Here is a 55,031-nt window from a genome sequence, read left to right as displayed (position 1 = left end):
GCTAAAATTAAATAATTTTAGTTTTTTGAAAAAAAGCGACCTTTTAGGGTCGTTTTTTTTTGCATTTTTTTTATTCAGCTTGATAAACTTTCTTTTTGTTTTGGCACTTTTTGTGCTTATTTCCCATAAAAAACTGAAATTTTAAAATTCATCTTAAAGGAGTGCTTAGTGCCACATGACGTAGATCTCATCATATTACTGGCTGTAGGCTTTGGACTGGCGCTGGCATTCGGCTATATCGCTGCGCGCTTGCGTCTACCTCCCTTGATCGGATATCTGATTGCCGGGATCCTGATTAGCCCCAATACCCCTGGGGTAGTCGGTGACATCCAGCTCGCCAATCAGCTTGCCGAATTAGGCGTCATGTTCCTGATGTTTGGTGTCGGGATGCACTTTTCCTTAAATGATCTGATGCAGGTAAGGCGTATTGCCCTGCCTGGTGCCATCCTGCAAATTGCAGTGGCTACCCTGCTTGGCGTTGGTGTCTCCATGCTCTGGGGCTGGAGTTTCGGTTCTGCGCTTGTTTTTGGTTTAAGTCTCTCCTGTGCCAGTACTGTCGTGCTCCTTAAAGCACTGGGAGACCGTGGTCTGCTTGAATCCATTAACGGTAAGATCGCCGTGGGCTGGCTGCTGGTTGAAGATCTGGTCATGGTATTGGCACTGGTGTTACTTCCTGCAACCGCAGTTTTACTCGGTGGTCAGGCACTGGAAGGCAGCAGTGATGGGAATATCTGGCTCACTCTGGGCATTACCTTACTCAAGGTCGCAGGCTTTATTGCCTTTATGCTGATTGTTGGTAAACGTCTAATACCAATGATCATGCAGGTTGTCGCGCGTCTAGGCTCACGTGAACTGTTTACGCTAACTGTTGTGGCCGCTGCCGTATCGATTGCCTTTGGTGCCTACAAAGTCTTTGGTGTCTCCATGGCACTAGGTGCATTCTTTGCGGGTATGGTCGTGAAAGAATCTGACTTCAGCCATCGCGCAGAAGAAGAAACCCTTCCGCTACGTGAAATTTTCTCGATTCTGTTCTTTGTTTCTGTCGGCATGCTGTTTGATCCACGGATTATGATTGAACAACCCCTGCATGTGCTGGCAGTTGTTGCCATTATTATGATTGGTAAGACTATTGCTGCGATGGCACTGGTACTATTCTTCCGTTATCCAATCAACACAGCGCTGACAGTGGGTGCGTCACTGGCGCAAATCGGTGAATTCTCGTTCATTCTTGCTGCACTTGGAGTATCGCTAAATCTGCTGTCACTGGAAGGGCAAAACCTGATTCTGGCGGGTGCCTTGATTTCAATTACTCTGAACTCTTTTATTTTCGCTGCCATCGAACCAGTACAGAAATGGATTCGCGAACGTTCCAACCTGGCGCGTTTACTGGAGCGCAGTGGCGATCCACTGGCCATTCTGCCTGATGAAGTATCCCAGGACTACCTGCGCGATCAGGTAGTGATTGTTGGCCATGGTGAAGTGGGACGTCGCATCACGACTTCTTTGATGGAACAAAACATTAAAGTTGTGATTGCTGAAGAAAACCGGGAGATTGTTGAAAAATTGCGTGCCAAAGGCATTGCGGCGGTATCGGGTGTGGCGACTGAACCAGGCGTCTTGATTCAGGCCCATATTCAGCATGCACGTCTATTGGTCATTTCCCCTATGGATATTCTGGACATTCATAAAATCGTGGATATTGCCAAAACTTTAAATCCTGAAATTCAGGTACTGGTCTGTGCCGAAAGTAAGGAAGAAGCTGAAGTCATCCGCCGTGATAATGTGGGTGCGGTGTACTATGCTAAAGAAGAAATGGCGAAGAACATGAGCCGTCATATCCTGCATCAGATTCAGATGGCTCATCAACACGGTTCGGCACATTAAATTTTAATTTTTTAAATTGGGCAGATCATGAGTATCTGCCTTTTTTATGACAAAAAAATTGATCGACTTTATAATAAACTCCTAATTTAAATAACTTATAGACTTTTATATTTGATTTTAAAGTCTTTTAAACAGGATTCTTGTGGGGGAATAGTATGCGTTATAAAGGTAAATTAACCACATGGAAAGATGACCAAGGCTTTGGATTCGCGACTACCCATGAAACTTCAGAACGTGTTTTTGTTCATATTAAAAATTTTAGTTATAAGACCAGACGCCCTGTAGATGGTGATGAACTGATTTATAATGTTGAACAAGGGACTAAGAAAAACTTACAAGCAACCAATATTCAGTTTTTACATGATTATGAACGTCAACGATTAAGAGACCAACGCCATCAACAACAAGAAGGTGGCAAAAACTTATTGTCTAAAATTGCAGCTTACCCATTTATTCTTACCTTATTAGTTCTATTTTTGACAGGGCAAATCTCGGTTTGGGTCTTAGTTTATTATGCAATGATTAACCTCATCACGTTCTTCGCTTATTGGCAAGATAAACAATCAGCCCAAAACAATAAACGTCGTACACCAGAGCAAACTCTACATAATCTGAGTTTATTTGGTGGTTGGATAGGTGCTTTAGTTGCTCAGCTCAGTTTAAGACATAAATCACAAAAACAAGAATTCCGAAAAAAGTTTTGGTTAACCACAGTGATCCATATTATTTTTTTTGGCATATATTTAATAATGAAATAAATCCAATAAAAAAGCGCACTTTAAAGTGCGCTTTTTTATTTGGAATGGGAGAGCAATCAACTTAAATATTTTGGTTTTTCATCCACAATTTCAGCCTGCATTTCATTTGCCTGCTTTTCGAGCAGGCCAAATAAAGCCGCCTGAATCATATGCTGAGCAACCACCGGGGTCTGATCACCGAGAAGTGCTTTTACTTCATCATTAAACTGAATAATGACCAATGGCTGTTTTTCTGAGCCTGCATTGCGTAATGCTAACTCACCACTTTCCAGTTGAACGAGTTCTAAAATCGCTTCTTGACTACCAAATAGTTCTTTCAATTGTTCTATAGACATATGTCCTCCATGTTCAACATGGTGGCAAAGCGCAGAATCACTTTGCATCGCTGTTTATTGGATATATGGTTAATAATTTCAATTTCAAGGGTCATTGGTCGGATTAAAATTCCACCATCTCATTGCGAAAACCATCAATCAATTGTGTCAGGTCTCGATGCCATTCACGCAGGATTGCTGTATCTGGTAACCAGGCTTGAGGTGTTTGAGTGACTTTAATAATCAGTTTGGAAGATGTTTCATCTTCAGGCTCCGGCACACTCGGCTCAGGTGTATACTGACACAAACGATAAGCACGCTTCAGCTCAGCGATAAAGCCGTCTTTAGACAGTTGCTGCATTACGGTGACTTCTGGAGAGATCTGCCCTTTCGCAGCCATCTGCTCTTCAATCGATTTCAAGGTCGGACTCAGATCATTTAAACGGTAGTAACGCACCAGTTCCTGCAAAAAAGCCAAGACTGCACCATGCAAATGAAAAACTGCTGATTCACGATGTGCCTGAGCCTGCTGGACATGATCGGTTTGCTCTGCCTGCTGACAGGCAAGGCGGGCGAAATAAAGTTTCTGATTGGTACGGTCCGCATGATAGCGAGCAACACGAGTCATGGATTTTTCCTAAGTGTTAAAACAAATTTTGGCTTTTATAACTTAAGACCAGATTATTATTTTTACAATGGAATTTATTTTATTTATTGATCTTTTCAGGAAATATGAACAACCGGGCTGAATTACTAATGCAATTTATTTTAATTTTTGAAGAGTCATTAAATCTCTTTCATAAATCGAAAAATGATCATGCTATTCATACTTAAATAGATATTTAAAGTCCCTTATCCTTCTGGAATGAGATGCACTGCTTCGCAAGAGGATGAGGGAATGTTCTTTATAGTGATTAAAAATGATTTATGACAAAACTCTATTCTATTGAATGGATAATAAAGTTTGGATTGAGTTATTCAACCAGAAGCCCTAACTATTTGGTCATTCAAAAAAGTTATTTCCATAAAAAAGGAGCATTATCTGCTCCTTTTTCTATTTACGCCTGTGGCTTTTCTTCAGCCTGTTTCACGCGAATGCCTGTACCATGTAAGCGCAAGGTATTCAGACCTTTGATCGCTTTAACTGCTTCACGGCCATGCGGCATTTCTACAAAGGCAAAGCCTTTAGACTTACCAGTTTCAGCATCCAGCACCAGCGTACAAGTATCTACTGTGCCATATTGCTTGAACAATTCCAGTAACTCAGCCTCTGTCACAGTACGTTCCAAGTTACGAACTAAAATTTTCATTTGATAACCTTAAGAAGATAGGCAAAAAACATCAAAAAGCACTCGCCTACTCTACTTTTTGCATACAACAACATCTGTCTAGTTTAATCGAGATCAATGCCAAAATCTAAATTAATCGACTGGCGCTCGATTAAGGCACTTTTCACGGTTTGCTGACGGGTCTTGTAATGGGTTTCCGTAGTACACAGCTGGCGAGTTAGATCATTCATAAAATAACTTTCGACTTTACGGCCCTGCTCATCCACGGTTTCGCGTGCCCATTGATTCAGATTCTGTTTGGTCAGAATCAACTCATTCTGCGCACGGGTCAACGCCACATACAGCACCCGGCGTTCTTCTTCAACATCATCAAAATCACCTTGCGCGCGCGCATGAGGGTACTGTCCCGGTGTCACATTCGCCACATAACAGACCTTCTGCTCTGTACCCTTGGCAGAATGGATGGTGATTAAAGTCACCACATCAGGGTCTGACTGGCGTTCAATTTCAGAAATCGATACCGGATCGAGCACATATTCTTCCAGAAACTCGCTCAGCTGGGCATGTTTGGAAGCCAGCTGCTTGACCAGTTCAAAATCACCCTGACGGCGATTCCAGTCTTTTTTGTAGTTTTCAGCAAGCTGGTTTTCGATGGCTTGAATGGCCAGACTGACACAGGCTTCAACTTCTGTTTTTAACACAGCCATTTGCTTCATGATCAGAATGGATTCCAATGGAATCTTGCCAAATTTTTCCAGCTTGTCTGCAATGATGTCCATCTCAGGCTCTGCCAAGAGTTGCTGTGACAGTTTGCTGGCACCGACATCACCTACGCCATTCCACAGCGTCAGGAAACGCATCCAGGCAATATCATCCAGCGGATTGGCAACCACACGCAATAAACTCAACAAGTCTTTAACATGTGCGGTTTCTAACAGCTTCATCCCACCGATAAAGCGATACGGTACATTGGCAGCAATACAGGCCGCTTCAATATGGCGTGCCGCAAAACTGGAACGCACCAGCACCATATGATCAGACCATTTACTGCCTTGTAAGTAATGACGCTCTTTGATATCGATGGCGATCCATTTGGCTTCATCAAACTCGTTCGGGAAGATATGCATTTTTGGCTTGATGCCTTCACCCCGATATGCATCCAGCCGCTTATCATATTTAATTTCGGATTGATCCAGCAACCAGTTGGACAGGTCTAGAATCTCTTGAGTCGAGCGGTAATTTTTTTCCAGTTTAAAAATCTGGGCATCGGGTACGCGCTCTTTGAAATGGTGAATATTTTCAAAATCTGCACCACGGAAACCATAAATCGACTGGGCATCATCTCCAACACAGAACAGACTGATATGATCTTTGAGTGGTTCTAGCAAGGCCCATTGCAATGGATTGGTGTCCTGCATCTCATCGACCAGCATATGACGGCAGATTGAAGCGACATAATCCACTAGTCCTTCTGATTGAGCTAGCGCACTCGCAACGACTGCCAGAATATCGTCATAGTCCAGAAAGCTGCGTGCCTGCTTACGTGCTTCATATTCTTTCATGATGTCAGCAATCTGATCTTTCAGCGCCAGATATTCCGGCATCTGTTTTTCCAGCGCCAGACTCAGCTTCTGACGGGTATTGCGTGCAAAGGAATACAGGTCACACAACTCTTGTGGCTTGGGTAGGTAATTCGGGTTTTTCTTGTCATCGCGTCCGCGAATCAGACGGAACATCATCAACTGATCATCACGATCAATAATCGAAAACTGCTCCAGTCCAAATGCTTTGGGAATACGGCGCAGCAGATACATACAGAAGGTATGAAAAGTCGATGCCCGCAGACCTTTGGCCACCTCCCCCAAAGCCAATTCCACACGTGCGACAATTTCACTGGCTGCACGACGAGTAAAAGTCAAAATCTGAATTTGATTCGCAGGTACGCCCTGATCGATCAGATAAGCTGCACGTGCGACGATGGTTTTAGTTTTGCCACAGCCCGCCCCAGCCAAGACCAAACTGTGCTTTGCTTCAGTCGTCGCAGCTTGTTTTTGTTGGGGGTTCAGTTCATCTATTAGGCTGGCTAAACTCATGGTCACTCATCATTCTGTGGATGCGTGTAGTTTAACAGATCGCTCTTATAATTATGGCTTTTCATCCGCGCTGAAACAGCACCCAATTTTATCTCTTGATTTCTATAGGGTCGATGGCATGGATGCCGTCTGCTGGATTAGGGTATAGGAATATCCCCTCAATCCAGCAAAGGATTTTTGTTACCTTGCAAAGCAGTGCTTTTTCTCACCCATGAAAAGTAAGATCTGCTTACGCGTTATTATCTACCATTATGTAAAGTTTGTGCAGCAATGACTATCTTGTAAGAGAAAACTAAGTCCTCGGTTCCCAAATATTTTTAATAGTTTTGGACACTGCTTTTTCCAGATTCACTTCCCCATTTTTTAATGCTTCTTCCAAGCTACAATCTGGTGGATTAATTCCCACAATCTGACTAAAGCCGGCATCAAATAAAGACTCAATTCCTTCACCCACCAGACCAGCAAAAGCTAACACCGGTTTATTGAACTGCTGTGCGACCTGAGCAACGCCAAACGGTGTTTTGCCTAAGGCCGTTTGGCTGTCAATCTTGCCTTCACCAGTCAGTACATAATCCGCTTGAGCAATTTTTTCGGCTAATCGGCTTTGCTCAATAATCAATTCCACACCGGATTGCAACTTGGCATCCGCAAATGCCATAAGGCCAAAACCCAAACCACCCGCTGCACCCGAGCCTGCTACATTCTTTATAAAAATACCTAAACTTGCTTCGACCAGATTAGCATAATGGTTGAGATTAAGATCCAGTTGCTGCACCATTTCCGGAGTTGCTCCCTTCTGCGGTCCAAAGATTGCCGAGGCGCCATTCGGTCCACACAGTGGATTATTGACATCAGAAGCGATTAGAATTTCGGTGTTTTTCAAACGAGCATCTAACTGGGAAATATCTATTTGATTAATCTGATCTAGATTACCGCCGCAGACCTGAATCGCTTCACCTGTACTATTGAAAAACTGGACACCCAATGCCTGTGCCATCCCGGCACCGCCGTCATTGGTGACACTACCACCAAGTCCAACAATGATTTTTTCAATACCGCGATCTAATGCCTGTTTGATCATCTCTCCTGTGCCATAGGTTGAGGTCAGCATGGGGTTACGTTGGGAGCTTTCCAGCAGATGAATGCCATTGGCTTTGGCCATTTCAAGGACGGCAGTTCGACCATAATCGACTATGGCAAAATAAGTTGAAACTTGCTGAGTCACTAAAGGCCCAGTCACCGTACAAGTAATACATTGACCATCCAAGGAGCGCAGCAAGGCATCTACTGTTCCCTCACCACCATCTGCCATAGGCACAGCGATACAGCATGCATCAGGAAAGACCTGCAAAACACCGCGTTGCATAGCTTGGCACGCTTGCTCGGCTGACATACTTTCCTTAAAGGAATCGGGAGCCAAGACAAAAGTATGCATATTCTTCTCAATTATTAATATTTTATGGTTAGAAGTTTCAGTCTATCTATAAGCTCATAAGCCAGTATCAAATTTATTTACAAGCACGACTAAAGTTGTGGGTAAATTCAGCATTATCCATATCAGTGTTTCCAACCCAATTCAATCGCAGTGATCTCATTAATTAGAGTCTGACTTAAAGATTCTGGCATTTTACTTGACGTTTGAGAGGTTGGAATATGACCTGCCATTAGCTCTGCTTTGGCTTGCGGAAACAAAGGTTGCTGATTAGGAAATGCATATCCCACAGGATACATCGGCTGACCGGTCGCCAGATCATATTTATCGCTGGCTCCAAAGGCATGTAATAGCTCATGTACAAGGACAATCTTGTTTTGTTCAGTCTGTTTCCTGGAAGCGAACAGGTTCACTGATCCAATCCGGCCTTTTTGTAAAGCTGTTGAATGCTTTAACACTTTATGCTGTGCCGGATCATAGTAGTTTAAATATAAGATCACATTGGCCGAAGGATCTGAACTTTGCTGCTGTTGCCAGGCATAGAAACGGAATTTCAGGCTCCAGAAAATGGTATCTATAACTGAGGCCTGCTCAGGAACTTTAGGTGGTAATTCTTTCAGTTCACGTCCAAGATTAAAATAGAAGTAGGTTGGTTGACCGCGATACTGCTGCGCAGCCTTTTCCAGATATTCTTGTGCTCCATTTAAATCCTGAGCCGAGAGCTGCTGAATATATTGTTGGGTAGCTGCTGAACCATCAGCATTAATTGGATGCAACAAGACAAAAATAGGCTTGGACCAGTCCTGGTTTTGGTCACGATAGGCATTGACTGCGACCACAAATAAAATCAGTAGCAGAATCAGGATTCGGATTTTTTTCCACATGCTTTAAGCACTCTGTTTTTTTATTTTTCTAAGAAACATCTGGCTCATTTCAATCTTAGTTTCAAAAAGATTTAAAGTCTTGATTAATCCAGAAAGTTTGGCACGACCATAATTACGAGAGTCAAAATCAGGTTTTACCGCACTTATGTATTGCCCAACCATACTTAAATTGGCCCAACCATTTTCATCTGCATTATCTTTTACAGCTTTATAAATTAAATTAAGCGTGGCTCGGTCCATCCCTTCAGGTAACTGAATTTCCTTTTGGGCAGATATGGTTTTTTGTCCACTTGTCTTGCTAATATCCGAAACTTTTTTATCAATTAAATCTGTTTCTTCACTATCCTCATTATTTTTAATTTCACTATCTACAAGTAAGTTTTCAATATAAATAAACTTGTCACAAGCTTTTTTGAATGCTTCAGGAGTAGCTTTTTTGCCAAAACCATAGACGGTGAGACCATTTTCACGAATACGTGAAGCTAAGGGCGTGAAATCGCTATCACTGGATACGATACAGAACCCATCTAATGCACCTGCATAAAGTAAATCCATAGCATCAATAATCAGGATCATGTCTGTTGCATCTTTACCTTTAGTATAGGCAAATTGCTGTACAGGTGTAATTGCATGTGGAAGCAAAACATCGCGCCAATTTTTTAAGGTTTCACTGCTCCAATCTCCATAAACACGTTTAACACTGGCAATACCGTATTTAGCAACTTCTTCTAATACTGATGCGATTGCATTAATCGATGAATTATCCGCATCAATGAGCACTGCGAATTTTTTTGTTTGAATATCCACACCTTCCCCAAATTTTATTATTAATCAAATTTCTAAAATTTATTCTGCCATAAAAAATGCCGACTGATGTCGGCATTTTTCATTTTTAGCTTTTAGGCTTCAACCCATTTTCCATCTTGGTAAACCAGAGACCATTTGGTTTGCTTACCTTCAGGTGTTTCTGAACCAATATATTGCGACTGGTTCTTACGGCTGAATTTCACCAGAGTTGGATTACCTTCAGGATCTACATCTGGCGCCTGCAAGATAAACTGATACTTTGGATCCAGCTGCTCGGCAACGGTACGTAGTTCCGCCACCTTCGGTGCGCGAGTTTCACGGACTTTCGGGAACTTGCTCGCGGCCAGGAACAGACCGGCTGCGCCATCACGCAGAACAAAGAAATCATCATGCTTGGTTGAACGCAGGTGTTCCATCTTGATCGGATCAACGCGCGGAGGTGCAGGCTGACCATTCTTCAAGACTTTACGGGTATTCTCACAGCTGGTACAGGCAAAATAAGGACCAAAACGGCCAGTCTTCAGCTGCATTTCGCCATCACATTTGTCACATGGAATGGTTGGGCCATCATAGCCCTTGATCTTGAACTCACCTTCTTCCAGTTCAAAACCGGCACAGTCCGGGTTGTTACCGCAGATATGCAGTTTACGACCGCCATCAATGACGTAGCTGTCCATGGCAGTCGAGCAGATCGGACAACGTTTTTTCGACATCAGGTCAGCAGTTTCAGCGGCATCATCGTCAGACAGTGCAGCCAAAGACTCAACCGGGGTCAGGTTCAGTGTGCCTTTACAACGTTCTTTCGGTGGCAGGTTATAACCTGAACAACCCAGGAATACACCCGTTGTTCCGGTACGGATCTGCATCGGACGGTCACATTCTTTACAGTGTACAGCTTCAACTTCTACAGGCTGATTGCGGCGCATGCCGTTTTCACCCTGAGCATTGGTTAGACGTTTCTTGAAGTCGCCATAGAAGCTGTCTAACAGATCCTTCCAGTTACGCTCACCATCTGCCACTTTATCCAGCTGACCTTCAAGGTCTGCAGTAAAGTCGTAGTTCATCAGGTTATTGAAGCTTTCATCCAGACGATCGGTGACGATCTCACCCATCTTCTCGGCAAAGAGACGACGGTTTTCCAGTTTTACATAACCACGATCCTGAATGGTCGAGATAATCGCGGCATAGGTCGAAGGACGGCCGATACCACGTTTTTCAAGCTCTTTTACCAAGGATGCTTCAGTGAAGCGTGCAGGTGGTTTAGTGAAATGTTGAGAAGGATCAAGTTTCTCTAGCTTCAGGACTTCACCCACTTTGACAGCTGGCAATAAAATATCGTCATCTGCCTTGTTGGCACCACGAACTTTGGTGAAACCATCAAATACCAGCGTACGGCCTTTAGCTTTCAGCTCCACACCATTGGCATCGACTAAAATCGTAGAAGATAAATATTCAGCAGGTGTCATCTGACAAGCTACAAATTGACGCCAGATCAGGTCATACAGACGCTGTGCATCACGTTCCACTCCAGCCAGACTGTCGCCTTTCAGCGCGACATTGGATGGACGAATAGCTTCGTGGGCTTCCTGCGCACCGGCTTTATTACCATAACGGTTCGGCTTGGCTGGCAGATATTTCTCGCCATATTCTGACTCGATATGACCACGCACCATATTGACTGCATCATCACTCAGGAAGGTGGAGTCAGTACGCATATAGGTAATGAAACCAGCTTCATACAGGCGCTGCGCCAGCATCATGGTTTTCTTCACCGAGAAACCTAGACGGGTACTTGCGGCCTGTTGCAAGGTGGACGTGATATAAGGTGCGCTTGGATTGACCTTGGTCGGTTTATCTTCACGGCTAATAACTTTATATTCGGCGTCTTTAATCAGATTCAATAAAGCGTCAGTTTCAGCTTTATTATGCAGCTTTAAAGTCTTGCCATTTTGCTTGACCGCTTCCAGACGAATATCATCTTTCTTGGATTTGGTATCTGCAAAAACCTGCCAGTATTCTTCCGGAATGAACTTACGAATTTCACGTTCGCGTTCCACCACCAGCTTTACAGCGACAGACTGTACACGTCCCGCAGACAGGCCACGGGCAATTTTTTCCCATAGCAGTGGCGAAATCATGAAGCCGACGACACGGTCCAGGAAACGGCGCGCCTGCTGGGCATTAACCTTATTGGTATCTAGACGTGAGGGCTGTTTAAACGCTTCCTGAATGGCATTTTTGGTAATTTCGTTAAAGACCACACGCTGGTAACGTGAATCATCACCGCCGATCACTTCTTTTAAATGCCAGGCAATCGCTTCCCCTTCACGGTCCAAATCCGTTGCGAGATACACTTCATCGACTTGCGATGCCAGTTTTTTCAGTTCAGCGACTACGCCTTCCTTGCCCGGAAGGACTTCATATTTGGCTTTCCAGTCATGTTCTGGATCGACACCCATCCGGTTAATCAACGCCTGCTGTGATTTTTCCGCTTTTTCTGCTTCAGTCAGCTTGGTTCGCGTTGCTGGTTTTTTCTCTGCAGTTTTCGCAGAGCCGCCCGTTGGCAAGTCACGCACATGACCCACCGAGGATTTCACGATGTAGTTTGAACCGAGATACTTGTTGATTGTTTTCGCTTTTGCAGGCGACTCCACAATCACCAAGGCACGTTTACTTCCAGCGTCGGAAGACTTCGCCGTGCTGCTTTTTGATGTGGACCGAGGAGCGTTCGCCATATTAACCGTTTAATCCTGTTTATTTCTAAAATTAAAGTTCAGCCAAAGAATGTAATAGTGCCTTGATGTCATCAAGTTGCGTGGCTCTAAGGTCAGATTCTTCATCCCAATAGAGTCCAACACAGTTTGCCTGCATATCAATAGCATAAATGCCTTTTAATGCAATGGGAAAATCTTTAAATTTGTCATCGCCTTGTACCAGCTCAAGCTTTTGATCGACCACACGGGCACGCATCAGTGGCAAACGTGCGTCTGGTATCAGCACACTATAATAAGCCACCATACTGGCACGCTTTTCAGTGGCCATCGGCACTTTGGTCCAGTCAGGAGCCACAACCAGACGTGGGTGTAATCCCATCTTGCGGGCTTTCTCACGCATCATGCCCAAAGCTCTTTCTCGTGGGCTGACACGCAGACCAAAAATAGATCCCAGTACAAATACAATGATGACGACAGCAACCCAGATTCCTGTATTTTCCATAGCTCAACCTTTATGTTCTATTATTAGAGTTGCATAAGCTCAATATAAAACGCAAGTTTGCGCGACAAAATTAATTCAGGAACATCTCATGGCTATAGAGAACTTCATGACCATTCCAGTAAATATAGCCTTTCTCCAGCAGTTCCTTCAGCAATAAACGCACATCGGATTTTGGAAATAACTGTTCCAGTAAATCTCGCAATTCATAAATATCTTTAGGCTTGTCACCTTGTAGTTCACGCAGCTTGCGTGCCACTTCCATTTGTACCGGATCAATGCGGTCAAAGTTTTTGAACAATCCCTGTTGTACAGACTGAATGGCAGATTGTTCTTCAATGACTTTTTCTGGCTCTTCCGGGGTCAATTCAGCAATGGCCTGACTCAGATCAAGCGATGTAGTTGGTGCAGCAGACAGATCCAGTTGTAACCATTGCTTTAATACCTTTTTACGGAAGGCAATCTGATCTTCATAGCGTTTTACAATCTTGAGGTTAATCAGCATTCCGACTACATGCTGCGCTTTACCTGGCAGTACTTGCAAAATATTTGCCACAGAATTTTTCAGGCTTTCCAGTGTGGTTGGCTTGCCTGGCATTTTCGCCAGTGCATCACAATATTTTTTCACCAGTTGTAAAGTGGGTTTCTGCTGAATGGTGTCGAGACTTGGGATCTTGAATTTAGGAGAGATTTTTTTATCCTGTTCCGGTTCTGCCTGTACCTGAATCAGGCTACAGCTAATGTCAGATGCAATCAGCATTTGCATCAGCATTTCACTGCTGTCCATGGCTGAAATCAGTTCCACATGCGTGTCCGGTTCCAGCAGTGCCATCAGCTGTCCGACAATGACCGCATATTCATATTCACGGTGTTCAGCTTCAGGAATGTCCAGAATGACCACTTGCCCACTGGCGATCCAGCCTGCCAGTTCGGTCAGGTCTTCCAATTCAAATTCAAACTTTCCGGCACAGCTAAACAGGTACAAGATTGGATAATGCTTGGTGATTTCACGTAATAGAGTGGCGGTCGGGAAATTATTTTCAAGATCGAGTAAAACAACTTTCTGTGACATGGAACACCAATCTGAACAAAACCTGGAAGCGCTATTAGAGGGGCAAGCGTGAAAAAGGTCAAATTATTTTCAGCATGGCTAGTTTTACTGACTAGGATTACCCTGCTGAAACAAAGCATAAACCCATTAAAGCGAAAACCCTCACAATCGAGGGTTTTCTACATGACCAATTACATAATTAATAATGCGGTGGTCGATCAATAATCGGGTCGAATTCTGCAATGCCCTCAGACAAATCTGCCGACTCAACACGTTGATATAACAGCGTCATTTGCTTTTGAAGATTGATGATTTCCAGATTCTGCCTGGTCACCTGCTGATTCAACTGTTCAACTAAATCGTCCAAAAATGCAATTCGGACTTGCAAATCTTCAATGGGTGCGGAAAATGACGCCTGATCATTTAGATTTTGTTGTTTAGTCATTTTAAGTCCTCATCATAGGATTTCAGGAAACCATTATGGCATATATTACCCTAAGGGACGTCCAACTCGCGTTTGGCGGACCTGCACTGCTCGACGGCGCTAACTTTAATTTAGAACGCGGTGAACGAGTGTGTTTGATTGGCCGTAATGGTGAAGGTAAGTCTACCTTACTTAAACTGATTGAAGGAAGCCTGTTACCTGACAGTGGTGAAGTTTCCTTACAAAATGGCATCACAATTTCCATGTTGGCCCAAGACATGCCGATGGATTCAGGCAAAGTCGCGGATATCGTGGCGGATGGCGCAGGTGAAGCATCAGAAGTTCTACGTGCTTATCATGAAGCCAGCGAAGCCTGCGTACTGGGTGATATGGAAGCTTGTGACCGCATGGGTTCATTGCAGCACAAGATGGATCAGCTGGATGGCTGGGCTTTAGAAACCAAGGTGAACTCTATCCTGAGTAAAATGGGCCTGGATCCGGATGCAGACCTTGCCGATTTATCCGGTGGCCGTAAGCGTCGTGTGCTGCTGGCTCGTGCCCTGCTGACCCAACCAGACGTTCTGTTACTTGATGAACCGACCAACCATCTGGACGTTGAGAGTATTGAATGGTTAGAGAAATTCCTGCTCGATCAAAATAATTTAACCCTCCTGTTTATTTCGCATGACCGTTCATTTGTAGACAGCATTGCAACCCGTATTGTTGAACTGGACCGTGGTACATTGCGTAGCTACGAAGGTAACTATTCACGTTACCTCGAGCTTAAAGCCCAGCAGATGGAAGCCGAAGAAAAGCAGAATGCGCTGTTTGACAAGCGTCTTGCTGAAGAGGAAGTATGGATTCGCCAAGGGATTAAAGCGCGTCGTACCCGTAACGAAGGTCGTGTCCGTGCGCTTAAAGCATTACGCGAAGAATCAAAAGCACGCCGCTCACAACAAGGTAAAGTGAGCATGGCAACTCAGGATGCGAGCCGTTCTGGTAAAGTCGTATTTGAGATTGAACATCTCAGCGTGAAATTTGGTGACAATGCACCAATCATTAATGACTTCTCGGCACTGGTAATGCGTGGCGATCGTATTGGTTTAGTCGGTGATAACGGTGTTGGTAAAACCACACTGATTAAAGCGATTTTAGGCCAGCTTGAGCATGGCGGTACGGTGAAAACTGGTACACAGCTTGAAGTGGCTTATTTTGACCAGTTACGTAACGTACTGGATCTGGAAAAATCGGTAAAAGATAACGTCGCTGAAGGTTCGGACCATGTCGATATCAATGGCAGTCGTCGTCATATCTATAGCTATTTACAAGATTTCCTGTTCTCGCCTGAACGTGCCCGTACACCGGTAAAAGCGCTGTCTGGTGGTGAACGTAACCGTATTTTGCTGGCAAAACTGTTGCTTAAACCATCAAACCTGATTGTGATGGACGAACCAACCAATGATCTGGATATGGTGACCCTTGAACTATTAGAAGAAATGTTAAGTGGCTATAAAGGCACATTACTGCTGATCTCGCATGACCGTGCCTTTATGGACAATGTCGTGACCTCAACCTGGGTATTTGATGGTAAAGGCAATATCGATGAATATATCGGTGGTTATCAGGATTATTTAGAGCAACGTCCGAACCAGACAGCGGTCGATCAAAAATCTGCCGTTAAAAAAGCTGCAGCCAAAGCTGAAGCCGCAGCGGCTGCTCCTGCACCGAAAAAGGTGAAACTCAGCTACAAAGATCAACGTGAACTTGAACAATTGCCTGCAGAAATCGAAGCACTGGAAAGTGAACAGGCTGAACTTTCTGACAAACTGGCAGATGGCTCATGGTTTGTGAAAGATGCAGCAGCAGCCACCAAGGCATCTGAACGTTTAGGTGAAATTGACGAGATTTTGCTGGAAAAAATGGAACGTTGGGATGAACTGGAAAATATGACCAAAGCTTAAGTTTTCTATTTCTCCCATGCCAAGCATCTGTATTCATACAGATGCTTTTTTTATTTTCACTTTTTTGTTTCAAAAAGCTCTTCTGCTACACTGCAGATATCTTGAGGTTTAAATAGCAGATTATGAGTAAAAAGCCAGATTACCAACCCGGTGAATTTCAGTGGGCCTTCCTGTCTCCCCAGTATTGGGGCATATGGATTGGCATTGTATTCCTGATGATTCTGGCGATTTTACCTTGGGCGATTCAGTACCGTCTGGCTTCTTTACTGGGTAGCTTAAGTTATAAATATCTCAAATCTCGCCGTGAAACTACAGTGCGCAATCTGGAAGTGTGTTTTCCAGAATGGTCTGCGCAAGAAGTGCAGGAAAATTCCCGTCAGGTCTTTATTGACCAGATGCTCGGTGTGTTTGAAACCTTAAATGCCTGGTACACACCAAAGTGGTTTAAAGGCCGTGTAACTATTGAAGGTCTGGAATATATCCAGCAAGCACAAGCTGAAGGAAAAGGTGCATTATTACTCGGTACGCACTCTACCCTGCTGGATGCTGGCGGCTACCTGTGTGCCCAATATTTTGAACCGGATGTCGTCTATCGTCCGCAGAATAACCCCTTGCTGGATATGCTGATTTATCGCTGCCGTTCCACAATTTATGCCAACCAGATTGACCATGATGATATGCGTGGTCTGGTGCGTAATCTGAAAAATGGACATGCGATCTGGTACAGCCCGGATCAGGATTTCGGTTTAAAACAAGGCGTAATGGCACCATTTTTTGGCGTTCCTGCTGCAACCGTGACCGCACACCGTCGTTTATTAAAAATGACCAAAGCCGCTGCGATCCCACTGTATTTCTACCGTCACGGCGATATCAAAAATCCAAAATATCATGTCCTGATTGAGCTACCCGTTGAAAACCTGCCAAGCGCAGATGAACTGGATGATGCCACTCGCGTGAACCAGATTATTGAACGCCAGTTACGGATCGCCCCAACGCAATATATGTGGTTCCATCGCCGTTTTAAGACCCGCCCACAGGGTTATGATTCGATTTATTGAGTTCTCGAGCTCTTTCGTCATGGATTAATGATTTATTTCCTGATAAATCCACATGGCTTCAGTATGACCAACATAGCTAAAGCCTGATAAAAGCCGGTAGCATGCTGGTCAGCAACTAAAATTTTTTGATGAAATCCTGAATAACGCTCTAGCATGGCCTGCATAATTCGGCGACCAATACCCTACCCTTGTAATTCTGGATGAACCAGTAAATGGGAAAATACATCACCAGATAGCCATCAGAAATGGCATTGCCGAGTCCAACCAGTCAACCATTCATACCGGCAGTCACAAGACTATGAGAATGGTTCAAGGCTTCTAAAAGCAGTTGCGGTTTTTTTAGCTGCTGACCATTGATTGGTATTATAGAGTTCAAATATTTCAAATTCCTGGGCTAAATCACTGTCAGAAGTAATAAACTGCATACACGTTTTCCAGAAATTATTTAAACTCGAAAAATTGTTTTAATAATCAATTAAATAAAAAAGAAAATTAAAGCTCTAAAATAGTTTAACCCGGGCTCTACATCCTGTAAAAACCCGGGTTAATGAGGTTGTGCTTTCAACATTTTAATTCTTGGTTTTTTGTGATTTCCATTTCATCATCGTATCCATGATGTCTTCATTCAGCTTCGTCTTCCTTATGAGAAATTCCCTTCTCGACTCCCTGTGCTGATATAAGCAGAATATTGGAATCATCGAGGAATAAATATCGTTTAAGACCCCAATCTATGTAAGCCATTTCGTACACTTTTCCGATAAATCCATCACACTTTTGAACCTTTTTTGTAGGTTTGAGCAATTTCATCCGTGACTATTTTTTCTTCTTTCTCAGCTTTTTCAATACCTTCTTGTATAGCTTCCTGAGCCTGTTGCTCATCTTCTTCAGTCTGTTCCAGTTCTTCTTGTACATGATCAAAGACTCGCCCGGTTTGTAGTACCACAAACACCGGAAAATGATCCGAGCCCACATGTGGCAAACGCTCCATATGGACTAAAGCAAAGTCGGTACTGTGGAAGACATGGTCAAGTGACCAGCGGAACATCGGATAATCGGCATGAAAGGTATTGACATAACGGCGCCCGACACGCGGGTCGAGCAAGCCACTAATACGCTGAAACAAACGTGTAGTACGTGACCAGGCGACATCATTCAGATCCCCCATCACAATACAGCTTTCATCGAGATCCTTGATTTGATCGCCAACAATCAGCAATTCAGCATCACGCAGTTTCGAGTCCTTGGCTTCAGTCGGACTTGGCGGTTTTGGATGTAGGCAATATAACTGAACCGGATGGCCAGAACGTAAAGTGACTGTGGTATGAATTGAAGGAATTTCATTACTCAAAATAAATTTCACTTCGGTATCGCTGAGTTTTAATTTACTGTAGAGATGCATCCCATACAGGTTATCTAAAGGCACAGGTACACGGTAGGGATAGTCCGCTTCAATCACTGAGAGTTGTTTCTGCCATTCTGAATTGGTCTCCAGCGTCAGTACCAGATCTGGAGTTAAACGTTGAATCTGTTCGAGTAATAGATGATATTTTTCATTGGTCATTAACACGTTAGAAACCAGTAAAGAAATTTGTTTGCTTGGATCCAGTTGCTGCCGTTTGACCTTCTTCACCTGTTTCTTCCAGATAAAGGTATAAGGCAAGACCATCTTCAACTGGTAGGCTTGTGCCGCGAGCAGCCCTACAAAAATAATTTGGTCTATCAAGGTCCAGGAATGCTCCCAGAATATATAAAGTCCTAGTGCAATGAAGCCAATAATCAGAATTTGTAGTCGCGGGAAATCGGCGCCACGGATCCACCATTCATCACGAGGAATCAGGGACCAGAAACTGAGCCAGATGACCAGCACTGACAATATCTGAATAAACAAAATCATAAAGTGACTCTTTTTACTATGTTGTTATTTTTTCTAGAAGAAAATCTGCGTTATCAATTTTGTATGTAACATAAACAAGATATTTCGCTCAATATTATTGATGTTTCTATTGTGTAGCTATTGCAGTTGAGTCCCTTTTTGGTACACTCGAACCCCCTTTAATTTTTTAACGCACCGAGGCAAAGTGACATGAAAGTAGGTCTGGTCGGTTGGCGCGGGATGGTTGGTTCCGTCCTAATGCAACGTATGGTTGAAGAGAATGATTTTGCTCATTTTGAGCCATTCTATTTCTCTACCAGTAATGCAGGTGGTGAAGCACCGGCATTTGGTGGTAAAACTGCCCCAGCACTTATGGATGCGACAGATATTGATCGTCTGAAGCAAATGGATGTCATTATTACCTGCCAAGGTGGCGATTATACCACTGCGGTTTTCCCTAAGCTGAAAGCTGCAGGCTGGAATGGTTACTGGATTGACGCTGCGTCTACGCTGCGTATGGATGATGAAGCAATCATCGTACTTGACCCGGTTAACCTGAACGTAATCAAAGATGGCCTAGTGAAAGGTACTAAAACTTTCGTTGGCGGTAACTGTACGGTTTCCCTGATGCTGATGGGCCTAGGTTCTCTATTCCAGAACAACCTGGTGGAATGGGCAACTTCGATGACCTATCAGGCGGCATCTGGTGCAGGTGCACAAAACATGCGTGAGCTGATCACAGGCATGGGTTACCTGTATAACAATACTAAAGACCTACTCGATGATCCACGCTCTCCAATTTTGGACATCGATTCTAAAATTGCTGAATTACAACGTGGTGAAGGCTTCCCGTCTGCAAACTTTGGTGTACCGCTAGCTGGTTCTCTGATTCCATATATCGACAAGCAGCTGGAAAGCGGCCAGTCGAAAGAAGAATGGAAAGGTCAGGTTGAAACCAACAAGATCCTGGGCAACCAGCAGATCGTTCCAATCGATGGTCACTGTGTACGTATCGGTGCCATGCGCTGTCACTCTCAGGCAATTACCTTGAAGCTAAAACGTGACGTACCTTTGAATGAAATCGAAGATATGATTCGTCAGTCTAGCCAATGGGCAAAAGTGGTACCAAATACACGTGAAGCATCAATGACTGATCTGACGCCTGTCGCAGTAACCGGTACATTAACTGTTCCAGTCGGCCGTCTGCGTAAAATGAACATGGGTAAAGAATACCTGGGTGCATTCACTGTAGGCGACCAGTTACTTTGGGGCGCTGCTGAGCCTTTACGCCGTATGTTACGCATTCTGATCGATTATAAAAATGCTTAATTAAGCGCGTTATAATCAATCTAAAAGCCGATCTTTATTGATCGGCTTTTTTGTGTCACTATCAAGAAAATAGTTGAACAAACATAGACATCCCAATCATCGAGCCATACTGCCTATAATATGACCGATGCTGAGCCTAGAATGAAGATGACTGTATATAAAAAATTCAAAATTGCTACTTTAACCATGATGATTACACAGCATGTTTTTGCAATCACGGTTGAGCCAGTTCAGGTTCAATCAGCACCCGGGGAATTACTCTATGCGGAAATGAATTTCCGTCAGTCAGATATCAATATACCGATTGAAGTGAGTTTAGCTACGCCAGAAGATTTAATGACGCTGGGCACTACGCATCAACCTCCCGGGCATCTTAATTTTTTTACCCGTCGTAGCAGCAATGGCACAGGTGTGATTACTATTACCTCTTCACGCCCAATCACTCAAAATGATCTGAATTTTGTAGTTAAGGTTAAAGAAGGCAATGCAGCACGCTTACAACACATCAAGACCACACTCAAACCCAAGACAGATCTGCTAAAAGCTTCAATCAGCGCGAATGAACGAACATTAACCCCAGTCGTGGTGGTGAATGAAAATGAAATTGGTTTAAATTTACCTGTCAGTACGCAATACAAGCCTGCAGCAGCGAATACCAAAGCTATGGAAAAACCATTGGCTGTACAGCGTCTTACTCCACCGCCATTATCACCAAACTCTATCCCTCAGACAACATCGATAACGACTCCTGTCGTTCAGGCTCCAGTCAAGGTTGAGGAAGCTATTACAGCTGTGAATACGCGTCCAGTCGCAAGTACTTTGACGACACCCACACCAATCGCTGAACCTGCAATGCCAGCTATTCAACAAAAGCCTCTAGCTTCAAATAGTCTGCAAAAAAATCTAGTCACTACCACAGCTCAAGCAAAAACTCAGATAGCGGAGGGTGCTTCAGCAGCGCCTGTTGCACAGCCGAATCAAGATATACCAACTCAAAAAGTACAAAGTCAAAAGCCAGTGGCGACCTATCCTGCTGCTGCGCCACACTCCAATTCCAGCGACCCATTAGTTAAAAAATATGCCGACGAACAAGTCGCAAAACAGAAGCAAGTCCCTCCTAAAAAACCGCCTCAAGCAGCTCCGGCTCCAGTGAAACACTCCCCTCAAGCGAGCCCGACATCTATTGCAAAAGCAAGTTATGTGGTTCAATCCAATGAATCTCTCTGGAAAATTGCTGCACGTATTGCTCAGGAACAAAACCGCGGTGTCGGTGAAGTCATGCAACAAATTAAAAAAAATAATGAACAGGCCTTTATTGGCGGAGATGCGAATCGCCTGAAGCGTGGTGCGGCACTGAATTTGAATATTGCGCCCGCACAAAAACAGCCAATTACTGTCAAGACATCTGAGCTTGCACAAGTTCAGAATGAGGCTAAAGGCAGTACCAAATATCGTTTAAATCAAGCTGAAATGAGCCTGGTTGCTGAGAACCAACAAGAAACTAAGCAACTTTCTGCAAATCAAAACACATTAGACCGTCAAACTTCGAAAGAGTTGTCATTAAAAGTTATGACAGTTCGAGAAAAAACCGTTAAATTACAGAGAAACGTAACTGAATTAGAATTGGCGCTTAATCAGAAGGATCAGAGAATTCAATTATTAAATGCCCGTCTTGCCCGACTGCAACAGCAGTTGAAAGCACAACAGGCAGATAAAAAAGCCAATTAACTAATCATTACATACATTGATTTACAGGGATGAGTGGATATATGGAGCCCTCTATCTCTAAGGGGTACTTATCATGCTGATTTATGTGATTCCATTAATTTTATTGATCATCGTTCTGATTGTAGTCAAAAAACGTCAGGATGCTCAAGGGTCAGATAAAGCAAAGGCAACTACAGCGAAAGCGAGAAAAACCACCAGTTCAGCACGGGCTACCCCAGCAAAAACCCGGGTGGTTGAAGAAGTTGCAGCGAACCCCCAAGAAGCTATTGCTCTTTCAGCAGAGCTGCGCAAGAAAATTGAACGCCTGATCAGTGAAGGAAATTTCTTTGCCGCTGAAGCACAAATCAATCAGGCGCTCAAAAAAGACAACCGCCAGCATGAACTGTATTTGTTGCTCGTTGATATCCATATTCAGCAGAAAGATGAATTTGCCATTTCCCAGTTAATTACGCATGTCCGTTCACTCGGTTTGGATGACATTCTTGCGCAGGCAGAAACTAAAAAAGCAGAATTTGAAAATTCAGCTAATTCAACCAAGGACACAATTGATTTTCCTTCTGCACAGTTAAGCGCTGGCTCATCAGTAAATGAGGCAGCACCTGTAGACAACACTGCTGCCTTTGAAGAGCTATCTCCCACCCACAACCCAGTAGTTAATGATCTTGCTTTTGATGAACTGCAACAACAAAATAAGCCTCAAAAAGCTGTATTTGAGCCGGCACCATCACAGAATGATATCCAGCCGCTGGAATTTAATTTTGAGCCCACTTTGACTAAACCGGCAAGTGATACAGCTCAGAATCTACCAGGAGCTACAGGTCTAGAGTTTAACTTTTCTGACGCTCCTGCAGTATCTGAGCCGGTAGCGACGACAATACCGGATACGGCCCCATCTGCACTAAACTTTAGCTTTGACTTAAATAGCTCAACAAAAGCTGAAACTGAAATTGCACCTGCTGCTGAGCCTGAAACTGCCGCACCGGTTATGGATTTTAAGCTTGACTTAGGCAGCTTAGAAAAACCAGAAGTGACACCAGTACCTACTGCAGAATCAGTTCAACCTCTTGATTTTTCTTTCTCGGCAGATACAACGTCAACCACAGAAACCCAGCCAGAAATCGCAGTACCAGAATTTAATTTATCAGGTTTAACTACACATGAACCTATAAGTCCAGCAGTCCCTGCTGTCTCAGAATTGGACTTTAAACTGGATGCCGTTCCTGAAAAACCAGCCAGTGCTGCAATCAGTTTTGATATTCCATCTGCGCCCGTTACTTCAACCGCTCATCAAAATGATCCACTGATTCAATCATTCCCTGAATTAACGGAAACGGATGAAGTAGTATTAAATCTGGAATTGGCAGAGCAGTATATCCAATTGGGTGCCTATGATGCCGCACGTGAAATCCTGACAGAAAAGGAAGCGGACTACAGTCCACAACAACGCACCCATGTTGATCAATTACTGAATCGAATCGCTTCTTAAGTAAATTCGTTCTACACTAAAGCAGTCACTATGGCTGCTTTTTTTATGATGAAAAATATTGCATTGATTTATATGGGAGGTACGTTTGGATGCGTTGGTGATCCACTCGCTCCTATGCCTGCCGAATCTTTTTTTATAAAACTAAAAGAATTATTGCATGAAGACACGCATTCGGTAGAGTGCTTCTGCGCCCCTGTAATTAAGGACAGCAGTGCATGTACTGCTCCTGACTGGCTAGCCTTGATTCAGTTTATTCAGCAACTGCAGGCTCAGAATTATCAGCGCTTTGTTATCATTCATGGTACAGATACCATGAGCTATGCCTGTGCCGTGCTGGCGCATCTTTTAGGGCAATCTGCCTATGTGGTTTTAACCGGTAGCCAGTACCCATTATTAAATGCAGCTGGCAAGCAGCCACGCGAATTCAGTGATGCTTTGGACAACCTATGCTTTGCTCTAGATTCTGTACAGCAGGTCGAGATGGGCGTTTATCTGGCATTTAACCAGGAACTGGTTCATGGCAGAACAGCGTTAAAGCAACATACTACTGAGCTCAAGGCCTTTGCTGGCATAGATGCAGAAGTAAAAATTCCACCGCAACTATATACACATAGCATTACTGCACAAGATTTGATTAAGGCACAGCAATTTAATTGCCTGAGTATCATGATGCAGCCAATTGGGCTAGATCAGCAGCTTCATAACCTTAAGCAATTATTGGCTTCACCTCCAGACTTCCTGATTCTGCAGGGCTTTGGCACAGGAAATCTCGCAGTTAATCCTGATCTCATTCAGCTTTTTGATGATTTCTATAATGCTGGCTGTGCTGTAGTTTTGACTACACAAGTACCTTTCGGGAGCACAGACCAACGCTATGCTATTGCAGAATGGGTACAGGACTGCCGGATTTTACTCAATGATGCCTATGGCCATGCCGATCTATATGCAAAAGCCCTGAAAATGTATTTACAATACGACAGCGTGGAGCAATGGCATCACCATTGGTCTGATTAGTTGAATCTTGAGGTGAATATGCAGCGTTTTGCAGTCGGTATTGAATTTAGTGGAGCACACTACAGAGGTTGGCAAACCCAACAGCCCGGCGTAGCAAGCGTGCAGGAAACGATTGAAAAGGTTCTGTCTAAAGTCGCCAATGAAACTATTATCCTGCATGGTGCAGGTCGAACTGATGCCGGCGTGCATGCCACCAATATGGTTGCTCACTTCGATACCTCTGCTGATCGCTCCGAATATGGCTGGTTACGCGGCTGTAATAGTCAGCTGCCTAAAGATATTGCAATTCAGTGGATTCAGGAAATGGACATGGATTTCCATGCCCGTTTTAAAGCCCAAGCCCGTCGTTATCGTTATGTAGTCTACAATCACCCTGTGCGTTCTGCGCTATTGCATAAACAGGTCACCCATATCCATTACGATTTAGATGTCGACAAGATGATTGAAGCTGCGACAAAGTTTGAAGGCACACATAATTTCGAAAGTTTCCGTGCCTCTGCCTGTCAATCCAATCAACCTGTACGCCATGTGCATCACTGTCGCCTAATTCGTCATGGTCACTATCTGGTCCTGGATATTCAGGCTGATGGCTTCCTGCATCATATGGTGCGCAACATCATGGGCTGTTTGCTGGAAATTGGTCAGGGCATGTATGACATCGATCAGATTGATGCCATCTTTGCTGCGGAAGACCGCAAAGCGGCAGGTGTGACTGCACCACCAGATGGACTCTACTTTATTCAGGCGCATTATCCTGAACAATTTAATTTACCAAAAGTGCCTTTAGGACCACATTGGTTAAACATGCCAGAATAATTGAATCCTTTTCATTAATTTACCTCCCCTACCCCCTTCTGGAAGGAGGGGAAATTCCTACCTTTTTAAAGGAAGGTTAGGAGGGATTTAACGCTGCTTGCGCTTTCTATATTCCACTGGCGTTTCATTGGTCCAACGCTTAAAAGCACGATAGAAGGTACTTGGTTCAGAAAAACCGGTGAGATAAACAATCCGCTCTACACTTTCACTGGTGCCTGCCAGTAAGCGTTTAGCCAGACGGCAACGATAATCCGAAAGGATCTGCTGGAAACTGGTATTGGCTTCACTCAACTGGGTACGCAAACGGCGGGGAGTAATATTCAGCTGGGCAGCGACTGTTTCTAGCGTGGTTTCCCCACTTTCCAAGGTTGAGCCAATGGCACGGCGCACTTCACCCACCAGATCATAACGTGCCAGCTCTTGCAGCTTTTCAATTGCTAACTGCTCATGCAGCTGGAGTAATTCTGGTTCTGCCTGCCAAAGCGGATATTCAAGAATACTCGGATCAAAATAAAGACGTGTTTCTTTCTGTCCCAGACTTACTGGGCATTCATAGACACGGAAGTATTCATCATCAGTTGCGCCTTTAGAAAAATTGAAGTCGATATAAATCGGCTCAAAACGCCCTTCGGTAATAAATTTAAAGAAACGCAGTACACCAGACATGGCACATTCAGTGAAATGGCGATTGACGATATTTTCGGCAAAAAGCTGCTCACCATTGGTCAAATAACAGCGGTCATCTTCCACGACCAGTTGCGCATGGAAGGCATCACTGATGAGGCGCTGGTAAGCCAAGGCACGTTTTAGCCCTTCACCAAAATTTTCTGATGAAATAAACAAATGCTCAATGACCTGACCACGGTAAAGTGGCAGGTGCTCACCCAAATGTAAGCCGATATCAGGATCCTTGCTGACCTCTTCTGCCGCGACCCAGAATGCATACTGTGCACTCAACGGGGTACGGTCATTGGCTTCAACCTGGTTTAAGGCAACTCCTGCTTTAGTAAGCAATTCTTCGGTTGGCAAACCCGCACGACGTATCGCCTGGTAGCCTAATCGCAGTACAACCGATGCATCTGTTAGCTGACCCACTCAAAAACCTTCCTTGTATGTGCTTCATTTATACCTAAAAAGATATTTTTTAGATTAACTGTGATTGACCAAAGTGACAACATCAACAAGCAGTTTTTTAGTTAAAATATTTGTACTGATGCTTCGCTTATTTTGCTTTCAGATGATCAGTCTAAAGCCTGCTATGCCTTGTGTTATACGAAAAAATTGACTATAATTTGCGCCTTTCTAATTTATTCTTTTAGGTAGGCTATGGCCAATAAAGAGGAACTCATCGAGTTCGAAGGCGTTGTCACCGAGACGCTTCCTAATACTATGTTCCGTGTACGTTTAGAAAACGGTCACGAAGTGATTGCTCATATCTCTGGTAAAATGCGTAAACACTACATCCGTATTTTGACTGGCGACAGTGTAAAAGTGGAGATGACTCCTTACGACTTAACTAAGGGTCGCATCACTTATCGTGCACGCTAAGATTTAGCGTCAGTAAAAAAAGCCACTGATCAGGGTGGCTTTTTTTGTGACTTTAATTATTCATTATTTACCAATAAATAAAAAAATTGACATAGCCTGAGAATTACAAGACTATTCAATTTAATTAAAACAATATTTATAAAAACAATGAATATGAAATATTTGACTCTGCTTTCCAGCTTATCTCTTGTTGCATGTGCTACAGGCAGCAATCAGCATCTGCATCATTCTCTACAGCCCTATATCGGTCAAACTGCCGCACAGGTTCGCAGCCAACTTGATCTTCGTGCAATGGGATTTAAAACCTCCCAGCACCCCATTCAGACAGCAGACTTTCTCAGTTATACTATTTTCCGGGATGTGAATATTCCGATGGGTACACCTAATATTAGTCAAAGTATCTCCCCTGGTGTACCAATTCCAATGCCTTCGAATGGAGGTTATAACATTAAGATGAAATGCCAAATCTGGTTTGACTTGAAAGATGAAATTGTTCAGGACATTCGTTATACCGGTAAAGCTTGCTAAACTGTGTCCAGTGAAGTTTAAAACCTGTATGGGATTTAATGAGAGGTCCAATTTATCAGGATACTTCTCTCTACCGTGTGTCAAATTACAACAATAAGCTCATTTTCTCCTCGCTACAATAACCGCAATGGCTTTTGTAGGAGTCAGAATATGTTATCTGCATTTCGCCAAATGAAACTCGTGTTACCAGGCATGCTTCTGTTATTGTCTGCATGTACGCATACGCCTACCCTGTCTCAAGCCGAACGTGACGCTTATTTACAGCAGTATATTGGACAGTCTAGCCAAACCATTTATGCCAATCTGGATTTAAGCAAACTCGGCTACCAACAGGTAAATGAACCCGTACTTTCAGCCGGGCAACTGGTCTATATCGTGCAGCGTCCCGTTGCACTTCCACTCTCTGTTGCTCAGCATCCGGTTGCCGGTACTGGAACAGTACCCATTCCGGTGACACATAGTCCATCGCGTGGCTATGACGTAAACCTGCAATGTAAAATTGTTTTTGAACTCAAGGACAATATTGCACAAGCAGTGAAATATACCGGCCGAACCTGTTAATTCAGCAGACACAAAAAAACGCAGCCTGAGCTGCGTTTTTTATTGATCAGTTCTGGAGTGAAATTTAGTTCAATGCAGCAACTACTGCCTGGCCCATTTCCACTGTACCGACTTTGCTCATGCCTTCGGACATAATATCCGCAGTACGTAAACCTTGATCCAATACATGACCTACTGCATCTTCAATTGCTTTTGCAGCCGCTTCTTCACGGAAGGTGTAACGCAGCATCATTGCAACAGACAGAATGGTTGCCAATGGATTTGCTAGGTTTTGACCTGCGATGTCTGGTGCAGAACCATGACATGGTTCATACATGCCTTTGCCATTCTCATCTAGAGAAGCAGATGGCAACATACCAATTGAACCCGTTAACATTGCTGCTTCGTCAGACAGAATGTCACCGAACAGGTTAGAAGTGACAATTACGTCAAACTGTTTAGGCGCACGTACCAACTGCATTGCAGCATTGTCGACATACATATGCGACAGGTTGATGTCTGGATATTGCTCTTCTTTCAATTCAGTAACGGTTTGCTTCCAAAGCTCAGTCACTTCAAGCACGTTTGCTTTATCGACTGAACATACTTTACCGCCACGCAGACCGGCAAGTTCAAATGCAACTTTGGCAATACGCTTGATTTCAGACTCTGAATACACATCAGTGTTAAAACCTTGTTTTTCACCATTTTCCAATTCACGGATACCACGTGGTTGACCGAAGTAGATACCACCTGTCAATTCACGTACGATCAGGATATCCAGACCAGCTACAATTTCAGGTTTCAGGCTAGACGCATCAGCAAGTTGCGGATAGAGAATCGCCGGACGCAGGTTCGCGAACAGGTTCAGTTCACTACGCAATTTTAACAGACCACGTTCAGGACGAATTGAGCGTTCAATCGTATCCCATTTAGGACCACCCACAGCGCCAAGCAGAATTGCATCAGCTTTTTTTGCCTGCTCAGACGTCACATCTGGATAAGGTGCACCATGTGCATCAATCGCAGCACCACCTAACAGGCCATGTTCCCAGCTTAGATCTAAATTAAATTTTTCATTTACGCGAGTCAGCACTTGCTCTGCTGCTTTCACAATTTCAGGACCGATGCCGTCACCAGCTAAAATCAAAATTTGTTTAGACATGAGATATTCCATTTATAAAGTCAGCATTTCGCTGACTGGGTTAAATTTTCTGTTCTACAAACTCGGCAATGCCAGTTTCAACATTGTATGGCTTGCAGAAGCGTCGAATTATTTTGGTGTTTTGCAATAGATCTACACACAGTGGATCCGGTGCAGAGGCCTGCAATAAGCTGGTGTTTCGAGTCGAGCGCTGACGATACATCTTAAAGGTGTACTTATGCTTGGCCTGAAAGTTCTGGAATACATGTAGAACTTCGGCCTTATCCGGACTAATCGGATAAAAGCGTACTACCAGTTCATGCTGCCCCGCGGGTACCGACAGGTAAACCGGATTAGGCTCTTTCAGGCTTTTTGCTTGTAAACGCACAAGCTTGAGCTTGAGCGCTTCACTCTCCACATGTCGTTTTTCAGCATTGATGATCTTGATATCATCCATACGTTCAAAATTACAATCGTGGGTACCTGAACAATAAATCAGGGCATCTGAACTATTTACAGCCGAATCTGTCAATTTCTTCAACTGTATCGTATCGATGGTCTGACATGCTGTCATTAACATCGAAACCGTACCCAATGCAAATAACTGTTTCCAATAGCTGGCCATGCTGAATGTCTAACCCAAACGAAATTTCCATGATTTCACGATATTAGCAAGGGTTAGACTTTCCCGCTATGACAATTTAACTAGATTTAGCCACTAATTTCTGCAAATACCCAAGGGCGCGATTGTTTGGTTTTTTCTTCATAAGCACGAATCGCATCGGCATCCTGCAAAGTTAAACCGATGTCATCCAAACCGTTTAAAAGACAATGCTTGCGGAATGGATCAACTTCAAACTTGAAACTTTCACCAGATGGTGTGCGTACTTCTTGCGCTGCAAGATCAATTGTTAACTGATAACCTTCAGTCGCAGCACATTCTTTAAATAACTGGTCAACAATTTCTTCAGGCAGAATTACTGGCAACATGCCGTTTTTAAAGCTGTTATTGAAGAAAATATCCGCATAGCTTGGTGCAATGACGGTACGGAAACCGTATTCATTCAATGCCCATGGCGCATGCTCGCGGCTTGAACCACAACCGAAGTTTGCACGTGAAATTAAAATTGATGCACCTTGGTAACGTGGTTTGTTTAACTCAAAATCAGGGTTTAAGGGACGTTTTGAATTATCCTGACCTAAATAACCTTCATCCAGGTAACGCAATTCATCAAATAAATTTTCACCAAAACCGGTACGTTTGATCGATTTTAAAAACTGTTTTGGAATAATTAAGTCGGTATCTACATTGGCACGGTCTAATGGTGCAACGATACCTTGTTCAACGGTATAAGCTTTCATGTCTTTGCTCCTATTAGCCGATTAGAATGAACGTACATCAACAAAGTGACCGGCAATTGCTGCTGCTGCTGCCATTGCTGGGCTCACCAAATGGGTACGACCGCCATTGCCCTGACGACCTTCGAAGTTACGGTTCGAGGTAGATGCACAATGCTCGCCCGGCTGTAACTTATCAGCGTTCATGGCCAAACACATTGAACAACCCGGCTCACGCCATTCAAAGCCTGCTTCAATCAGGATTTTATCTAAACCTTCAGCTTCAGCTTGTGCTTTGACCAAACCAGAACCTGGAACGACCATCGCCTGTTTAATGCTCGGTGCAACCTTTTTACCTTTCGCCACTTCAGCCGCAGCACGAATATCTTCAATACGTGAATTGGTACAAGAGCCGATAAATACACGGTCTAACCGGATATCAGACAAGGCCTGACCAGCAGTTAAACCCATGTATTGATAAGCACGTGTCCAGTCATTGCGTTGTACGTCATCTTTGGCTTGTTCCAACGTTGGAACTGCTTGAGAGACTGGAATCACCATTTCAGGAGAAGTACCCCAAGATACCTGTGGCTCAATCTCTTCACCTTGTAATACCACAACGGTATCAAAGTGTGCGCCTTCATCAGAATGCAAGGTATTCCAGTAAGCAACTGCTTGATCCCACTGCTCACCTTTCGGTGCATATGGACGGTTCTTCACATATTCAATGGTTTTATCATCGACTGCGACCATACCAACACGGGCACCGCCTTCGATCGCCATATTACATACAGTCATACGGCCTTCGATCGACATGTCGCGGAAGACCTGACCGCCAAATTCGATGGCATGGCCTGTACCGCCCGCAGTCCCGATTTTGCCAATAATGGCTAAAACCACGTCTTTTGGAGTTATGCCTTGACCCAGTTTACCGTCAACGCGCACCAGCATGTTTTTCATTTTCTTTTGAACCAGGCATTGGGTTGCCAATACATGTTCAACTTCAGAAGTTCCGATACCATGTGCCAAACAGCCGAAAGCACCATGCGTTGCAGTATGTGAGTCACCACATACCACCGTCATGCCTGGCAAGGTCAAACCCTGTTCTGGACCCACAACATGTGCAATACCTTGGCGAACATCATTAATGTCAAACTGCACCACATTAAAGGTTTTACAGTTGTCATCTAAGGTTTGTACCTGGATACGTGAAGTTTCATCTTCAATCCCAGAAATACCTTCTGAACGTTCTTTGGTAGAAGTCGGTACGTTATGGTCTGGCGTCGCCACGTTCGCGCTTAAACGCCATGGTTTACGACCCGCCAGTTGTAAGCCTTCGAATGCTTGCGGAGAAGTAACTTCATGCAATAAATGACGGTCGATATAAAGTAAAACTGAACCATCGTCACGCTGTTTTACTAAATGGTCATCCCATAACTTATCGTATAATGTTTTTGCTGTTTGGGTCTCGCCTGCCATGTCGATGTACTCCACTGGACTGGGTAAATTCTATCTCTAATTTTGATTATATCGCTGCGTTCACATAAATCTAATTTATCATTTTTATTAGTTAATAAACTTTTTGGAATCTTTAAAATTGGATTCTAAACATACCGATATTGATTTTTATTTAATCTAATTTTCCGATCATTTTTTGCAAAATATACGTTTTTACAAATTAAATGAGAATTATTATTATTTATTCATACAGAAACATTGAATTTATTTTTTGAGGAATATCGACATGGCACACGTTCAAAAATTTGTTGTAGATAATCAGCGTATGTTCAAGAAAACCTTGAGCTACTACATCATGCACATCACGGTAGCCATGTTAGTCGGTTATTTTGTGACGGGTAGTTTAGCCATGGCAATTGCATTAAGTTTATTAGAACCGACTGTTCAGGCTGTTGCTTTCTTCTTCCACGAAAAAGCCTGGGAGGCTAAATCTGAACAGAACAATAATGAGGAAATCACAGCCTAAATTCTTTTCTGTCCTTATTCCTCGTTTTGCCACCGCTTACCCTCGGTGGCTTTTTTTATTGATGCATATCCGATTTTTATAAAATATTTTTCTGGGTTCAAGCCGCCATTTCCATCGATCTATTGTATTAGCAATCAATGAATGTCGGATTTTACAGCAATAGATACAACTTTTCCTTTGATTTATTCTTAAAATATTACAACAATAGAGATACGCATAAAAAATCTTTATAGGTGATTAAGATGAATCTCGCAGCCTTTGAAGCCTTTGTAAAAGTCATGGAAACTGGATCAATTTCTCTGGCAGCAGATCAGCTTTTTATTACTCAACCCGCCGTGACCAAACGGATTCATAGTCTGGAAGAGTATTTTGGAGTCAAGCTGTTTGAATCAGCGGGTCGTGGTGTACAAGCAACCCATGCCGCGCATTCGCTGTTACCGAAAGTGAAAAACTGGCTGAATGAACTGGGCGATATTCATCATACCCTCAGTCATGAACAAGGCCAGATTCAGGGCAAACTGAAAATTGGTACCAGTCATCATATTGGTCTGCATCACCTTCCAGCACATTTGCGTCAGTATGTACTGCAATATCCGGATGTGACCCTGGATGTGCACTTTGTCGATTCTGAACAGGCGCATGAACAGGTGATTGCCGGTGACTTGGAACTGGCTTTCCTGACTTTACCTCCACATGGCGATGAACGGCTGAACTATGTGACTATCTGGAACGATCCATTGGTGTTTGTAGTTGCTCCATTTCATCCATTGGCCCAGCAGAAGAATCTGTCACTGGAAGATCTGGTGCATTACCCGAGCCTGTTACCGTCTGCACAAACCTATACCACGCAAATTACCATGGCAGAGTTTGAGAAACGTGGCGTCAAACCAAAAATCACCATGAGTAATAATCCACTCGAATCGATCCGCATGTTGGTTTCCATTGGTCTGGGCTGGTCAGTACTACCACAAACTCTTGTAAATCATGACTTGCAACAGCTGGATATTCCTCTGGAAATGAATCGCCAGCTTGGCATGGTCTGGCATCCGGGACGTACCCAGTCCAAAGCTGCACAGGCCCTGGTTGAGTTAATGCAACAGCCTAAACTCTAAGTTGCTTCATTTTTAAAATAAGAGGCTGCGATGGATTCAATTCGCAGCATTTTGTTACCTAAATGAGCAACAACTGCATCCTGCTTTGCATTAAGTTTAAGATATTCCCTGCGCGGACTTACCAGTGGAATATCTTAAAATTCTTAATGGAGTCTGATGGATGCAGCCCGATTCAACCTTATTTAAACCTAACCAGCCAAATAGTAAGTCACCTACATATTTAGCAGACGACAGCCCTTGGCAACAGGGCAAAATTCGCCTGCTTCCAACACCTAATTTAAACTTTGAAGACATTTCCACAGCGCGCCATGTGATTCGTGAATATTTCCTGAATACCTTTGACACCTATGAATCCCTGTTTGACTGTCTGCGCAATAAAGAAGCATTTTATGTCAAACCGATTAGCCTGCGTCATCCGCTGATTTTCTATTTCGGTCATACTGCTACCTTTTTTGTCAATAAACTGCTGCTTAGCAAACTGATTCCTCAACAGCTGAATCCACATATGGAAAGTATCTTTGCCATCGGTGTAGATGAGATGAGCTGGGACGATCTGGATGATCAGAATTATGACTGGCCTGAAGTCAGTGAAGTAAAAGCGTATCGGCACCGGGTACGAGCCTTGGTACTGAAGATCATAGAAAATGCACCTCTAGAACTCCCTCTCAACTGGCAGAGTCCATGGTGGTCGATCCTGATGAGCATTGAACATGAACGGATCCATCTGGAAACTTCGTCAGTATTGATTCGACAACATCAACTGCAATATGTGCAAAATCATCCACTATGGCATGCTCGAATCCTGACTGGCCCTGCACCAGAAAATCAGCTTCTTCCTGTTCCTGCGGGAACGGTTCGACTGAATAAAAATTTCACTGACCCATATTATGGCTGGGACAATGAATACGGTCTGCATGAAGCTGAAATCAACGAGTTTCAGGCATCACAATTTCTGGTGTCCAATCAGGAATTTTTCAACTTTGTCGAAGCTGATGGTTATCAGCAGTCAGAATACTGGAGTGAAGAAGGTAAAGCCTGGCTGGAATTTATTGAAGCGCAACATCCAAGCTTCTGGACTAAAAAAGAGGATGGCTGGCATTTACGTATCATGCTGGAAGAAATTCCAATGCCGTGGGATTGGCCAGTCGAGGTGAATTACCACGAAGCTAAAGCCTTTTGTAACTGGAAATCACTACAAACCGGTGAATCAATCCGTTTGCCGAACGAAGATGAATGGTATCGGCTGTATGACCATGTCGGCCTGGATCCTAAACGACTGCTGCCTTTAGAAGCCAATATTGCCTTGCAACATGCACCTAATCCTTGTCCGGTATATCAGTTCCAGCAAGGCGAGTTTTATGATGTACAAGGCAATGTCTGGCAATGGACTGAAACTGCAATCTATCCCTTTGAAGGTTTTCAGGTCCATCCAATTTATGATGACTTTAGTACCCCAACCTTCGATGATCGGCATAATCTGATTAAAGGCGGTTCCTGGATTTCGGGGGGTAATGAAGCTTTGCATAGTTCCCGCTATGCCTTTAGACGACACTTTTTCCAGCATGCGGGTTTTCGCTATGTGGCTGGATCAGATGAACCAGTTTCACCTTATCATTCACATTATCAGACAGATGAACTGATTTCGCAGTATCTGGAATTTCAGTATGGTCAGGAGTATTTGGGCGTTCCGAATTTTGCCAGGTCTCTCATTATCCTCGCCCAGCCTTATTTTGTAGAAACTGCCAGAAAAAAGGCACTTGATCTTGGCTGTGCCACAGGACGCGCCAGCTTTGAACTGGCGCAGCATTTTGAACAGGTAACAGGTCTAGATTTCTCGGCACGTTTTATTCAGCAAGGTATAGCCTTAGCGCAAGGTGCAACTTTAGGTTATACCATTCCGGTTGAAGGTGAACTGGTCGAATATAAATCCTGTTCACTGCAAGAGACTGGACTTGATCAGGTTGCTCACAAGGTCGAGTTTTATCAGGCGGATGCCTGTAATCTAAAACCGCAATTTAAGGAATATGATTTCATTCTGGCAGCCAATCTGATTGACCGGCTGCACCACCCTAAAGCCTTTTTGCACGAGATTCATCAGCGACTGAATATTGGCGGTATTCTGATGCTGGCTTCACCTTATACCTGGCTGGACGAACATACCGCGCGTAGTGAATGGCTGGGCGGTTTTCAGCGGGCTGGAGAAAATTGTACGACCTTAGATGGAATACAGGAATTATTGAGTCCACATTTTGAAATGCTGGCTGAACCTATAGATATTCCTTTTGTGATCCGTGAAACAGCGCGTAAATATCAGCATACCCTGTCACAGGTCACTTTATGGAAACGCATACGTTAAGATGCCAAAATCAAATAAAAAGCCAGTCATCAGACTGGCTTTTGGTTTTAAGATACATTCAGATTTCGATGGTCGCATCCTCATGCAGGGATTCATTCAGTTGGTCTACCACGATGGCCCATTCACCATCAGACGCAATCTTTTCAGCGAGAAACTGGCGCTGTGCCTCAGACCAGTAGGGTGCATCCAGCAGATTAAAATCCTTATGCAGCTGATGATCGTTAATGAAGGTTGCAATTCCTTCCTCACTGGCATCCAGGCCCAACTGTTCAAATAGGTGCGTCATGCGTGGTCTTACTTTATTCATTTCAACTACCTCTGAGTTTCCCTTATTCTCATTATGCAAGTTAAGCTTAGCATGAGCTGCAGTGAGCGAGTGTGACAATAGTTTATTTTTCACCTTGAATCTGTGCACATAAAAAAGCACAACCTGGGTTGTGCTTCACAGATTTGCTCGCTTCAGATGATTAAATCGACCAGTCCTGAATTTCCCAGCCCTGCTCTTTCGCCAGTGCTTCTAAACGATCATCCGGATTGACTGCAATGGCATGATCAGCATGTTCCAGCAAGAAACGGTCATTGATTGAATCCGAATAGGCCCAGGACTCGGTCACATCACGGCCTTCCAGCCACTGTTCCAGGCGGATCAGTTTGCCTTTCTGGTAACAGGCAGTATTGATCACTTTACCGGTATATTTACCATCAACAATTTCAGCATTCGTCGCGATAATTTCATTAATGCCAAATTCACGGAAAATTGGCGCAGTAATAAAGTCAGAAGTTGCGGTAATACCGACCAATTCATGTCTTGCTTCACGGTGACGTTCAATTGCCTTAAAACCTTCTGGACGCATTTGCGGACGAATGACTTTTTGCATGAAGAGTTGATGTAGTTCAGTCAGATAATCATTGTCATGTTTGGTTAAAAATTCAAAGACAAATTCATTATAGGCATAGGGGTCCAGCTGACCTTTTTTATAATCTTCATAGAACTTGTCATTCATGGCACGGTGATGAACAGGGTCAACCAGGCCCTCGTTGACCAAGAACTCTCCCCAAGAATGATCCGAATCTGTATTTAACAAGGTGTGATCGAGATCAAATAGCGCCAATTTCATGAAAATACTCGTAAAAACTGAAATTTAAGAAAAAAATTGTAAATCTATCTCCGCTAGTCGATAGAAATTCGTTAAGATCATAGCAATTTTAACATTTTTAAACTTTGCTTTTTTCGTGCTGGATACAGAAATAAAAATCCCCGAGGGCAAAGGCATAAATTACACAATATTAGGTGCCAAATGATCGACTCTGAAGGTTTCCGACCGAATGTCGGGATCATTTTGGCAAACGATGCTGGACAGGTTTTATGGGCGAAGCGCATTGGACACAATGCATGGCAATTTCCACAAGGAGGTATCCAATATGGAGAAACCCCTGAGCAGGCACTCTACCGTGAGCTGAGAGAAGAAGTCGGCTTACTGCCCGAACATGTCCAAATTATAGCGCAAACCAAAGGCTGGCTGCGTTATCGTTTGCCGCACCGGTACATTCGTACGGATTCAGATCCGGTGTGTATCGGCCAGAAACAAAAGTGGTTTTTACTCAAATTGACGGCGTCAGTACAGAACATTCAGCTTGATCTGTCTGACCCGCCCGAATTTGATCAATGGCAGTGGGTCAGTTACTGGTACCCGCTCGGTCAGGTCGTGAATTTTAAACGTGACGTATACCGCAAGGCCATGGTAGAACTGTGTCAGCAACTTCCCAAGGAAAAACCTTAAGAATTGCATAAATATGCAGATTTTTTAGGCAGTTATTGTTATAAATAAAGAAGATACCGGACCCTAAATTACGAAGGAGCAGCGCGAATGTCGAATATGCAACTGGAGACCCTGAGACGTATTGTTCAAGAGATCAATGCGTCAGCCAGTTTGCATGAATCGCTCGACATTATGGTTAATCAGGTAGCTCAGGCGATGCAGGTCGACGTCTGCTCCATTTATCTGCTGGATGAGCGCAACCAGCGCTATCTACTGATGGCATCTAAGGGCCTAAAACCTGAAGCAGTGGGCCATGTGTCGCTGCAAACTGGTGAAGGTCTGGTGGGGCTGGTCGGACAGCGCGAGGAAATCGTCAACCTCGACAATGCTCCGAAACATGAACGCTTCCTTTATCTACCTGAAACGGGGGAAGAAATTTATAACTCTTTCCTTGGCGTTCCGGTCATGTACCGCCGTAAGGTCATGGGCGTTCTTGTTGTTCAGAATAAAGAACCTCAGGATTTCTCAGAAGCTGCTGAATCCTTCTTAGTGACGCTCTGTGCTCAGCTCTCTGGTGTGATTGCTCATGCCCATGCAGTCGGCAATATTGACGTGTTCCGCAAACCTAGCAATCTGCCTGCTTATAAAACCTTCCAGGGCGTATCAGGTTCAGGTGGTATTGCTCTAGGTCGTGCCGTGATTCTTTATCCGCCTGCGGATCTGGGTGCTGTTCCGGATCGTGAAGCGGATGACATCAGCGAAGAGCTTTCCCTGCTCGACAACGCGCTAAATTCCGTACGTGAGGAAATCCAGTCTCTCGATGACAAGATGCAGGATGCTCTCATGGCTGAGGAACGTGCACTGTTCAGTGTGTTCCTGCGTATGCTGGACGAAAATGCCCTGCCAGCTGAAATCAAGGAACTGATCCGTGAAGGTCACTGGGCGCAAGGAGCAGTACGAATTGTCATTGAAAACCATGTGGCGCAGTTTGCCCAGATGGAAGATGACTATTTACGTGAACGTGTTGCTGACCTGAAAGATTTAGGCCGCCGGATTCTGGCTAAATTACAGGAAGCTGATGAAAGCCATCGTGAACTGACCGATGAAAGCATCCTGATTGGCGAGGAAATCTCGACCGCAGCGCTGGTAGAATTACCCGTTGATAAAATTGCAGCGATTGTCACCACTGAAGGTGCAATGAATTCACATATGGTGATTGTCGCGCGTGCACTCGGCATTCCGACCGTAGTGGGTGTGACCGAATTACCTATCAATACCCTTGATGATGTCGAAATGATTGTTGATGCGCATCAGGGTCGGGTATTTATCAATCCGCCACGTCGTCTGCGTACCCGTTATAAAGAAATTCAGAAAGAAGAAGAACAGCTCGCCAAAGATCTGCGTCAGTATGAAACCAAGGATGCGATTACCCCAGATGGTGTGGCTGTACGCTTGTTCGTGAATACAGGCTTGATGATTGATGTGGTACGCGGTGTACAGCGCGGTGCCAAAGGCGTCGGTTTATACCGTTCTGAAATTCCCTTTATGCTGCGAGACCGCTTCCCGGGTGAAGAAGAACAGCGTGCCATTTACCGCCAGCAACTTACTCATTTCGCCAACAAACCGGTGGTGATGCGTACCCTCGATATTGGGGCAGATAAAGACCTGCCATATTTCTCGATTGAAGAAGAAAATTCGGCATTGGGCTGGCGCGGGATTCGTTTTACCCTCGATCATCCAGAAATTTTCTCTTCGCAAATTCGTGCGATGTTAAAAGCCAGTATTGGACTGAATAATCTACATATCCTGCTACCAATGATCACCAGTGTCAGCGAAGTAGAAGAAGCACTATATTTGCTGGAACGTGACTGGGTTGCAGTCCAGGAAGAAGAACAGGTCAAGATCACCAAGCCTAAAATTGGTATCATGCTAGAAGTGCCGAGTGTCCTGTATCAGATTGATGAATTTTCTGAATTTGTCGACTTCTTCTCGGTCGGCTCTAATGACTTGACCCAATATTTACTGGCAGTGGATCGTAATAACCCGCGTGTCGCCAACGTTTATTCGCATTTGCACCCTGCCGTTTTGCGTGCCCTGACCCGTTTGGTACAGGATTGTCATCGTAATGAAAAACCGATCAGTATCTGCGGAGAAATGGCAGGTGATCCGATCTCGGCTGTGCTGCTGATGGCCATGGGCTTTAATACCCTGTCAATGAGTTCAAGTAATATTTTGCGGGTGCGTAAGACGATTTGTCATGTCCCAATGCCGGATGCTCAGGACTTATTGGAACATGTGCTGAAACTGGATAATCCGCTGGTCGTAAAAAGCTGGATGGAACATTATTTCCGCACGCATGGTCTGGGAGATATGGTGAAAGGCGCGACCCGAATCGTGGGAGCTTAGGCCGTTAAATTTAGCAAAACTGCCATAAATAAAAAGGGAGATAGTCATTTGAGTATCTCCCTTTTTTGTGCTTGCTATAGCCACGTTTTGCATCTTTTTTGCGGTCTGTAAACACCTGGCTTTTGTTGACCTCATGCATGTGTTTGGCCACAAAGTTATGTATCACTGCTTCTGGCAGCTGCTTTTTCTTTGCCATCTTTTCACCCATTTTTTAACATAGCATCTGAATTTACACTGTGCATATATTGCGCTCTATTCAGTATATTTCAAGTGGTTTTCAATATTTTCAGGATTTGAGAATAACTTTTAACAAGAAGCTATTCTCTCCTCCTTTTTAATATTTTATGAAGATGAGTCTTGAGCTAAAGCCCGTTCCAAAATCCTTTCTACATCTACTTGCTTGGCACTCATCATACCTACTACTCGTCCATGAAACTTGCTGTATCGGGTCTGAATAAATGCATTAAAAATAAATTCAGGTGCATGACGCTTCAGTAATACAGCTTGAGCTAAAAGAGTTAAACGGCTGACCAGACTGCGCCCCATAAATTGCAGTTCATCTGCAGGCTGCTGGAACAGTTTAAACAGCGTTTGAAGTTCCTGTTTCAGTATTTCATCCTGTATTGCAGTAGCAGCCAGATCCTGAAACAGTATGTCAATCGATTCCGGTTCACGACCAATGGCACGCAGTACATCCAGACACATGACATTGCCTGAGCCTTCCCAAATGGTATTCACCGGAGCTTCTTTGAAAATTCGTGCCATGATGCCATTATCGACATAGCCATTACCACCAAAGATTTCCATGGTTTCACCGGTCAGCTCTACGGCGCGTTTGCAGATCCAGAACTTGGAAGCCGGGGTCATAATCCGCTTCCAGGCCAGTGACAAGGCATTATCATTTTCATAACAGGAAGCCAGATAGAAACTCAGCTGTATTGCCGCTTCTGTTTCCAGTGCCAGATCAACCAGCACTGCCTGCATTAAGGGCTGTGCTGCCAGATGCTTGCCAAAAGCCTTACGCTGTCGGGTATAGGCCAGACATTGCACCAGCGCCTGACGTAACATCGCAGTACTGCCAACCGAGCAGGTCAGACGGGTGTAGTTCGCCATTTCAATAATAGTTGGGATACCCCGTCCTGCTTCACCGATCATGATGCCCCAAGCTTCCTGAAACTCAACTTCCGAGCTGGAATTGCTACGATTCCCAACTTTGTCTTTGAGTCGCTGTACATGAATATTATTCTTGGTTCCATCTTCACGCCAACGTGGAACAAAGAAACAGGCCAGACCATCCTGTTCAGTTTTCGCCACGACCAGATGGGCATCACACATCGGTGCTGAAAAAAACCATTTATGGCCGGTCAGCAGATAAGCCTGCCCTCGACCTGATTCGCCGATGGGCACGGCAAAGGTTTCATTCGCCCGAACGTCGGAACCGCCCTGCTTTTCAGTCATCCCCATACCCAGCCAGATTGATTTTTTTTGGGCAATCGGCAGATCACGTTTATCGTATTCAGTAGATAATAATTTATCGCCGATTTTGGCCCAAAGTTCCGGTTCACGCTGGATCAAGGGAATACTGCCAAGGGTCATCGAAGTTGGGCACAGACTGCCACATTCTACCTGTCCACTCAGGTAAAACCGTGCTGCCCAGTCGACCCATTTAGATTTTGATTCAGCCTGATTAAAAGGATGTGCATGACTATCAAACTGACGATTGATGCGCATCCATTGATGCCATGCAGGATGAAATTCAATGTAATCACGACGGCGCCCCCTGGCATCAAAAGCATGCAGAATAGGCGTATGTCGGTTTGCCAGATCGGCATATTGATAATATTCTGATGAACCTACCACCTGCCCCATTTCATTTAAAATTGTCTGATCCTGACTACCATAGCTCTGCAAAATTTCCTGCAAAGTGGTATCAGTTGCAAACAGGTTATAGTCCTGTTTTTCATCAAACTGATTGCTGATCTGATGGGTTGTCCATGTGTTCATCTTCTCTTCCTTAATCTTAATTTTTGTTGTGTGGTTTTCAGTCCAGTATAGAGAAAAAGTGGCAAATACCTATTAAGTTTTCAGTAAGACCATCTATTTTTCATGACTGGTCGTTCTATGAACTGATCAACCAATAAAAATTCAGGTAATAAAAAACCGGCCCTACGACCGGTTTCCTATTTCAAGATCGAAAAATTATCGCTTCACATCAAAACGGTCTGCATTCATAACTTTGACCCATGCCTTGACAAAGTCACGCACGAATTTTTCTTTATTGTCATCCTGAGCATATACTTCTGCATAAGCACGAAGAATCGAATTCGAACCAAAGACCAAGTCTACCCGTGTTGCAGTCCATTTCTTCACACCTGTCGCACGTTCAACAATGTCATACTGGTTACGGCCAGTTGCTTTCCATTGATAGTTCATATCCGTCAGGTTCACAAAGAAGTCATTGCTTAAGACACCAACATTGTTGGTAAGGACACCTTCTGGCGCACCACCATAGTTGGTTCCGAGTACACGCATCCCCCCAACTAGCGCAGTCATCTCAGGTGCAGTCAGCCCTAACAGTTGTGCACGATCGACTAGCAGCTCTTCAGCCTGAACCACATATTCATCTTTTAGCCAGTTACGGAAACCATCATATTTCGGTAACAGGTCTTCAAATGAATAGGCATCCGTCTGTTCCTGAGATGCATCGCCACGGCCTGGTGTAAATGGCACCTTGATATTTACACCTGCTGCTTTGGCTGCCTGTTCAATTGCTGCGCTACCGCCCAATACAATCAGATCGGCAATGCTGACTTTCTTCTCAAGACCCGCCTGAATCTCTTCAAGTTTGTTCAATACTTTATTCAGGCGTTCCGGTTCATTCCCTTCCCATTGACGTTGTGGCTCTAGACGGATACGCGCTCCATTGGCACCACCACGATAGTCCGAACCACGGTAAGTACGTGCACTATCCCAAGCCGTATTGATCAGTTCGGTTGGGGTTAAACCACTAATCAGTAATTTTGCTTTGAGTTCCTCAATTTCAGCCTCAGACAAGGTGTAGTCCACTTTTGGAATTGGGTCCTGCCAGATCAGATCTTCAGCTGGTACGTCTGGGCCAAGATAACGGGATTTTGGCCCCATATCACGGTGGGTCAGTTTAAACCATGCGCGTGCAAATACTTCAGAGAAATAAGCCGGATCTCGGTAGAAACGCTCGGAAATTTTACGGTATTTCGGATCAATTTTCAGTGCCATGTCAGCGTCGGTCATCATCGGATTACGGCGTACACTGGTATCATGTGCATCAAATGGTTTGTCTTCTTCCTTGATGTTAATCGGTTCCCACTGTTTCCCGCCTGCCGGGCTAACAGTTTTTTCCCATTCATAGTTGAGCAGCAGATAGAAGAATTCATTGTCCCATTTGGTTGGGTTGGTGGTCCAGGCACCTTCCAGACCACTGACCATAGTATTCGCCGCGTTACCAGTCCCTTCCGGGTTATGCCAGCCCAAGCCCTGAAATTCGATATCTGCGCTTTCAACATCTGGTCCAAGCAAATCTGCTTTACCATTACCGTGTGACTTACCTACGGTATGACCACCTGCGGTCAAGGCAACTGTTTCTTCGTCATTCATGCCCATACGGTCGAAAGTGACACGCATATCCTGTGCCGTACGTAAAGGATCCTGTACACCATCCACTCCTTCAGGATTGACATAGATCAGACCCATTTGCACCGCAGCAAGAGGATTTTCTAGCGTTGAACGATCTTGGTTATTTTCATAACGGCTTTCGGTCGGTGCCAACCATTGGCGTTCATCACCCCAGTACACATCTTTTTCAGGATGCCAGATATCTTCACGACCACCAGCAAAACCGAAAGTTTTCAAACCTGCAACTTCATAGGCCACTGTCCCTGCGAGGATAATCAGGTCACCCCAAGAGAGCTTGTTACCGTATTTTTTCTTGATCGGCCATAACAGACGACGGCCTTTATCGGTATTGACATTATCGGGCCAGCTGTTCAACGGTGCAAAACGCTGATTACCCGTATTGGCACCACCACGTCCATCCTGCTTACGGTAAGAACCTGCCAGGTGCCAGGCAGTACGAACAAACATACCAATATAGCTGCCATAATCTGCTGGCCACCATGCCTGGCTGGTCGTGATCAGTTCACGCAGGTCTTGTTTTACTGCTTCAAGGTCAAGGGAATTAAATGCTGCTTTATAATCAAAGTCGGGATCAAAAGGATTGGTTTTTCTATCGTGTTGAGAAAGAATGTCGAGGTTAAGCGCATTTGGCCACCAGTCCGTATTGTGTGAGCTGGCATTGCTTGCCGCTGTACCTTCGTGTTTTTGATGAAATGGGCAGCCGGATGCTTGCAAATCTTGTGTCATTTTGTAGCTCCAAAACTTTATAAAGTCTGTTTGATCTGAACTGTTTAAACATCTTATTTACTTCAACATACCCCTTTTATGTGACAAGCTAAAACAATTTTTATGAATACAAACCATCGTTTTCTTCTATCTAAAAGCTTGTAAATTCATTCATTATTTATTTTTTGCAATTTTCTAGGGGAAATTGCAGAGAACTGGTGAGTTGATGAAAATTAAACCATCTTCAAGATTGCTTTTGTTATTCGACTAAAGTTATAGAACATAGATGTAAGAAAGGCGCTCCAGCGACAACATGAGTCTATCAATCATTACAAAGATTGATTTGAATCTTGAGATTTTTTAGTTCAAGACGCACTTTTGTGTCTGCCTACTGTTGTCTTTAGGGATGTTATTGGCAAAAGCAAACGCCGCTGCGCCTATTTAAAACAGTGATCTGAATATGCAGTTTAAAAGGCTGCTATTTGAAGATATTTTCTATCCATATCAATTAAAAAAATAGCTTTTTTATACACGTCCCTGGGTACGTTCCAGCCATACCGCTTTGGTTTGAGGTTTCACAAACAGGGTAATAATTTCCGGGTGTAGCTGTTTAATCTGCGCTTCAATCCGGTTGACGCAAGCTTCGATTTCATCAGAAGTCAGATCGTCTTTGAATTCCAGACTTAAGGAGGCAATCACCTGATGCGCGCCCATTTGCTCAGTCAGCACCCCATTGGCGCTATAGACCGCAGTATCCTGCTGGGCAATGTTAAGTACATTTTCACGCAGTCTAGGATCTGCTGTTTCACCTAGCAATAAGCCTTTGGTTTCACGTGCCAGCAACCAGGCCGATACCGCCAGCACAACACCAATCAGAATTGAAGCTGCGCCATCCAGCTCAGGAATATTCAGTTGATGTGCCAGGAAGATACCGGTCAAGGCAATAAACAGACCGATCAATGCAGCTGTATCTTCAAATAACACGGTAAAGGTTGTTGGGTCTTTGCTGCGTCTAAAGGCTTCAAAATAGCCCATTTTCCCTTTCATTTTTCGGAATGTTTTCAATGCGACAAACCATGAAAAACCTTCACATAGAATGGCAATACCGAGCACCACGTAGTTGATCATCGGATCCTGCATTTCTTCAGGATGAATAATGTGCTGGATGCCCTGATAGATCGACACAATGGCACCTAGAGCAAAGACCATCAAGGCCACGATAAAGGCCCAGAAGTACAGTTCACGTCCATAGCCGAAAGGATGCAAGGCATCAGGGCGCTGCTCAGCCTTTTTCATACCATACAGCAGCAGAATTTCATTCAGTGTATCAACAACCGAGTGAATCGCCTCACTCAGCATGGCAGAACTGTTGGTGATATAGGCTGCGACAAATTTCACCAGCGCGATTGCCAGATTACCAAACAGCGCTGCATATACCACAATTTTATTCGATTCAGACGACATTCAAATTTGTCCTAATTTTTTTCTCAAACAGATGGATCTATTTGATTTTTCATTTTATCTCTTTGCATCTTAATAAACTGCTGCGATAAATTGTTTATTGTTTTGTTGTTCTCATTTTTAATCGGAATCTTCATGCCTGTAATTGTCCATACTTCTGCCGATCGGCATCCTCAGCTCCTAGAATTGTGGGAACAATCCGTCCGTGCTACGCATCATTTCCTAAATGACGCGCAGATCCTAAAGATCCGTCAGCAGATTATTGATCATAATTATTTCACCCACGTGCAATTGTTCCATGTGGAACATCAGCAGCAGATTCTGGGTTTTATGGGCATTGCAGGCAACAAACTGGAAATGCTGTTTGTCTCTCCTGCGGCATTTAGAAAAGGCATAGGCAGCCAGTTATTACAACATGCGCTTGCTCTAGGTGTGACTGAAGTCGATGTGAATGAGCAGAATCCTGATGCGACTGCTTTCTATTTAAAACATGGTTTCGAGATGATCAGCCGTTCAGAAACCGATGCTGAAGGTAATCCCTACCCAATTCTGCATCTAAAACTGCAAAAATAAAAAAGGAAGCCAAAGCTTCCTTTTAGGTCTGAATTTAACTTGAACAATCTATTTTAAGATTTAGAAAAATACTGCTCGCGCCATTCTTTCCAGAAGTACATCACGATCCCGAACATCACCACGGCAATTCCGGCAAAGGCATGACTGCTGATCACTTCGTTATTCAGGGTTGCACCGAGAATCAGGGCAATGATTGGCGTCATCACATTACTGAGGGATACGGTGGACGCGGCTAAACGGCGAATCAGCCAGAAGTAGCACAGCATTGCCACAATGGACGACAAAATCATAGTAAAGACAAACCCAATGATGGCATTGGTACTTGGTATTTGAGTCGGAAAATGTTGCCAAATAAAGGGAATCAATGCCAAGGAACCTAGCGCTGAAACAATCAGAGAACCCGTGGCTTGTGACATTGGTTTCAGTGGTGCATTAATTTGTTTGACCCAAAAAATGGAGCTGATATAAGAGATCATACTAATCACCATCAGTACCACGCCCCAAGGATTCACATTGCTTTCAGCAGAGTCGGCAAATACAAACGTTAAGCCACTCACCGCAACCGCCATACCGAGCCATTGCAACCACACCAATTTATGAGTCTTTAAAATCACATGACCGATTAAACCCGCAATCAGCGGTGACAAGCCAAAAATTAATGCCATCAAACCTGAAGTTAAGTAATTGGCAGCAAGATAAATAAACAGCTGTGCGCCAATCAAGTTCAAGCTACCTGCCAAATAACTTTTCATGGACACTGCGTCAAATGGCAGCGGATCACGCATGATTTTAAGTAGGGCTAAGGCAATCAGGGACGCACCAAAATAACGGATGATCAGCACCCACATGGGATGCACTTCCGCCACACTCCAGACAATCGCAAGTGGCGTTGCTGCCCAGATCAGCACCAGCAAGGCATAAATACTTGCCGTCACCAGCATGGGAGATGAATTTGAATTCATAAAAGACTCAATTAAATTTTTTTAGAAAGAATTGAACTAACTTCTCGTTCAAATCCACAATCGACAATACTGATGGTGGCAGGGATGCCGCTCGAGCTTTTGGGATACAGGGAAGTAGCCTCAAATGCTCAAAAGATTTTTGTTACCTTGCGCCATATATGGCTCATCTTTTAAAAGTAAAAGCACCTACTCTATAACTTATATAAGTAAAATCAAAATTGGAGGTCATGATAACTGCTCATCATAATCAAGTCCCTACATCTTTCAATATTTTTTAATACTCATAAAAAAGCAGACCCAAGTTGCCCAAGGTCTGCCCTTTTGTAAACTTATCAATAAAACAAAGTTATTTCACAAGTTTACGAAGATCCTGGCTGAGATCTAAATATTTGTCTGCTTCAAACGCTGCATTCTTGCTGATCAGCTTTTTCAGGTGACGCATTTCTTTTGCCGCATTTACAGTAATACCGCCAACAATAACGCCATCAGTCACACCAAACATCACGAATGATGATTCAGCGCGAAGCTCTGGATTGATTTCACCGCGAACTTGCCATTCAGCAGCAGCCATGTCACCCACGAACTGGTAGTTGATGTCCAACTGATCTGTCCAGAACCATGCTGGATTTGGAGTCGGATGCTCAACGCCCATCACATGGCGCGCAAAGATGCCTGCTTGCAGGTTGGCATTTTCCCAGGTTTCTACACGACGGTGGTTACCGCAGTTACGAAGTTGAGTTGCCACATCACCCGCTGCATAAATGTCAGGATTTGAGGTTTGGCAGTTCTCGTTGACTTTAATTGCAAGATCAACGTCTAGACCTGCTTTAACCGCAAGCTGTGCATTTGGCACAATCCCAATACCGTACACTACAGCATCTGCACGAAGTTCTTCGCCGTCACCCAATGTCACCACGATTTCTTCGCCATCCAATTTGCAGTCTGCAATTGAAGTTGAAAGACGAACATCCACACCTGCTAATTTTTGCTGTTCAAGCAAGAATTCGCTCAGGATGCGTGGCGATGAACGACCCATCACCATTGGACCCATTTCAATCACGGTCACTTCACATTCTTTAAAACGTGCAGATGAAGCAAGCTCAAGACCGATTACGCCACCACCGATTAAGATTAAACGGCGACCTGGTTGTAATACCGGAACTAAAGCTTGTGAGTCTTCAAGGTTACGCAGCGTATAAACGTGTTTGCCAAGTGCATCGAAGTTTGGCAAACGACGTGCCGCACCACCTGTTGCAAGAAGCAATTTGTCATAAGCAACAACGTCACCATTTTGAAGTTCAACCGTTTTAGCCTCAGCGTTAATTTTTTGCACGCCATTGCCACGGATGGTTTCAACCCCAAGTTCTGCCAGTTTTTCTTCTGACAAAATTTCGATCTTGGTTTCTTCAGGACGCAAAATCACGTCTTTAGACAGTGGCGGACGCTCATAAGGAAGATGCGTTTCATCACCAATCAGAATGATTTTACCTTCGAATTTGTTAGCACGAAGTTCTAGGATTGCACTTGCACCAGCTTGGCCAGCACCCACTATCACGATGGTTTCGATGTTGCTCATGTGTAAATTAACCTTTTAGCTCTGCAGATACGATACCGAAGCCTGCAATCCATTCACTGATGTCTTCATAGCAGTGTGTTGTCATGTCGTATTCGCCAATTTCACTTAAGGCAGCAAATGCAGCCATCCATGAGCGAACTTCTTGACCACCACGACCACCGTCACGACGGATTTCAGCTTCTGTCATTGCTTCCATCGCAGCAAAATCAGCATTCTTGAATTTTTCAAGCAATGCGATATCCCATTCAGGGCTGAGTGGAACGGCAACAGAGGTATCACCAGCAGCCAATTTTTGACCGACTGCAATAATTTTTGCTTGACGTGCTTCACGTGCTTCAGAGCTTGGATTACGACCTGCAATCAGGAATTCTTCAACTTCTGGTGGCACTGAACCCATTTGTGGTGTTGGTGGATCATGAGACAGACCACCTGTACCTAAAACAAGGACACGTTCATTTTCAAGGTTTAAAGACTTGATGAATTGACCTACAGCACGGCCTAAAGCGATCGTACGCTTAGTCGTTGGCATTGGTGCTGCAGCACCATTAATGAAAATTGGAATCGTTGGATAACGATCAAGTTTGCCTTCACACAGGAAGTGCAATGGCTGAGTCACGCCATGGTCGGCTTGCATACGGTAAGAATACGCAACGTCCACGCCCTCATCGAGTACACGACGAACCAAGCCCAAAGCTTTGTCTTCAGGTACATCGATATGGTCGTTGTCTTTACCGTAGTCCCAGTCACCTGCTGCTTTTGCACGGATACCCACGCAGAAACTTGGCATCAGGTCATAGAAGAAACCATTGAAATGGTCAGGACCGAAAGTAATGATCAGGGTTGGGTCGTAAGCTTTTACTTCAGCAGACAATTTTTCAAAAGCATCACGAACTTTTTGTTCTTGTGCCTTGTCTTGCGGTGAAGCAAATTCCATTAAAGGACTGTGCGATGCACAAATAAGTTTAACGGCCATGAGAGACTCCTTAAAAGGAAGGCAGCCAAGAGGAGGCTGCCGGTAAGTCTATTTGATTTAGACTAGATTTTTATTCGTCAAAGAAACCGGCACGTGGTTGACGTAAACCACGAATCCCCAGACCACATTCTGCATTGATCAGAACACCAGTCAGTGGACGGTTATTTTGACGAGATGCCAAGAGCACATATGAACCCGTCATATCTTCCGGCTCAGGTAAGAAATTCAGTGGCATGCCACGGGCGATTTTCTCAGGATCACGTGCATCGAGCAGGCCAAGATTTTCCTGACCTAAAGATGCAGCACCTTTGATATTCACATTCATACCTGATGGCGCAACGGCGTTCACTCGTACTTTAGGCGCAAGCTCGTAGGCCAGTTCTTTCATAATACCTACCCCGGCATGCTTAGATGCAGTGTATACAGGGCCTCCGCCAGCGGAGTACAGTGCCGAATTAGACAAAGTAAATATGATAGAACCTTCAGACTTGATCAGCTCGTCTAGCGCTGCTTTGGCACCCAGGATCAGCGACTTGGTATTAATGCCCATGATTTCATCAAAGGCTTTTTCCAGCTGCTCACCAGACGTATTGACGATATCGGCATAGTGATCCCAGATACCGGCATTACCCACGAAACAGTCGAGTTTACCGTAACGTTCTACAGTCGCTTGAACAGCACGGACGTTGTCTTCATAGCTGGCCACATCACCTGCGATTGCCAGCACGCGGTCACCAAAATGTGCGTTCAGTGCATCGACTTTAGACTGTGAACGTTGAAGAACGGCCACTTGTGCGCCCTCTTCCAGGAAACGTTCTACCAGTGCCCAACCGAGACCTGAACCACCACCAGTGATCAGTGCAACTTCGCCTTGTAGCCAACCCATGATTACTCTCCTGCCATCTCTACGTATAACGCACCATCTTCAAGTACAACTGGGAATGTTTGAATTGGGTCGTTTGCTGGTAAGCAAAGCGCCTGACCGGTTTTCAAACAGAAACGAGCTGAATGTAATGGGCATTCAACAGTACCGTCATCTTCAAGGTAACCTTCAGACATTGACGCATTACCATGACTGCATTTATCGTTCATAGCGAAGAATTCACCGCCATTGTTAAATACAGCCAGCGCTTCGATACCGTTTACGCCACAATCTACTTTTAACGCTTCGCCTTCGTCTAATTCGTCAACTTGGCAAACAAAAATCTTATTCATTAGAAGAACACACTCAGGTTATGTGAGCTATATGTCGCTTGATCAAGCGTGATCTTACGGTTGAAGATCTGGAAGCCGAGGCCGCCTTCAACTTTACGGATCTTGTCATGACGTTTACCGCAGTAAATGACAATGTCTTTCTCTTTTTGCGTACGATATAGCAAATAGGTTACGTACACGTCGTATTCGCCTTCAACTTCAGTTGGCTCTACGATCACGTTGCTCACCATGTGGGTGGTACGTGATGGAGGCTCTTCAGCCCAAGCCATACCGGTTTCCAGACGTGCTACACGACGTTCTAAAAGGTCTTTCGAATCGTTAAACACCCAAGTGGTAGGTGGTTCAACTGAACGACGACGGTCACGGGTTTGTGCGTTTGGCGTGGTACGTAGCGTGTAAGAAATATCTTCAGCTAACGTATCCAACCATTCGCGGAATTTCCAATCGTCTAGCAATTTTGCTTCGCGATACAGGAACTGACTAATTTGGTGATGAAGTTCTAAGCTGATTTGACTCATTTCATAAGCTCCTTCTCATATTCGTCAGCTGATTTTTCCACGTCTTCCCATTTTTCATGGATCAATAAATCTGCCCAGCGGCGGTACATACCACGTGCTGCAGTTTCAGAGAAGATGTAGTTGGTGATACCCGGGATACCATCTTCACGTACTTTTTCGTTGCCTTTACCCATTTCCATAATGAGTTTGTTTTGACGCGCTTTATAACCACGTAAAACTTTTTGGATTTCGATCCAGTTTTCAGAGTCATCTTGCTCTAGGAAACCAGCAGGACCGAAAGCACGAGTAGCAGAACGTTCAAATGCTGCCTGTACATCTTCTGGCGCGTCCGCATCACAGATACAGAATGCCCAAACTTCAGTTTTGTTTGGACCACGTGGGTGCCATACACGAAGAGTCGCAGTACCATTCAACCAAGACAATGTAGGGAACATGGTGTTGTGACCTGCAAGACGCAGCGCACGAGTTTCACCTAGGCGTTCTTTCACTTCTTCGTAAGTTTCACGGAAGTAGTTGGCAACTTCACCGTCAACCCATACGTTTGCGTCTGGTTTCTCTGTGAAGAAGAAGCCTGAACCGTGACCGCGTGAACCGTATTGGATCGCGTCTTTCGCAGTTTCCCAAACTGGACGAGCAGTTTGTGCAGCACCTAATTTCTTAGATGATTCGTCGTCTGGTTTCGCACCCAGCACCTGAATTGCAGATGCGTGAGAGAACAACGCGTGGTATTGGTCAGATGCGAACTGTTCAGCAGCAAATTTCCAGTTACACTCGATTTCCCATTTGTGTACACCACCAACGATCACAGTACCGCCTTCACGACGATCTACTACACCGTCCAGGTACCAAGCGATATCGCCCATGTATTCTTCTAGATCTGGAGTCGTTTCATCCCAGCATCCGAAGATCAGGCCTTTGTAAGACTTCACACGATTCACTTCAACCAGACCCCATTGCTCTTTACATGCACCATGTGGGTAAGCACGATCTTCAAGCGGGATGTCTTTTAGAGAACCGTCAATACCGTATGACCAGCCGTGGTATGGGCAAGTGAACGCACGTGTGTTACCACAGTCTGCGAAGCTTACGCGCATAGAACGGTGACGGCATTGGTTTAAGAATGCTTTGATAGAGCCATCTTTTTGGCGTGCCACGATGATTGGATCTTCACCCATGTAGGTATTGAAGAAATCGCCAGCCTTAGGAATTTGGCTTTCATGGCAAAGGAATAACCATGTACGACCGAAGACACGTTCAAGTTCTAATTCGTAAATGTCAGGATCTGTATAGATAGATGGCGTGATACGTCCATTTTGTGCATCGACTAAAGCGTCGATTTCGCGCACATCAATTTTTCCACTCATGAAAAGCTCTCCTGTGACCAGTTATGGCACAAAGTAATAGACTCAACTTTTCAACGATGATGGATTTTAGGGCGGTTTTGGGGAAATATTTTTTTTGTTTCAATTAATAGTTTTAAGCAATTATTCTAGGCGTGTATTTTTATATTAAAACACTAATCGCTCCCTCCAAGGCATTTACTTTCTAAATGACAAAATAATCTTCACGACATAGTTGTTTATAGATTATACTCTTCTGAAATTATAGTAAGACATTTTTTGGATTACTCGACGGGCTGATGATATGGAATTACGACACCTCCGCTACTTCATTACTGTAGCTGAAGAACTCAACTTCAGTAAGGCAGCACTCAAACTTTACACGGCTCAGCCATCACTTAGTCAGCAAATCAAAGATTTGGAAGAAGATGTCGGGGTAAAGCTACTCAACCGAACCAAACGTAAAGTAGAGCTGACCGAAGAAGGTGCTGTATTCCTTGAACAGGCACGCCTGACGCTGGCTCAAGCAGATAAAGCGATTGCCATGGCACGCCAGGTATCACAAGCCAAGCAGCAGATGCTGCGCATTGGTTTCGTTCCTGTAGCAGAGATGAAAATCTTCCCTTATGTGCTGCCAAATCTGCGCGTTCAAAATCCAGACCTGAAAATTGAACTGCTCAGCCTGAATAACACTGAACAGATGAAACTGCTCAAAAAAGGTGAGCTAGATCTGACCTTTACCCGTCATAACTTCAACAGTGATGAAATTGAAAGCCAGTTTGTGATTCGTGAGCCATTGATCTTCATTTTACCGAAGGATCATCCTTTAGCAAAATACGACCGAATTTCAGTTAAATTACTGAATGGCATAGATTTTATTATTCCATCTGCAGAACAGTCACAAACCCTGCATCATACTATTCTGGATTTTGCCAAAGCCAACGGGATTGAATTTAATATTGTCCAAAAGGCTGATAATATCCTATTCAATATCAACTCGATTGGTATGGGCTTGGGCTGTACCATCCTGCCAGGCTATATCGCGCCATTGACCATAAACAATACTGTGATCCGCCCGCTGGATGTAGAGCTTCCCTTTTTAGATCTTTATGTTAGCTATCGTAAGGATAGTAATTCAGTCGCAGTGAAGAAGTTCCTAGAACTCCTGACTCGCGTATTCTACCTAGACATTAACCGCGACGAACCACATTAATTTTCTATTTTTATAGCAGCACACGTAATTTCCTCTAAGAATACGTGTGCTTTTTTGTTTTTATTTTTTCTGATCAAAATTTCATTTTATATTCATTTTTCCTATGACAGACCACGTCTAGCATGGCTTCCAACATCTCCGACCATGGTTTATTAGGTTTAAGTTTTGCTCAAATTAGGCTTCTTTTACAACTTAAGTCTAATAAGAAGTCTAGGGCCCATTTTTAATTTTTGAAATTCTGATTAATAGCTAAAAAGCATTAAAAATGTTTAAAAAACTCACTGAATGAAATGGTGTTCATTTGGCAGCTGTAAATCTAATATTTTAGAAAGAAAAAAAGGATGACCGAAGCCATCCTTTTTTTAAACTGAGTACGACTTATTTTACGCCGTGTACAGCCAGGTAGTTTTTGATCACAGTGTTGAACTCATCTGATTTTTCAACTTGAGACCAGTGACCACATTGACTGAAGATGTGTGCATCAGCATTTGGCACGATGTTCAGGATGTCCCAAGTACGAGAAACCGGAATCACCACGTCTTGAGTACCGTGAATCAATAATACAGGTACAGTGATGTCTTTCATTTTTTCGAAGTCTAACGGGAATTCGAAACGGTCACGGTCACGTGCGCCCACTACATCCATCAAACGGTTTGATGCATAGTCATTTGCAGCAGAAGCAAAACGTACTTT

General features: G+C 44.1%; 51 protein-coding genes. 19 read left to right on the top strand and 32 right to left on the bottom strand.

Annotated elements, in window-relative coordinates:
- The first annotated feature begins 168 nt into the window (after positions 1-168).
- On the top strand, positions 169-1,884 hold the full coding sequence (locus B4033_RS08240) for a cation:proton antiporter (RefSeq protein ID WP_286833113.1): 1,716 nt from the start codon (positions 169-171) through the stop codon (positions 1,882-1,884).
- A gap of 155 nt (positions 1,885-2,039) precedes the next feature.
- Positions 2,040-2,642 carry a DUF1294 domain-containing protein gene (locus tag B4033_RS08235; protein WP_286833111.1) on the top strand — a complete coding sequence of 201 codons (603 nt, stop codon included), beginning with the start codon at positions 2,040-2,042 and terminating at the stop codon, positions 2,640-2,642.
- A gap of 56 nt (positions 2,643-2,698) precedes the next feature.
- On the opposite strand, the gene B4033_RS08230 is transcribed toward B4033_RS08235, so the two are convergent.
- From B4033_RS08230 to B4033_RS08180, 11 genes are all read right to left on the bottom strand, one after another.
- Positions 2,699-2,977, bottom strand: a complete 279-nt coding sequence (locus B4033_RS08230) for a hypothetical protein (RefSeq protein ID WP_004813278.1) — start codon at positions 2,975-2,977, stop codon at positions 2,699-2,701.
- A gap of 103 nt (positions 2,978-3,080) precedes the next feature.
- On the bottom strand, positions 3,081-3,584 hold the full coding sequence (locus tag B4033_RS08225; protein ID WP_004813280.1) for a DUF6586 family protein: 504 nt from the start codon (positions 3,582-3,584) through the stop codon (positions 3,081-3,083).
- Between the two features lie 430 nt (positions 3,585-4,014).
- Positions 4,015-4,266 (bottom strand): RNA recognition motif domain-containing protein, encoded by a 252-nt coding sequence (locus B4033_RS08220; RefSeq protein ID WP_004890294.1) that lies wholly within the window; start codon positions 4,264-4,266, stop codon positions 4,015-4,017.
- 83 nt (positions 4,267-4,349) lie between these two features.
- Positions 4,350-6,338, bottom strand: a complete 1,989-nt coding sequence (locus tag B4033_RS08215) for an ATP-dependent helicase (protein ID WP_286833108.1) — start codon at positions 6,336-6,338, stop codon at positions 4,350-4,352.
- A 292-nt stretch (positions 6,339-6,630) separates the two neighbouring features.
- A complete protein-coding gene (locus B4033_RS08210) occupies positions 6,631-7,773 on the bottom strand; it encodes a glycerate kinase (RefSeq protein ID WP_286833107.1) in 1,143 nt (380 codons plus the stop codon).
- A gap of 122 nt (positions 7,774-7,895) precedes the next feature.
- The gene (locus B4033_RS08205; protein WP_286833104.1) at positions 7,896-8,654 is read right to left on the bottom strand and encodes a hypothetical protein; all 759 of its coding nucleotides are present in this window, start codon (positions 8,652-8,654) and stop codon (positions 7,896-7,898) included.
- Positions 8,655-8,657: 3 nt separating this feature from the next.
- The gene (locus B4033_RS08200; protein WP_004890306.1) at positions 8,658-9,461 is read right to left on the bottom strand and encodes an NYN domain-containing protein; all 804 of its coding nucleotides are present in this window, start codon (positions 9,459-9,461) and stop codon (positions 8,658-8,660) included.
- 92 nt (positions 9,462-9,553) lie between these two features.
- Positions 9,554-12,196: a type I DNA topoisomerase gene (topA, locus tag B4033_RS08195; RefSeq protein WP_286833101.1), complete on the bottom strand. Its 2,643-nt coding sequence runs from the start codon at positions 12,194-12,196 to the stop codon at positions 9,554-9,556.
- Between the two features lie 31 nt (positions 12,197-12,227).
- On the bottom strand, positions 12,228-12,677 hold the full coding sequence (locus tag B4033_RS08190; RefSeq protein WP_048882541.1) for an ammonium transporter: 450 nt from the start codon (positions 12,675-12,677) through the stop codon (positions 12,228-12,230).
- Between the two features lie 70 nt (positions 12,678-12,747).
- Positions 12,748-13,746, bottom strand: coding sequence for a hypothetical protein (locus B4033_RS08185; RefSeq protein WP_286833098.1), 999 nt, complete (start codon positions 13,744-13,746; stop codon positions 12,748-12,750).
- Positions 13,747-13,924: 178 nt separating this feature from the next.
- Entirely contained in the window at positions 13,925-14,170 is a 246-nt protein-coding gene (locus B4033_RS08180; RefSeq protein WP_048882543.1) for a SlyX family protein, read from the bottom strand.
- 35 nt (positions 14,171-14,205) lie between these two features.
- Between B4033_RS08180 and B4033_RS08175 the strand changes: the two genes are divergently transcribed.
- Complete coding sequence (locus B4033_RS08175; protein WP_286833097.1) at positions 14,206-16,110, top strand: ATP-binding cassette domain-containing protein; 1,905 nt, start codon at positions 14,206-14,208, stop codon at positions 16,108-16,110.
- Positions 16,111-16,232: 122 nt separating this feature from the next.
- On the top strand, positions 16,233-17,168 hold the full coding sequence (locus tag B4033_RS08170; protein ID WP_286833096.1) for a lauroyl acyltransferase: 936 nt from the start codon (positions 16,233-16,235) through the stop codon (positions 17,166-17,168).
- A 296-nt stretch (positions 17,169-17,464) separates the two neighbouring features.
- On the opposite strand, the gene B4033_RS08165 is transcribed toward B4033_RS08170, so the two are convergent.
- The gene (locus B4033_RS08165; RefSeq protein WP_265735833.1) at positions 17,465-17,593 is read right to left on the bottom strand and encodes a hypothetical protein; all 129 of its coding nucleotides are present in this window, start codon (positions 17,591-17,593) and stop codon (positions 17,465-17,467) included.
- A 341-nt stretch (positions 17,594-17,934) separates the two neighbouring features.
- Entirely contained in the window at positions 17,935-19,062 is a 1,128-nt protein-coding gene (locus B4033_RS08160) for an endonuclease/exonuclease/phosphatase family protein (RefSeq protein WP_376745266.1), read from the bottom strand.
- 189 nt (positions 19,063-19,251) lie between these two features.
- Between B4033_RS08160 and asd the strand changes: the two genes are divergently transcribed.
- The 5 genes from asd to truA all read left to right on the top strand — a co-directional run bounded on the left by asd (position 19,252) and on the right by truA (position 25,414).
- Positions 19,252-20,370, top strand: a complete 1,119-nt coding sequence (gene asd, locus B4033_RS08155; protein WP_048882548.1) for an aspartate-semialdehyde dehydrogenase — start codon at positions 19,252-19,254, stop codon at positions 20,368-20,370.
- A 141-nt stretch (positions 20,371-20,511) separates the two neighbouring features.
- A complete protein-coding gene (locus tag B4033_RS08150) occupies positions 20,512-22,098 on the top strand; it encodes a hypothetical protein (RefSeq protein ID WP_286833092.1) in 1,587 nt (528 codons plus the stop codon).
- Positions 22,099-22,171: 73 nt separating this feature from the next.
- On the top strand, positions 22,172-23,584 hold the full coding sequence (locus tag B4033_RS08145; RefSeq protein ID WP_286833091.1) for a hypothetical protein: 1,413 nt from the start codon (positions 22,172-22,174) through the stop codon (positions 23,582-23,584).
- Between the two features lie 45 nt (positions 23,585-23,629).
- On the top strand, positions 23,630-24,598 hold the full coding sequence (locus B4033_RS08140) for an asparaginase domain-containing protein (RefSeq protein ID WP_286833114.1): 969 nt from the start codon (positions 23,630-23,632) through the stop codon (positions 24,596-24,598).
- An 18-nt stretch (positions 24,599-24,616) separates the two neighbouring features.
- On the top strand, positions 24,617-25,414 hold the full coding sequence (truA, locus tag B4033_RS08135; RefSeq protein WP_286833089.1) for a tRNA pseudouridine(38-40) synthase TruA: 798 nt from the start codon (positions 24,617-24,619) through the stop codon (positions 25,412-25,414).
- An 87-nt stretch (positions 25,415-25,501) separates the two neighbouring features.
- On the opposite strand, the gene B4033_RS08130 is transcribed toward truA, so the two are convergent.
- The gene (locus tag B4033_RS08130; RefSeq protein WP_071320561.1) at positions 25,502-26,509 is read right to left on the bottom strand and encodes an AraC family transcriptional regulator; all 1,008 of its coding nucleotides are present in this window, start codon (positions 26,507-26,509) and stop codon (positions 25,502-25,504) included.
- Positions 26,510-26,740: 231 nt separating this feature from the next.
- On the opposite strand from B4033_RS08130, the gene infA reads away from it, so the two are divergent.
- The 3 genes from infA (at position 26,741) to B4033_RS08115 (ending at position 28,051) form a co-directional block, all read left to right on the top strand.
- Complete coding sequence (gene infA, locus B4033_RS08125) at positions 26,741-26,962, top strand: translation initiation factor IF-1 (RefSeq protein ID WP_001284370.1); 222 nt, start codon at positions 26,741-26,743, stop codon at positions 26,960-26,962.
- A gap of 147 nt (positions 26,963-27,109) precedes the next feature.
- Positions 27,110-27,490, top strand: a complete 381-nt coding sequence (locus B4033_RS08120) for a hypothetical protein (protein WP_286833087.1) — start codon at positions 27,110-27,112, stop codon at positions 27,488-27,490.
- A 150-nt stretch (positions 27,491-27,640) separates the two neighbouring features.
- The gene (locus B4033_RS08115) at positions 27,641-28,051 is read left to right on the top strand and encodes a hypothetical protein (RefSeq protein WP_004890341.1); all 411 of its coding nucleotides are present in this window, start codon (positions 27,641-27,643) and stop codon (positions 28,049-28,051) included.
- 64 nt (positions 28,052-28,115) lie between these two features.
- Here B4033_RS08115 and leuB read toward each other — a convergent pair whose 3' ends face one another.
- The 4 genes from leuB to leuC all read right to left on the bottom strand — a co-directional run bounded on the left by leuB (position 28,116) and on the right by leuC (position 31,991).
- Complete coding sequence (gene leuB, locus B4033_RS08110; RefSeq protein WP_071320761.1) at positions 28,116-29,195, bottom strand: 3-isopropylmalate dehydrogenase; 1,080 nt, start codon at positions 29,193-29,195, stop codon at positions 28,116-28,118.
- A gap of 40 nt (positions 29,196-29,235) precedes the next feature.
- The gene (locus B4033_RS08105; RefSeq protein WP_004890345.1) at positions 29,236-29,799 is read right to left on the bottom strand and encodes a hypothetical protein; all 564 of its coding nucleotides are present in this window, start codon (positions 29,797-29,799) and stop codon (positions 29,236-29,238) included.
- Between the two features lie 86 nt (positions 29,800-29,885).
- Positions 29,886-30,536: a 3-isopropylmalate dehydratase small subunit gene (gene leuD, locus B4033_RS08100; RefSeq protein WP_286833084.1), complete on the bottom strand. Its 651-nt coding sequence runs from the start codon at positions 30,534-30,536 to the stop codon at positions 29,886-29,888.
- A gap of 21 nt (positions 30,537-30,557) precedes the next feature.
- The gene (leuC, locus tag B4033_RS08095) at positions 30,558-31,991 is read right to left on the bottom strand and encodes a 3-isopropylmalate dehydratase large subunit (RefSeq protein ID WP_286833083.1); all 1,434 of its coding nucleotides are present in this window, start codon (positions 31,989-31,991) and stop codon (positions 30,558-30,560) included.
- 265 nt (positions 31,992-32,256) lie between these two features.
- Between leuC and B4033_RS08090 the strand changes: the two genes are divergently transcribed.
- The 3 genes from B4033_RS08090 (at position 32,257) to ovoA (ending at position 35,964) form a co-directional block, all read left to right on the top strand.
- Positions 32,257-32,496, top strand: coding sequence for a DUF2061 domain-containing protein (locus B4033_RS08090; protein ID WP_008303316.1), 240 nt, complete (start codon positions 32,257-32,259; stop codon positions 32,494-32,496).
- Positions 32,497-32,738: 242 nt separating this feature from the next.
- Positions 32,739-33,608 carry a LysR family transcriptional regulator gene (locus B4033_RS08085; RefSeq protein ID WP_004813333.1) on the top strand — a complete coding sequence of 290 codons (870 nt, stop codon included), beginning with the start codon at positions 32,739-32,741 and terminating at the stop codon, positions 33,606-33,608.
- 160 nt (positions 33,609-33,768) lie between these two features.
- Positions 33,769-35,964 (top strand): 5-histidylcysteine sulfoxide synthase, encoded by a 2,196-nt coding sequence (gene ovoA / locus B4033_RS08080; protein ID WP_286833082.1) that lies wholly within the window; start codon positions 33,769-33,771, stop codon positions 35,962-35,964.
- Between the two features lie 58 nt (positions 35,965-36,022).
- Here ovoA and B4033_RS08075 read toward each other — a convergent pair whose 3' ends face one another.
- Together B4033_RS08075 and B4033_RS08070 are read right to left on the bottom strand one after the other, a co-directional pair.
- Entirely contained in the window at positions 36,023-36,271 is a 249-nt protein-coding gene (locus B4033_RS08075) for a DUF2789 family protein (protein WP_004813337.1), read from the bottom strand.
- A gap of 160 nt (positions 36,272-36,431) precedes the next feature.
- A complete protein-coding gene (locus B4033_RS08070; RefSeq protein ID WP_286833080.1) occupies positions 36,432-37,082 on the bottom strand; it encodes an HAD family hydrolase in 651 nt (216 codons plus the stop codon).
- Positions 37,083-37,262: 180 nt separating this feature from the next.
- Between B4033_RS08070 and B4033_RS08065 the strand changes: the two genes are divergently transcribed.
- Both B4033_RS08065 and ptsP read left to right on the top strand, forming a co-directional pair.
- Entirely contained in the window at positions 37,263-37,745 is a 483-nt protein-coding gene (locus B4033_RS08065; RefSeq protein WP_004813339.1) for an RNA pyrophosphohydrolase, read from the top strand.
- 87 nt (positions 37,746-37,832) lie between these two features.
- Entirely contained in the window at positions 37,833-40,130 is a 2,298-nt protein-coding gene (gene ptsP, locus B4033_RS08060) for a phosphoenolpyruvate--protein phosphotransferase (RefSeq protein ID WP_286833079.1), read from the top strand.
- A gap of 10 nt (positions 40,131-40,140) precedes the next feature.
- On the opposite strand, the gene B4033_RS08055 is transcribed toward ptsP, so the two are convergent.
- The 4 genes from B4033_RS08055 to B4033_RS08040 form a co-directional block, all read right to left on the bottom strand.
- Complete coding sequence (locus B4033_RS08055; RefSeq protein WP_286833077.1) at positions 40,141-40,326, bottom strand: DUF7230 family protein; 186 nt, start codon at positions 40,324-40,326, stop codon at positions 40,141-40,143.
- 146 nt (positions 40,327-40,472) lie between these two features.
- Entirely contained in the window at positions 40,473-42,134 is a 1,662-nt protein-coding gene (locus B4033_RS08050; RefSeq protein WP_286833076.1) for an acyl-CoA dehydrogenase family protein, read from the bottom strand.
- Between the two features lie 195 nt (positions 42,135-42,329).
- Positions 42,330-44,528, bottom strand: coding sequence for a catalase/peroxidase HPI (gene katG, locus B4033_RS08045; RefSeq protein ID WP_286833075.1), 2,199 nt, complete (start codon positions 44,526-44,528; stop codon positions 42,330-42,332).
- 504 nt (positions 44,529-45,032) lie between these two features.
- Positions 45,033-45,971, bottom strand: a complete 939-nt coding sequence (locus tag B4033_RS08040; RefSeq protein WP_286833073.1) for a cation diffusion facilitator family transporter — start codon at positions 45,969-45,971, stop codon at positions 45,033-45,035.
- Positions 45,972-46,103: 132 nt separating this feature from the next.
- Here B4033_RS08040 and B4033_RS08035 point away from each other — a divergent pair, with 132 nt between their 5' ends.
- Entirely contained in the window at positions 46,104-46,541 is a 438-nt protein-coding gene (locus tag B4033_RS08035) for a GNAT family N-acetyltransferase (protein ID WP_004781822.1), read from the top strand.
- A gap of 53 nt (positions 46,542-46,594) precedes the next feature.
- Here B4033_RS08035 and B4033_RS08030 read toward each other — a convergent pair whose 3' ends face one another.
- From B4033_RS08030 to hcaE, 7 genes are all read right to left on the bottom strand, one after another.
- Positions 46,595-47,503 carry a DMT family transporter gene (locus B4033_RS08030; RefSeq protein WP_286833048.1) on the bottom strand — a complete coding sequence of 303 codons (909 nt, stop codon included), beginning with the start codon at positions 47,501-47,503 and terminating at the stop codon, positions 46,595-46,597.
- A 346-nt stretch (positions 47,504-47,849) separates the two neighbouring features.
- The gene (gene hcaD / locus B4033_RS08025) at positions 47,850-49,079 is read right to left on the bottom strand and encodes a 3-phenylpropionate/cinnamic acid dioxygenase ferredoxin--NAD(+) reductase subunit (protein ID WP_286833046.1); all 1,230 of its coding nucleotides are present in this window, start codon (positions 49,077-49,079) and stop codon (positions 47,850-47,852) included.
- A gap of 7 nt (positions 49,080-49,086) precedes the next feature.
- On the bottom strand, positions 49,087-50,052 hold the full coding sequence (locus B4033_RS08020; RefSeq protein WP_103800296.1) for a 3-carboxyethylcatechol 2,3-dioxygenase: 966 nt from the start codon (positions 50,050-50,052) through the stop codon (positions 49,087-49,089).
- Between the two features lie 70 nt (positions 50,053-50,122).
- Positions 50,123-50,938 (bottom strand): 3-phenylpropionate-dihydrodiol/cinnamic acid-dihydrodiol dehydrogenase, encoded by an 816-nt coding sequence (gene hcaB / locus B4033_RS08015; protein ID WP_286833044.1) that lies wholly within the window; start codon positions 50,936-50,938, stop codon positions 50,123-50,125.
- Between the two features lie 2 nt (positions 50,939-50,940).
- The gene (gene hcaC, locus B4033_RS08010; RefSeq protein WP_286833043.1) at positions 50,941-51,267 is read right to left on the bottom strand and encodes a 3-phenylpropionate/cinnamic acid dioxygenase ferredoxin subunit; all 327 of its coding nucleotides are present in this window, start codon (positions 51,265-51,267) and stop codon (positions 50,941-50,943) included.
- On the bottom strand, positions 51,267-51,785 hold the full coding sequence (hcaF, locus tag B4033_RS08005) for a 3-phenylpropionate/cinnamic acid dioxygenase subunit beta (protein WP_004647365.1): 519 nt from the start codon (positions 51,783-51,785) through the stop codon (positions 51,267-51,269). The genes hcaC and hcaF overlap by 1 nt, the downstream gene beginning before the upstream one ends.
- A complete protein-coding gene (gene hcaE, locus B4033_RS08000; RefSeq protein WP_286833040.1) occupies positions 51,782-53,149 on the bottom strand; it encodes a 3-phenylpropionate/cinnamic acid dioxygenase subunit alpha in 1,368 nt (455 codons plus the stop codon). The genes hcaF and hcaE overlap by 4 nt, the downstream gene beginning before the upstream one ends.
- A 280-nt stretch (positions 53,150-53,429) precedes the next feature.
- Here hcaE and hcaR point away from each other — a divergent pair, with 280 nt between their 5' ends.
- Entirely contained in the window at positions 53,430-54,338 is a 909-nt protein-coding gene (gene hcaR, locus B4033_RS07995; protein ID WP_286833038.1) for a DNA-binding transcriptional regulator HcaR, read from the top strand.
- 378 nt (positions 54,339-54,716) lie between these two features.
- On the opposite strand, the gene B4033_RS07990 is transcribed toward hcaR, so the two are convergent.
- Positions 54,717-55,031, bottom strand: a 315-nt coding sequence (locus tag B4033_RS07990) for an alpha/beta fold hydrolase (protein ID WP_286833037.1), incomplete at its 5' end; no start/stop codon positions are given.

The organism is Acinetobacter sp. UBA3132 (assembly GCF_002364825.1).
In the GTDB taxonomy this organism is placed as follows: domain Bacteria; phylum Pseudomonadota; class Gammaproteobacteria; order Pseudomonadales; family Moraxellaceae; genus Acinetobacter; species Acinetobacter schindleri.
This window is presented reverse-complemented; position numbering and strand designations above follow the sequence as displayed.

What these genes read in the sequence shown, in the direction of transcription:
- B4033_RS08165 (WP_265735833.1), bottom strand. Translation starts at nt 17,593, where the DNA reads ATGCAGTTTATTACTTCTGACAGTGATTTAGCCCAGGAATTTGAAATA.
- B4033_RS08235 (WP_286833111.1), top strand. Translation starts at nt 2,040, where the DNA reads ATGCGTTATAAAGGTAAATTAACCACATGGAAAGATGACCAAGGCTTT.
- B4033_RS08055 (WP_286833077.1), bottom strand. Translation starts at nt 40,326, where the DNA reads ATGGCAAAGAAAAAGCAGCTGCCAGAAGCAGTGATACATAACTTTGTG.
- B4033_RS08090 (WP_008303316.1), top strand. Translation starts at nt 32,257, where the DNA reads ATGGCACACGTTCAAAAATTTGTTGTAGATAATCAGCGTATGTTCAAG.
- hcaR (WP_286833038.1), top strand. Translation starts at nt 53,430, where the DNA reads ATGGAATTACGACACCTCCGCTACTTCATTACTGTAGCTGAAGAACTC.
- B4033_RS08160 (WP_376745266.1), bottom strand. Translation starts at nt 19,062, where the DNA reads ATGATTTTGTTTATTCAGATATTGTCAGTGCTGGTCATCTGGCTCAGT.
- truA (WP_286833089.1), top strand. Translation starts at nt 24,617, where the DNA reads ATGCAGCGTTTTGCAGTCGGTATTGAATTTAGTGGAGCACACTACAGA.
- B4033_RS08065 (WP_004813339.1), top strand. Translation starts at nt 37,263, where the DNA reads ATGATCGACTCTGAAGGTTTCCGACCGAATGTCGGGATCATTTTGGCA.
- hcaF (WP_004647365.1), bottom strand. Translation starts at nt 51,785, where the DNA reads ATGAGTCAAATCAGCTTAGAACTTCATCACCAAATTAGTCAGTTCCTG.
- B4033_RS08115 (WP_004890341.1), top strand. Translation starts at nt 27,641, where the DNA reads ATGTTATCTGCATTTCGCCAAATGAAACTCGTGTTACCAGGCATGCTT.
- hcaD (WP_286833046.1), bottom strand. Translation starts at nt 49,079, where the DNA reads ATGAGCAACATCGAAACCATCGTGATAGTGGGTGCTGGCCAAGCTGGT.
- B4033_RS08190 (WP_048882541.1), bottom strand. Translation starts at nt 12,677, where the DNA reads ATGGAAAATACAGGAATCTGGGTTGCTGTCGTCATCATTGTATTTGTA.
- B4033_RS08145 (WP_286833091.1), top strand. Translation starts at nt 22,172, where the DNA reads ATGCTGATTTATGTGATTCCATTAATTTTATTGATCATCGTTCTGATT.
- B4033_RS08040 (WP_286833073.1), bottom strand. Translation starts at nt 45,971, where the DNA reads ATGTCGTCTGAATCGAATAAAATTGTGGTATATGCAGCGCTGTTTGGT.
- B4033_RS08140 (WP_286833114.1), top strand. Translation starts at nt 23,630, where the DNA reads ATGATGAAAAATATTGCATTGATTTATATGGGAGGTACGTTTGGATGC.
- hcaC (WP_286833043.1), bottom strand. Translation starts at nt 51,267, where the DNA reads ATGAATAAGATTTTTGTTTGCCAAGTTGACGAATTAGACGAAGGCGAA.
- ptsP (WP_286833079.1), top strand. Translation starts at nt 37,833, where the DNA reads ATGTCGAATATGCAACTGGAGACCCTGAGACGTATTGTTCAAGAGATC.
- asd (WP_048882548.1), top strand. Translation starts at nt 19,252, where the DNA reads ATGAAAGTAGGTCTGGTCGGTTGGCGCGGGATGGTTGGTTCCGTCCTA.
- B4033_RS08215 (WP_286833108.1), bottom strand. Translation starts at nt 6,338, where the DNA reads ATGAGTTTAGCCAGCCTAATAGATGAACTGAACCCCCAACAAAAACAA.
- B4033_RS08105 (WP_004890345.1), bottom strand. Translation starts at nt 29,799, where the DNA reads ATGGCCAGCTATTGGAAACAGTTATTTGCATTGGGTACGGTTTCGATG.
- B4033_RS08225 (WP_004813280.1), bottom strand. Translation starts at nt 3,584, where the DNA reads ATGACTCGTGTTGCTCGCTATCATGCGGACCGTACCAATCAGAAACTT.
- infA (WP_001284370.1), top strand. Translation starts at nt 26,741, where the DNA reads ATGGCCAATAAAGAGGAACTCATCGAGTTCGAAGGCGTTGTCACCGAG.
- B4033_RS08150 (WP_286833092.1), top strand. Translation starts at nt 20,512, where the DNA reads ATGAAGATGACTGTATATAAAAAATTCAAAATTGCTACTTTAACCATG.
- B4033_RS08030 (WP_286833048.1), bottom strand. Translation starts at nt 47,503, where the DNA reads ATGAATTCAAATTCATCTCCCATGCTGGTGACGGCAAGTATTTATGCC.
- leuC (WP_286833083.1), bottom strand. Translation starts at nt 31,991, where the DNA reads ATGGCAGGCGAGACCCAAACAGCAAAAACATTATACGATAAGTTATGG.
- B4033_RS08205 (WP_286833104.1), bottom strand. Translation starts at nt 8,654, where the DNA reads ATGTGGAAAAAAATCCGAATCCTGATTCTGCTACTGATTTTATTTGTG.
- katG (WP_286833075.1), bottom strand. Translation starts at nt 44,528, where the DNA reads ATGACACAAGATTTGCAAGCATCCGGCTGCCCATTTCATCAAAAACAC.
- B4033_RS08085 (WP_004813333.1), top strand. Translation starts at nt 32,739, where the DNA reads ATGAATCTCGCAGCCTTTGAAGCCTTTGTAAAAGTCATGGAAACTGGA.
- B4033_RS08075 (WP_004813337.1), bottom strand. Translation starts at nt 36,271, where the DNA reads ATGAATAAAGTAAGACCACGCATGACGCACCTATTTGAACAGTTGGGC.
- B4033_RS08180 (WP_048882543.1), bottom strand. Translation starts at nt 14,170, where the DNA reads ATGACTAAACAACAAAATCTAAATGATCAGGCGTCATTTTCCGCACCC.
- leuD (WP_286833084.1), bottom strand. Translation starts at nt 30,536, where the DNA reads ATGAAAGCTTATACCGTTGAACAAGGTATCGTTGCACCATTAGACCGT.
- B4033_RS08070 (WP_286833080.1), bottom strand. Translation starts at nt 37,082, where the DNA reads ATGAAATTGGCGCTATTTGATCTCGATCACACCTTGTTAAATACAGAT.
- B4033_RS08230 (WP_004813278.1), bottom strand. Translation starts at nt 2,977, where the DNA reads ATGTCTATAGAACAATTGAAAGAACTATTTGGTAGTCAAGAAGCGATT.
- hcaB (WP_286833044.1), bottom strand. Translation starts at nt 50,938, where the DNA reads ATGGGTTGGCTACAAGGCGAAGTTGCACTGATCACTGGTGGTGGTTCA.
- topA (WP_286833101.1), bottom strand. Translation starts at nt 12,196, where the DNA reads ATGGCGAACGCTCCTCGGTCCACATCAAAAAGCAGCACGGCGAAGTCT.
- B4033_RS08050 (WP_286833076.1), bottom strand. Translation starts at nt 42,134, where the DNA reads ATGAACACATGGACAACCCATCAGATCAGCAATCAGTTTGATGAAAAA.
- hcaE (WP_286833040.1), bottom strand. Translation starts at nt 53,149, where the DNA reads ATGAGTGGAAAAATTGATGTGCGCGAAATCGACGCTTTAGTCGATGCA.
- B4033_RS08035 (WP_004781822.1), top strand. Translation starts at nt 46,104, where the DNA reads ATGCCTGTAATTGTCCATACTTCTGCCGATCGGCATCCTCAGCTCCTA.
- B4033_RS08210 (WP_286833107.1), bottom strand. Translation starts at nt 7,773, where the DNA reads ATGCATACTTTTGTCTTGGCTCCCGATTCCTTTAAGGAAAGTATGTCA.
- leuB (WP_071320761.1), bottom strand. Translation starts at nt 29,195, where the DNA reads ATGTCTAAACAAATTTTGATTTTAGCTGGTGACGGCATCGGTCCTGAA.
- ovoA (WP_286833082.1), top strand. Translation starts at nt 33,769, where the DNA reads ATGCAGCCCGATTCAACCTTATTTAAACCTAACCAGCCAAATAGTAAG.
- B4033_RS08185 (WP_286833098.1), bottom strand. Translation starts at nt 13,746, where the DNA reads ATGTCACAGAAAGTTGTTTTACTCGATCTTGAAAATAATTTCCCGACC.
- B4033_RS08120 (WP_286833087.1), top strand. Translation starts at nt 27,110, where the DNA reads ATGAATATGAAATATTTGACTCTGCTTTCCAGCTTATCTCTTGTTGCA.
- B4033_RS08020 (WP_103800296.1), bottom strand. Translation starts at nt 50,052, where the DNA reads ATGGCCGTTAAACTTATTTGTGCATCGCACAGTCCTTTAATGGAATTT.
- B4033_RS08170 (WP_286833096.1), top strand. Translation starts at nt 16,233, where the DNA reads ATGAGTAAAAAGCCAGATTACCAACCCGGTGAATTTCAGTGGGCCTTC.
- B4033_RS08220 (WP_004890294.1), bottom strand. Translation starts at nt 4,266, where the DNA reads ATGAAAATTTTAGTTCGTAACTTGGAACGTACTGTGACAGAGGCTGAG.
- B4033_RS08175 (WP_286833097.1), top strand. Translation starts at nt 14,206, where the DNA reads ATGGCATATATTACCCTAAGGGACGTCCAACTCGCGTTTGGCGGACCT.